The organism is Candidimonas sp. SYP-B2681, assembly GCF_003971065.1.
Taxonomy (GTDB): domain Bacteria; phylum Pseudomonadota; class Gammaproteobacteria; order Burkholderiales; family Burkholderiaceae_B; genus Pollutimonas.
This window is the reverse complement of the sequence record NZ_RYDV01000004.1, coordinates 55,674-113,344: the sequence shown is the minus strand read 5'-3', so window position 1 is coordinate 113,344 and position 57,671 is coordinate 55,674. Positions and strand designations below refer to the sequence as shown.

At 55.3% G+C, this 57,671-nt stretch carries 40 protein-coding genes and 1 pseudogene (2 of these 41 cut by a window edge); 17 read left to right on the top strand and 24 right to left on the bottom strand.

Going from position 1 to position 57,671, the window contains the following annotated elements:
• The 3 genes from EKL30_RS09980 to EKL30_RS09970 form a co-directional block, all read right to left on the bottom strand.
• On the bottom strand, positions 1–626 hold the 5' portion of the coding sequence (locus tag EKL30_RS09980; protein ID WP_126707084.1) for a LysR family transcriptional regulator. The gene continues 268 nt to the left of window position 1, outside the view; only the first 626 of its 894 coding nucleotides appear in the window; the start codon lies at positions 624–626; its stop codon lies beyond the left edge, outside the window.
• 61 nt (positions 627–687) lie between these two features.
• Complete coding sequence (locus EKL30_RS09975; protein ID WP_126707083.1) at positions 688–2,256, bottom strand: long-chain fatty acid--CoA ligase; 1,569 nt, start codon at positions 2,254–2,256, stop codon at positions 688–690.
• Between the two features lie 37 nt (positions 2,257–2,293).
• Positions 2,294–3,175, bottom strand: a complete 882-nt coding sequence (locus tag EKL30_RS09970; RefSeq protein ID WP_126707312.1) for an SDR family oxidoreductase — start codon at positions 3,173–3,175, stop codon at positions 2,294–2,296.
• 208 nt (positions 3,176–3,383) lie between these two features.
• Between EKL30_RS09970 and EKL30_RS09965 the strand changes: the two genes are divergently transcribed.
• The 6 genes from EKL30_RS09965 (at position 3,384) to EKL30_RS09940 (ending at position 7,868) form a co-directional block, all read left to right on the top strand.
• Entirely contained in the window at positions 3,384–4,526 is a 1,143-nt protein-coding gene (locus tag EKL30_RS09965) for an acyl-CoA dehydrogenase family protein (RefSeq protein ID WP_126707082.1), read from the top strand.
• Between the two features lie 63 nt (positions 4,527–4,589).
• The gene (locus EKL30_RS09960; RefSeq protein WP_126707081.1) at positions 4,590–5,546 is read left to right on the top strand and encodes a tripartite tricarboxylate transporter substrate binding protein; all 957 of its coding nucleotides are present in this window, start codon (positions 4,590–4,592) and stop codon (positions 5,544–5,546) included.
• A 29-nt stretch (positions 5,547–5,575) separates the two neighbouring features.
• The gene (locus EKL30_RS09955) at positions 5,576–6,538 is read left to right on the top strand and encodes a nitronate monooxygenase family protein (protein ID WP_126707080.1); all 963 of its coding nucleotides are present in this window, start codon (positions 5,576–5,578) and stop codon (positions 6,536–6,538) included.
• 95 nt (positions 6,539–6,633) lie between these two features.
• A complete protein-coding gene (locus EKL30_RS09950; RefSeq protein ID WP_126707079.1) occupies positions 6,634–7,161 on the top strand; it encodes a M48 family metallopeptidase in 528 nt (175 codons plus the stop codon).
• Positions 7,162–7,268: 107 nt separating this feature from the next.
• Positions 7,269–7,559: a type II toxin-antitoxin system RelE/ParE family toxin gene (locus EKL30_RS09945; RefSeq protein ID WP_126707078.1), complete on the top strand. Its 291-nt coding sequence runs from the start codon at positions 7,269–7,271 to the stop codon at positions 7,557–7,559.
• A gap of 9 nt (positions 7,560–7,568) precedes the next feature.
• Complete coding sequence (locus EKL30_RS09940) at positions 7,569–7,868, top strand: addiction module antidote protein (protein ID WP_126707077.1); 300 nt, start codon at positions 7,569–7,571, stop codon at positions 7,866–7,868.
• Positions 7,869–7,941: 73 nt separating this feature from the next.
• Here the strand turns inward: EKL30_RS09940 and EKL30_RS09935 are convergent, their stop codons facing one another.
• From EKL30_RS09935 to EKL30_RS09920, 4 genes are all read right to left on the bottom strand, one after another.
• A complete protein-coding gene (locus EKL30_RS09935; protein WP_126707076.1) occupies positions 7,942–8,691 on the bottom strand; it encodes a YdcF family protein in 750 nt (249 codons plus the stop codon).
• A gap of 25 nt (positions 8,692–8,716) precedes the next feature.
• A complete protein-coding gene (locus tag EKL30_RS09930) occupies positions 8,717–10,921 on the bottom strand; it encodes a hypothetical protein (RefSeq protein ID WP_126707075.1) in 2,205 nt (734 codons plus the stop codon).
• Between the two features lie 74 nt (positions 10,922–10,995).
• Entirely contained in the window at positions 10,996–12,939 is a 1,944-nt protein-coding gene (locus tag EKL30_RS09925) for a hypothetical protein (RefSeq protein WP_126707074.1), read from the bottom strand.
• A gap of 46 nt (positions 12,940–12,985) precedes the next feature.
• Positions 12,986–14,257 (bottom strand): O-antigen ligase, encoded by a 1,272-nt coding sequence (locus EKL30_RS09920; RefSeq protein ID WP_158618412.1) that lies wholly within the window; start codon positions 14,255–14,257, stop codon positions 12,986–12,988.
• A 133-nt stretch (positions 14,258–14,390) separates the two neighbouring features.
• On the opposite strand from EKL30_RS09920, the gene EKL30_RS09915 reads away from it, so the two are divergent.
• Entirely contained in the window at positions 14,391–15,704 is a 1,314-nt protein-coding gene (locus tag EKL30_RS09915; protein ID WP_126707072.1) for a flippase, read from the top strand.
• A 19-nt stretch (positions 15,705–15,723) separates the two neighbouring features.
• Here the strand turns inward: EKL30_RS09915 and EKL30_RS09910 are convergent, their stop codons facing one another.
• From EKL30_RS09910 to EKL30_RS09875, 9 genes are all read right to left on the bottom strand, one after another.
• A complete protein-coding gene (locus EKL30_RS09910; RefSeq protein WP_126707071.1) occupies positions 15,724–16,653 on the bottom strand; it encodes a lysylphosphatidylglycerol synthase transmembrane domain-containing protein in 930 nt (309 codons plus the stop codon).
• Positions 16,654–16,662: 9 nt separating this feature from the next.
• Entirely contained in the window at positions 16,663–17,049 is a 387-nt protein-coding gene (locus tag EKL30_RS09905; protein WP_199748540.1) for a GtrA family protein, read from the bottom strand.
• Between the two features lie 11 nt (positions 17,050–17,060).
• Positions 17,061–18,350, bottom strand: a complete 1,290-nt coding sequence (locus EKL30_RS09900; RefSeq protein ID WP_126707069.1) for an NAD(P)/FAD-dependent oxidoreductase — start codon at positions 18,348–18,350, stop codon at positions 17,061–17,063.
• A complete protein-coding gene (locus tag EKL30_RS09895) occupies positions 18,350–19,288 on the bottom strand; it encodes an NAD(P)-dependent oxidoreductase (RefSeq protein WP_126707311.1) in 939 nt (312 codons plus the stop codon). Before EKL30_RS09895 ends, EKL30_RS09900 begins: the two co-directional genes overlap by 1 nt.
• A 15-nt stretch (positions 19,289–19,303) precedes the next feature.
• On the bottom strand, positions 19,304–21,397 hold the full coding sequence (locus EKL30_RS09890; RefSeq protein WP_126707068.1) for a hypothetical protein: 2,094 nt from the start codon (positions 21,395–21,397) through the stop codon (positions 19,304–19,306).
• A gap of 5 nt (positions 21,398–21,402) precedes the next feature.
• Positions 21,403–22,158: an SDR family NAD(P)-dependent oxidoreductase gene (locus EKL30_RS09885; RefSeq protein WP_126707067.1), complete on the bottom strand. Its 756-nt coding sequence runs from the start codon at positions 22,156–22,158 to the stop codon at positions 21,403–21,405.
• A 2-nt stretch (positions 22,159–22,160) separates the two neighbouring features.
• A complete protein-coding gene (locus EKL30_RS19185) occupies positions 22,161–22,622 on the bottom strand; it encodes a hypothetical protein (RefSeq protein WP_233583005.1) in 462 nt (153 codons plus the stop codon).
• Between the two features lie 71 nt (positions 22,623–22,693).
• Positions 22,694–23,458, bottom strand: a complete 765-nt coding sequence (locus tag EKL30_RS19180) for an FAD-binding oxidoreductase (protein WP_233583003.1) — start codon at positions 23,456–23,458, stop codon at positions 22,694–22,696.
• Positions 23,452–24,885 carry a UbiA family prenyltransferase gene (locus EKL30_RS09875; protein WP_126707066.1) on the bottom strand — a complete coding sequence of 478 codons (1,434 nt, stop codon included), beginning with the start codon at positions 24,883–24,885 and terminating at the stop codon, positions 23,452–23,454. The genes EKL30_RS19180 and EKL30_RS09875 overlap by 7 nt, the downstream gene beginning before the upstream one ends.
• Positions 24,886–25,162: 277 nt before the next feature.
• Here EKL30_RS09875 and EKL30_RS09870 point away from each other — a divergent pair, with 277 nt between their 5' ends.
• Positions 25,163–26,605, top strand: a complete 1,443-nt coding sequence (locus EKL30_RS09870) for a TolC family outer membrane protein (RefSeq protein ID WP_158618411.1) — start codon at positions 25,163–25,165, stop codon at positions 26,603–26,605.
• 190 nt (positions 26,606–26,795) lie between these two features.
• Positions 26,796–29,666: a hypothetical protein gene (locus EKL30_RS09865; protein ID WP_126707064.1), complete on the top strand. Its 2,871-nt coding sequence runs from the start codon at positions 26,796–26,798 to the stop codon at positions 29,664–29,666.
• An 819-nt stretch (positions 29,667–30,485) separates the two neighbouring features.
• On the opposite strand, the gene EKL30_RS09860 is transcribed toward EKL30_RS09865, so the two are convergent.
• From EKL30_RS09860 to EKL30_RS19465, 4 genes and pseudogenes are all read right to left on the bottom strand, one after another.
• Complete coding sequence (locus tag EKL30_RS09860; protein ID WP_126707063.1) at positions 30,486–33,029, bottom strand: hypothetical protein; 2,544 nt, start codon at positions 33,027–33,029, stop codon at positions 30,486–30,488.
• A 285-nt stretch (positions 33,030–33,314) separates the two neighbouring features.
• Positions 33,315–34,388 carry a hypothetical protein gene (locus EKL30_RS09855; RefSeq protein ID WP_126707062.1) on the bottom strand — a complete coding sequence of 358 codons (1,074 nt, stop codon included), beginning with the start codon at positions 34,386–34,388 and terminating at the stop codon, positions 33,315–33,317.
• An 807-nt stretch (positions 34,389–35,195) separates the two neighbouring features.
• The gene (locus EKL30_RS09850) at positions 35,196–36,398 is read right to left on the bottom strand and encodes a trypsin-like serine protease (RefSeq protein WP_126707061.1); all 1,203 of its coding nucleotides are present in this window, start codon (positions 36,396–36,398) and stop codon (positions 35,196–35,198) included.
• 1,082 nt (positions 36,399–37,480) lie between these two features.
• Positions 37,481–37,942, bottom strand: a pseudogene (locus EKL30_RS19465) (glycosyltransferase family 39 protein); the annotation flags it as partial.
• 665 nt (positions 37,943–38,607) lie between these two features.
• Between EKL30_RS19465 and EKL30_RS09840 the strand changes: the two are divergent.
• Entirely contained in the window at positions 38,608–41,100 is a 2,493-nt protein-coding gene (locus EKL30_RS09840) for a calcium-binding protein (protein WP_126707059.1), read from the top strand.
• Positions 41,101–41,235: 135 nt separating this feature from the next.
• Here EKL30_RS09840 and EKL30_RS09835 read toward each other — a convergent pair whose 3' ends face one another.
• Positions 41,236–42,426: a hypothetical protein gene (locus EKL30_RS09835; RefSeq protein WP_126707058.1), complete on the bottom strand. Its 1,191-nt coding sequence runs from the start codon at positions 42,424–42,426 to the stop codon at positions 41,236–41,238.
• 268 nt (positions 42,427–42,694) lie between these two features.
• Between EKL30_RS09835 and EKL30_RS09830 the strand changes: the two genes are divergently transcribed.
• From EKL30_RS09830 to EKL30_RS09800, 7 genes are all read left to right on the top strand, one after another.
• Positions 42,695–44,416, top strand: coding sequence for an FG-GAP-like repeat-containing protein (locus tag EKL30_RS09830; RefSeq protein ID WP_126707057.1), 1,722 nt, complete (start codon positions 42,695–42,697; stop codon positions 44,414–44,416).
• Between the two features lie 58 nt (positions 44,417–44,474).
• On the top strand, positions 44,475–45,122 hold the full coding sequence (locus tag EKL30_RS09825) for a hypothetical protein (RefSeq protein WP_126707056.1): 648 nt from the start codon (positions 44,475–44,477) through the stop codon (positions 45,120–45,122).
• A 165-nt stretch (positions 45,123–45,287) separates the two neighbouring features.
• Positions 45,288–46,076 (top strand): SapC family protein, encoded by a 789-nt coding sequence (locus EKL30_RS09820; protein WP_126707055.1) that lies wholly within the window; start codon positions 45,288–45,290, stop codon positions 46,074–46,076.
• A 232-nt stretch (positions 46,077–46,308) separates the two neighbouring features.
• Complete coding sequence (locus tag EKL30_RS09815) at positions 46,309–48,045, top strand: type I secretion system permease/ATPase (protein WP_126707054.1); 1,737 nt, start codon at positions 46,309–46,311, stop codon at positions 48,043–48,045.
• Between the two features lies 1 nt (position 48,046).
• A complete protein-coding gene (locus EKL30_RS09810) occupies positions 48,047–49,387 on the top strand; it encodes an HlyD family type I secretion periplasmic adaptor subunit (protein WP_126707053.1) in 1,341 nt (446 codons plus the stop codon).
• Positions 49,388–49,389: 2 nt separating this feature from the next.
• Complete coding sequence (locus EKL30_RS09805; protein ID WP_126707052.1) at positions 49,390–50,790, top strand: TolC family outer membrane protein; 1,401 nt, start codon at positions 49,390–49,392, stop codon at positions 50,788–50,790.
• Between the two features lie 76 nt (positions 50,791–50,866).
• A complete protein-coding gene (locus tag EKL30_RS09800) occupies positions 50,867–52,579 on the top strand; it encodes a hypothetical protein (RefSeq protein ID WP_126707051.1) in 1,713 nt (570 codons plus the stop codon).
• 43 nt (positions 52,580–52,622) lie between these two features.
• Here the strand turns inward: EKL30_RS09800 and EKL30_RS19360 are convergent, their stop codons facing one another.
• From EKL30_RS19360 to EKL30_RS09785, 3 genes are all read right to left on the bottom strand, one after another.
• On the bottom strand, positions 52,623–55,106 hold the full coding sequence (locus tag EKL30_RS19360) for a calcium-binding protein (protein WP_126707050.1): 2,484 nt from the start codon (positions 55,104–55,106) through the stop codon (positions 52,623–52,625).
• A 117-nt stretch (positions 55,107–55,223) separates the two neighbouring features.
• A complete protein-coding gene (locus tag EKL30_RS09790) occupies positions 55,224–57,095 on the bottom strand; it encodes a glycosyltransferase family 2 protein (RefSeq protein ID WP_199748537.1) in 1,872 nt (623 codons plus the stop codon).
• 89 nt (positions 57,096–57,184) lie between these two features.
• On the bottom strand, positions 57,185–57,671 hold the 3' portion of the coding sequence (locus EKL30_RS09785) for an NAD-dependent epimerase/dehydratase family protein (protein WP_126707048.1). Its footprint extends 455 nt past the window's final position; 487 of the gene's 942 nt are visible here — the last part of the coding sequence; its start codon lies off the right edge, out of view; the stop codon is at positions 57,185–57,187.

Here is a 57,671-nt window from a genome sequence, read left to right as displayed (position 1 = left end):
CGCAGGATCATTGTCGGTAAAGCCGAGCCCAGTGTACGTGCGAAGACAATGAACTGATCTTCGGCAAGGTCTTCTAACTTGATGCGAGACCGTGCCGTTAATCGGTGACCGCTTGGCAGCGCTACAACCAAGCGTTCTCGCGCTACGGTAAGTAGATCAAGGTCGGACCCCATAATGGGCGGCCGTAGGAAACCTAGGTCGAGCTGCTTGTCCATCAGCGCACTGATTTGCATCGGCGTCAGAAGGCTATCTCGCAAGGTCAACTCTACATTGGGGAATTGGTTGCGGTACGCGACCAGTATCTTCGGCAATGCCGTATAGATGACCGAATTGGTAAAGCCGATGGTCAGGCGGCCCACAATTCCGGCTTCCGCATTGACCACTGAACGGCGGGCTTGCTCTGTGGCGGCCAGTATGGCTTTCGCTTCGGGAATCAGGGCGCGGCCGGCACTTGATAACTCGACGCGGTGCTTGGTGCGATCAAATAACACTACCCCGAGATCATCTTCAAGCTGCTTGATCTGGCGTGATAAAGGCGACTGTGCAATATGAGCACGCTCGGCCGCCCGGCCGAAGTGCAGTTCCTGCGCCACGGCAAGAAAGTAACGTAACTGACGTAGTTCCATTAAATGATGCTAGCACAGTCAACCGTCCATTCCCGCTGCGTTTCAGACAGCCGGCGAGCGGCTAGCTGAGCGGTTTTACGCCACCGACGCCGTGTTCACGCTTCAGGCGAAGCTTGTCGATTTTGCCAGCACCGTTCTTTGGCAGGCTATCAATAAATATGACATGAGCTGGCTGCTTATAGCGTGCGAGCCGACCCTGTAGATGGGCGAGAACGCCTGCACGGTCTAAGGCATAGCCGGGCTTACGGCTAACGATAGCGCATACCGCTTCGCCCCACTTTGCATCGGGTATACCAATGACAGCGGTTTCGAGTATGGCTGGATTTTCAATTAGCCTTGCTTCCACTTCGGTGGCATAAATGTTTTCTCCGCCACTGATTATCATGTCTTTGCGGCGTCCAGCGACGGTCAAATATCCGTCAGCATCAATTTTTCCTAAATCGCCGCTGCGCAGCCATCCATCGTGTATGACTTCACTTGTTTCGGCGCTCCGTTTCCAGTAGCCCTGCATGATGTTGGGTCCGTTGGACTCGATCTCGCCAATTTCATCCGGCATGGCTTCTCCGCCATTGGAGTTCGTGATGCGTATTTGGCTAAACAGTGGGGGCAGGCCAGCTGTCATTCGTTTTTCTGCCGGCGCACTGGGCGACAACGCGGTCACCAAAGGCGAGGCCTCAGTCAGGCCGTAGCGTTGTATTACGGCAATTCCCCTGCGTTGATACTGTTCAATCAGTGCTTCTGGCACCGGTGCCCCACCCACAATAATGGCGCGCAGTTCTGGCAGTGCGGTGCTATCGAAGGCGTCATGCGCTGCCATCAACTTGTACATGGCAGGAACGCCGGCAACGAGGGCAATTTTCTCTTTGGCAAGCCGGTGCAACATGCGCTCGGCATCGAAGGATCGTTCAAGATGAATCCTGGCACCTCGAAGAAAGCATTCCATGAATGTAGCGATAGGTGCGGCATGGAAGAGCGGTGCAGAGATCAACACGCGATCATGGTCGAAGCCACCCTGGATCAAGATAATATTTAACGCATTCCAGAAGACATTGCCATGGCTTAGCATGACGCCTTTAGGCTGACCGGTGCTGCCGGACGTATACAGTAGCCAGGCCGTATCGTTCCATTCGCACTCCTTCATAGAAGGAATTTCGACCGCATCGTTCGCAATGATGGCATGAAACTCGTCGCGGCCATCCCGGCTGGAACGAACGAATTGCGTGCAGTCGCAGTGGGAAGCTGCGTCGATTTTCATGGATTCGAATTCGGCGCCATAGATCAACACGCGCGCCCCACAATCCTGCATTGTGTTGGCTATCTCGGTAGCGCTAAGCCGAAAGTTCAATGGCACGAAGATAGCGCCGATACGTGCTGCCGCAAACATGACGATAACGAAGCGCGAGTCGTTATAGTCCAGAAAGGCCACTCTGTCGCCCGGCGCTATGCCGGCCTGCAGCATCCAGGCCGACATGCGTAATGTCGCCTCGTGCAATTGCCGGTAAGTCCATCGTTCGCAGGTATCGCCAGCGTGCCAATACACAATGGCTTCCTGGTCGGCTTGGATTGATGCGCGGCGTTCCAGCCATAGGGCAATGTTTGGATTGATGGGCAATTGAGGATTAACGTGCATGAGCCAACGGATAGTGAAATGTTGATGAGTCGAAGGTTTAGGGCTTAGTGGTGCGCAACAGTTTGTCTTGTTCGGTCTGCGCTTTGATACGATCACGTGCCTCTTGCCACTGCTCGTCGGTCCAATCCATATAGTGGGTGAAGTACGCGCCTTGGGCCAGGTGGTAGGCTCCGTCAATGGCGATCGTCTCACCAGTTAGCCATTCGCATCCGTCTGCCATCAGGAAGGCCGCAAGATTTGTAAGTTCTGGCATTCTTCCCAGCCGCCGCATCGGGTTGCTATTGGTTTCCAGTGAATGCGGATCGCTACCCGGTCGAAGACGTGCCGTGGCGCCCTCAGTGGGGAAGATGCCTGGCGCGATCGCGTTCAGCCTAATGCCGTATCGCCCCCATTCGGTGGCAAGCGACTTGGTCATCGCATCGATGCCAGCCTTCGACATGGCCGAGGGCACGACGAAAGGCGCGCCGGTTCGCACCCACGTTGTCACGATCGAAAGAATGGAGCCTTTCAAGCGTTCAGCAATCCAACGCTTCCCCACCGCATGTGTGATGTAGAAAGTGCCATGGAAAACAGTATCCGCGATGGCGTCGAAGCCTCGTGATGACAGGTCCTCGGTCCGGCTTATGAAGTTTCCCGCGGCATTATTGACAAGGCCGGTCAGCGGTCCGTCTTGCCAAACCCGGTCGATGGCGGCTTCAACGGCCGCTGGATCACGCAAATCCAGGACCACGGTTTTTACGCTGCCGCCATGCGCGTTAATAAGTTCGTCTGCCGATTCCACCAATACCGTTTCGCGCCTTCCGCAAATATAAATATCTGCGCCAAGTGAAAGTAAATGGCTGGCTATTTCTTTACCGAGGCCTGTGCCTCCACCCGTTACGAGGATTCGGTGCCCGCTTAATAGTCCCGAAACAAACATATCGCCCTTTACTAATACGTATAAGCCCAAGGTATAAGCCACGGCACACGTGCCTCGTCGTCTTGGAGCCGAGTATGCATAGCATTGCGTCCGTCGGTCCAATGTTTAATCGGCATGCCTTAAGACCTATAAGGTCTTGAAGGGTTATAGCGCTGGACCTACTATGACAGGCATAAATCAACAACTAAACGCCTAGGAGAAACTGCTGATGTATTTCGAGCTGAGCGAAGAGCAGCTTCAGGTTCGCGAGAGTCTTCGTCGGGCCATGGCTTCCATCCTTACGCCGGACTACCTCAGAAAGATCGATCAGGAAGGCACCTACCCCTACGAGGCTTACGATGCCTGGGTGCAATTGGGGCTTACCGGCTGCGGTATTCCTACGCAGTACGGTGGAACGGGCGGCAGCATTGAAGACCTTGCACTGATATCCGAGGCACTCGCCTATTTCAGTTACGACGTGTCTACCGCTTTCATGGTGTCGCTTTTCACCGGAATGACCTTGCTCAAATGCGGTCGCTCCGAACAAAAAGCGGCCCTGCTTCCCCAGCTGGTTAACGGCGAGATACGCATGTCGGTGTGCATCAGCGAGCCGGAGGCGGGCTCGGATGTCGGTGCCATCAAGACCAGGGCGGTTAAAGCCGGCAATAAGTGGGTCTTGAATGGACAGAAATTGTGGGTTACGGCTGCAGGGGCCCGCAAGAGCATGCTGCAAATCTATGCAAGAACCGACGCCAATACATCGGCGAAGAAGGGCATGTCGGTATTCTTGGTTCCGAACGACACGCCGGGAATAGAGTGCCGCAAACTTGAAATGCTGGGCCGGCGCGCCGCAGGCTCATACGAAATTTTCATCACCGATGTTCGGGTTCCGGAAACCGCCATACTGGGTGAAGTCAATCGCGGTTGGGAATACCTACTGGCTGGGCTCCAGGCAGAGCGGGCACTGACTAGCTCCGGGTACGCCGGGGCCGCCCAAAAAGTGGTCGATATCGCTTTCACATACGCCAGCGAACGCAAACAGTTCGGCAAAAAATTAGGCGAATTTCAGGCCATCGCCCATATGTTGGCCGATATGCAGACCGAAGTAGATGCCGCTCGCCTTTTGGCTTATCGGGCGGCGGGGCGTTTAAGCCGCGGCTTAGATGCATCGCGCGAAGTATCGATGGCAAAGCTGTTTGGTTCGGAAACCTACATTAAGGTCGCAAACCAAGGCATGCAAATCCTTGGCGCCTATGGCTACAGCCTGGAAACCGAGATGCAACGTCATTTTCGTGACGCCCGCAGCACCACAATAGGGGCCGGAAGCTCGCAAATGCAGCGCAATACCATCGCGACCATGATGGGGCTTTAGCCGCGCGGGTCTATGCCAGTCAACAAACGCAGGACAGAATTATTTTTTAACGGAGACAAAAAAATGCAGCGAACATTTATCAAGCTATTGACTGGACTTGGGCTGGCGGCATGTGCCGCACTGGCGCACGCGCAGTACCCCACCAAGCCGATTTCCATGGTTGTTTCATTTCCTCCCGGCGGCACCTCGGATTCGATGGCTCGCATCATCGCCAAGAATCTCTCAGACGGCATCGGTCAACCTGTCATCGTCGAAAACAAGCCTGGCGCAGAAGGCCAGATCGCGGCGATGGACGTCATGAAGGCCGCTCCCGACGGCTACCGCATCGGTTTTGTTACGTCGGGCAACCTCTCAGCGCTTCCGGCAATGCGCAATACGCCGCCTTACGATCCCGCCACCGATTTCACCGCGATTGCGGATATCGGCCGCTACGCATTTTTCCTATTCACCCATCCTAAAGTGCCAGCCAAGACGTTCAAGGAATTTATTGAATATGCCAAGGCGAACCCGGACACCCTTAGTTATGGAACGGGTAATGCAACGGGAGTATTGGCGTTTGCGCAATTGAAATCCATGTTCGGCATCGACTTGTTGCACGTGCCGTACAAAGGCGAACCGCCTGCCACGACCGACCTGGTTAGCGGCCGCGTAGACGCTATGATAGGTACCGGGGCAGGGCTGCCTTACGCCAAGGATGGCAGATTGCGTACGCTTGTCACGCTTTTGCCCACCCGCAGTCCACTCGCGCCTGATGTGCCCGTGCTAAAGGAAATCGGCATGGGCGAATTACCCGTCATTATCTGGGCCGGAATTGTCGGTCCTAAGGGGATGCCTAAAGACGTCGTGGACCGCCTTAATCAAGTCATCAACGCGTCGCTGGCCAAGCCTGACGTTCGATCGCAAATAGAGCAACTCGGCTTTGCCGTTACGCCGTCCAAACCTGATGTTTTTGCTGCGATGATCAAAGAGCAGGTCGGCGCGTACGAGTCGTTGGTGAACAGCATCGGCATGAAAAAGTAGAACACCGCCGCCTTTACTCTGGAGCAAAAATGTCCCTTCCCGCTATCTTGCAGAACCGCTTGTCGATACCGGTCGTCGGTTCGCCCATGTTTATTGTTTCGAATCCCGATCTGGTCATTGCACAGTGCAAGGCCGGCATAGTGGGGTCGTTTCCGGCATTGAACGCCAGACCGCAGCACGTTCTAGACGAATGGCTCGATAGAATCACGACGGAATTGGCCGAATACGATGTCAAAAATCCTGATAAGCCCTCCGCCCCGTTCGCGCTGAATCAAATCGTTCATAAATCGAATGTGCGCCTTGATGACGACATGGCGCTGTGCGTCAAGCACAAAGTAAAAATCGTCATTACCTCGCTGGGGGCGCGCGAAGAAGTCAACCAGGCGGTGCATTCCTACGGTGGCATCGTGCTGCACGACGTCATTAACAATAAGTTTGCCCGCAAGGCGATAGAGAAGGGTGCTGACGGTCTTATCGCGGTGGCCGCAGGTGCAGGCGGCCACGCCGGCAGGATTTCACCCTTTGCCTTGATCCACGAAATACGCGAATGGTTCGATGGGCCGCTGCTGTTGTCGGGCGCTATCAGCAATGGCAACGCCATATTGGCTGCCCTGGCTGCCGGTGCAGACCTGGCCTATATCGGTACGACGTTTATTGCAACTGAAGAAGCCAACGCCACGCCTGCTTATAAACAAATGATCGTCGAGGGCGATGCCTCGGAAATTGTTTATACAAACTTCTTCACTGGGGTCCATGGCAACTATCTTAAAGGCAGCATACTGACGGCCGGCCTCGATCCCGAAAACATGCCAGAGGCCGATCCCTCGAAAATGAACTTCAGCGCTGGGTCGTCTAAAGCCAAGGCATGGAAAGACATTTGGGGTTCTGGCCAGGGCATAGGCGCGGTCAAAGGGGTGGTTCCGGTGGCCGAGCTGGTTGCCCGCCTACAGCGAGAGTACATGGCGGCACGAGATCGCTTGGCACTGGCGTAAGGCGCGGGGTAAAGAGTGGCGGACTGGGTGCTGCTTAGATTGCGGCTGGCCAATCGCTCAACTGGCGTGCCCATGCCGCGCTTTATAATCGCAGCATGAAATACCTGAAGGCTTATTCACAAGGCCTGCAAGACAAGGCCCGGCTACTGGTCGAACGCGGACAGTTGGCCGATGTCTTGCACAGTCGCTACCCCAAGGGCCATCTTGTCCGCACCGACAAGGCCCTGTACGACTACGTCGTGGACCTGAAAAATGTTTACATTCGAAACGGCGCGCCGATCAGCAAAGTGGCCTTCGACAGCAAGCTGCAAGTCATCGCCCATGCGTTGGGTACCCACACCACGATCTCGCGCGTTCAAGGCAAAAACCTGAAAACCAAGCACGAGATCCGCATTGCTACGATATTTCGCGCGGCGCCTGAAGAATTCCTGAAGATGATCACCGTGCACGAACTTGCGCACCTGAAAGAAAAAGAACACAACAAGTCGTTCTACAGCTTATGCGAGCGCATGGAGCCGAACTATCACCAGTACGAGTTCGATCTGCGGCTGTATCTTACCCATTTGGACCAGCCGGGGGCTGAAGGGTTGTGGGATGCGGGCAAGCAAGAGCCGGGCGCTTAGAGTCGCATCACTGTTCCGCCTTTGCAGAAGGACTGGAAGCTGTGCTTCGCACAAGGTGCCATTCAGAATGCCTTGATAAGGCGTATCCCAAACTATACAATTGCCTCATGAAAACCATCCTCACCACTGAGGTGTTCGACATTTGGTTCACCGGTCTAAAGGATAGGCAGGCCAAGCGGCGCATCCAGGCTCGTATCGACCGTGCTGAAGATGGCAACTTTGGCGATTGCGAACCGGTGGGTGAGGGCGTTTCAGAGATGAGAATTCACTGTGGGCCCGGCTATAGGGTGTATTTCACCCAACGCGGCATGGAAATCGTGATTCTGCTTGCGGGAGGCGATAAATCTACTCAGTTCAAAGACATCAAAACTGCGCTCGAAATTGCGCGGCAACTTTAGGAGGCCACTATGGGAACCATCAAGCTGCGGAAATGGGATAGCGCCGAACACCTCAAGACTGACGAGGACATGGCGCTTTATCTAGAAGCTTGCCTGGAAGAGGGCGGAGATGATGCCGCGTTCATCGCTAGGGCACTGGGCAATATTGCCCGCGCCAAGGGCATGACTCAATTAGCGCGTGAAACCGGATTGGGGCGCGAGAGCCTTTACAAGGCACTATCCGGCGAAGGAAATCCAAGTTTCGCTACCATTTTAAAGGTGGTGTCCGCCCTTGGCATCAAGTTGCACGCTGAGGTGGCGCCCAACTAGGCTTGACGGAACTAAGACCAAGGCCTTGGAGTTGGGGGGGGGGGAAATAGCCCGATGCGGTCAAGCCCTTCGGCTAGTCGTGAATCCCATACCAAACCATGCCCACCCATTCATGCAGCGCTATATTGGCTAAATGCAGATACGACGCCTGCGGAATGAAGTTCATAATGCCTTTCACCGGCTTCATGTGGAAGATAGTGGGGGCGGCCACCACCGTGAACCCTGAGTTTTCGAACGCTTTTTTGGCCCTGGGCATATGCCAGGCGTGGGTGACCAGCGCAATCGTATCGACACCTTCTTTCTGAAGAACCTCCCTGGAAAGCCGGGCATTCTCAGCGGTGTTGTTCGATTCCGTTTCCGTCCATCGCACGGGCACCCGGAATACGGTTTCCAGGTCGCGTTGCATCACATAGCCTTCGGGTTCTCCGCTGCTGGGGGTGCCCCCCGTAACCAGGATGGGCAGGTCGTACGTGTTCTGCAAGAACGCCGCATACCGCAGGCGTTCCAGCGTGGTGCTGCTCGAGACATCGCTGGCATATTCGGGCTGCTCGTGGCGGATCGCACCGCCCAGCACCACAATGGCCTTTACCTTGCCAAGCTCGTGAGGATCGACGGGGTCTTGGTGTTCCAGCGTGCGTATCATCTTGTGTGCAGTGATCGGCATGCTCAGCACGCTCAAGGCCACGATGCCAAGCAGCACTAACGTTAAGCCCGCGCGCCGAAACCGGCTGGCCATCAGCAGGCAGCCGATGATCATCAGCAATATAAGGCTGGTGGGCAACAAAATAAGCTGCGAAATAATGCTATTCAGGGTGCTGGTCATGGTCGCAATTTTAAGCTACGTGCGATCAAGCCGGGTTGGCGAGCAAAGGCGGGGCGGGCTGCGCCTCTGGACTGGAACGCCGCTCGTCAACGGCATCGAATTCCTGCAAGGCAAAACACGCTTTGGCAAAGAAAATAAAGGCGGCAATCGACATCGCCAGATAGGTCAAACCGAATTCTGCGGGCTCAAGCCAGAATTTGTCGAAAACATAGAAGTGAAAGAAAATAGCCGCATTCAGTGCCAGAATAATTTTGAAGGCCAGCCTTGACGCCAACCACAACAGCGCGGCGGAGCTTACAAAGAAGGCAATCCAGGTATAAAAACTGCCTTGGTGGATAGACGCGGTTCCCGGCATGAAAAGCAGTAGCGCGCACACCAGTGCAGATAATATCGCGGTGTCGGCAAACCATATCAAGTCTGCCGGTACCGTGCGGCGGTGCCCCCTAAGCAAAAACCAAAGGCCCAGCACCAGCACTGGAGAAAACCACCAGAAGGAATAAAAGGTTTCGAAGAAGCTTCGGCCAACCAGCATGGGATCATCCCGGATTTGCAAAGCGCGCAAAGGGTCAACGAAGGCGCTAAAGAAATCGCGTAAGAACCCCATGGTCCCGTTGGCGATGACGTTCAGGTTTTCCAGGCGTCCGGCAATCCAGGTTTCAAAATTGATGCCTTGGTATGCGCTGACCAAGGCGTTAGAAAATGACAGCGTATTGGGTTCGATCATGCCGGCCAAATGCCACTTAAGCAGTCTGTCGCCCGGCGGGTCGATAAATCGCTGGTAAAGCATCCAGGGGCTATACAGTATCAGCGACGCGATGCCTGCTTTGATGACCGGAATGATCGCCGCCGATCTGTCTTTGACAAGGTAGGCGATGACAATGGCAAGCAGGCCGAATATGGCGCCTCCGTGGCTTAGCATTGCCAGCGCCATGGCGGAGCCCATCATGACGATCAGGCTCGCCCTGGAAAGGTTTCGCCCCAAGGCCGTCAGCGCAAGCAAAAACAGAATCAACTGGTAGCTGGCCGAAATTAATTTGGGCCACACATACAGCACGTGAACCGATATCAAGCTAGTCAGGCCCAGGGCCAGCAATGCAATCGGGGCCAAGCGGGCATCGAACCTTTTAAGCAGCACACAAATCGGCAGGAATACTAAGGCTTGCAGCATCGATGAAACCACCTGGTACAGCAAGCCGCTTTGTGCCAAGGGATAAAACAGCAAGTAGATGCCCGACTGCAGCGGCGGCCGATCGCTTGAAAACCAATCCCCAACCATTGGCGCCTGAACAGTGCCGGCCCAGACCTGTTCGGCAAATATCCGCGGTATCCAATTATCGATCGCCAGATGCATCCAGCGATTGGCGGCGATGGTGAAGTTACTGCCCAAATCATGAAAAGGAAAGTAGCCCACCAGCAAGATAAAAAGCGCATACGCCGTAGCAGGCATCAAGGCCTTGTTCGATATTTTTATGGCTTCCCATTCGTTACGGCGCACTGCCAAGAAAATGACTTGCATACTGGCCAGCAAGGCGAGCGCGGATACGCCCACACCCGCCCAGCGATGCAGGTAGTAGGCCCAAAATGCCAGGTAGCCCAACAGTCCCAGGCCGATGATAAAAACGAGTGAGGCCACGTCCGGGGAACGCATTCGCTGTGCCATGCTAAGCCACGTCAGGAAGGCGATATGTACACCGATTACGGTGGCAATCAGCAAGAATAGACCGCTTATGTTGACGAAACTGCTAGCGGAATGCCCAATGCCTACCCAGGAAAAGGCTTCCGGCGACGTATCCTGCACCACAAGGCGAACGGGCACATTTCGGAAACCTTCAGGAACTTCGGCGCTGAACCGGCGCCAATTTTCCCCCGCCTTGGTCAGCTCCAGATCGAAGCGCGAGCCGTCCTGTGCTTCCAAAAAAACAAACATCCCCGGCATGTTGGGGTAGCCCGCATACGAGAATACAAGCCTGTCTTCTACGGAAAAATAGTCAGTGCTTATTTCCAGCTGGTCGCCATCGCCCTGTGCGCAAAAGCTGATGCGGTAATCGCCGGCCTCCTGCTGCAGGAATGGTGACATCTTCGGGTCGCAGCCCCCTTGCAGCGCGGGTCCATCCGGCTTACCTTGCAGCCACAACGCCCCGACGATGAAGACGAGTAGAGCGATGATGACTGCACCCGATATCGACCAGCGCGCACTAATAGGCAATCGCGTTCTTAGACCAGCAACCATGGGAAGCTCCGAAGCGAACACAAATTCGCTGACTTTAGCTCAGAACAGTGGCGAACGGTGCATTTGATGACGCCTTACTTGCCAGCGCTGACGTCTTTCGCAAATTGGCAGGTTTCAACCTTTCCGCCCGTCAGCCGTGCCAGCCCGACCACATATTGGCCGCTCGGCGAGGGCAGGGTGATCAGTCGGCTAAACCCGGTGTGTTTCATATCGGGTTGGCCAAAGTGGGCATTGACATCGGGCCGATAGGTCGACGTCGCTTCGAAGTAATGCGTTTCCTTGTTGCGCAGATCAGTCAGGCTAACGTAGCTTAGCTCCGGCACAATTCCCTTTTCGCCGTCAACCGTGGTCCAGCCCTTCACGGCAATGACGCCCGGCATTCGGCTATCCACCGGGCCGGCAACATCAATGGAGCCTTGGCATTGCGCCGGCGCAGCGTGTAGCGATACGCCCGGGCCTTGTTCCGGCAGCGCAATATAACAACCATGCACTTCGCTCACCTTCCAGTCTTTCTTGCCTCGAGCCCATTGCGTTACTTCGGGAAGCAGGAACCCTTTATTGTCGCGGCAAACCACCACCGCGCCTAAAGGATAAGCGCCTGCGTATTTTTCCGGAGCCGCGATGGCTTGATCGTATTGATCGTAAATGTCGGGCACGGTAAACGACTTATGTCCCGAAAAATACGACAGCGAAGAGCTCCACATATCGCCAAAGGTCACGAAGACGGCGTCTTCGGCCAGGTTGGCTCGTAAGGTCTCTGCAATGGCGAGGTCGCGCGAGTTTGCCGGCGTGTACACGGTTTCAACGGTTTTCAGGAAATCACGGGCAAATACGTACTGGTTGGACGCCACCATCAGGCTCGCCACTATCACCGCAGTGCTGATGCCGCGCCGTCTATTGCCAAACGATTCACCGATCACCAAGGCGGCCGCGAATAGCAGGAACACCACATTGGCGGTTTGGTAGTACTCATGAACGATATGAAGGTTGGGAAAAATAAACACGGGCACCATGCCCAACACCAGGCATATCCAGATCGCGGCCTTGATCGCCGGGCGAACCTTTAGGAAAAGGCCTGCCACAAGAAGCGCTAGCCCTAAAAAGCCGGCCAGGTTCTGGCCCAGCATGCGCCGCCAGATCACATCGCTATACAAATTGCCGGCAAGGCGGTGGGCCCACGTTCCCCAGTTCCACTCGCTAAGCGCGCCAGACGTCAGCTGCATGCCAAAGCTATTGGCCGACTTCACCTGATCGGTATATAGCGTCCATATCGTTCCCACCAGCAAGGGCAGGACAAAATACAGCAATGACTGTTTAATGAAGCGGGAAGACAATACCGCTTTCACCGAACCGGTATCTTTCAAGGTTTGGAACAAATACACACAGGCCAGCACGGCAAGCACCGGCAGCGGTGTTGTCGCTTTCTGGACAAGGGCCAGAACAATGAAAATCAGAAAGAGCACGCCGGAACGGGTGGTATTGCGCCCAGCCAAAATATCCAGAAAATAAGAAATGGCCATCAGCGTAAAGAACAGGGCCGCCGTCTCGATCATGAAGGTCCGGCCCCAATACATATACAGGGGACTGGAAAAGAGCAGCGCCAGGAATATAAACAGCGATGCCCGGGAAACGTCCAGCTGCTTTGCGATTTTGCTCGCGGGAATCACACAAAGCGCCAGGAACACAAAGCTCACAATGCGACCCGCGGCGTTCAAGTCCATGTTCAGACCCTGGGACAGCAGTACGACGATGTACTGATAGAGCGGAAACTCGAACGGTATGGACCAAGGCGGCCCAACCACGGGCGTTTCGTAGTTAAGGCTAAATCCGTTTATGCCCAGCCAATACGTGGTGATGGCGGTTTGCGTTTGCCTGAATGAATAAAGATCCAACGGCAGTTGATCGGCGTAGCGCAAGGCAATGAACGCCGCATAGAGAAAGCAGGCAACGGCCAGCAAGAGGAAATAGACATCGCTTCTTGCCCACTTGACGGACTTGTGATCAATATTGCTCAGCATAAGCCCGCATAAAAGTGGTGATAAGGTTCACAAAGAGGCGCGGCGCCTAAGTAGGGCCATGGAGGCCCCTCTTTTCTTCCTGCCGCATGCACGCCCAAACGATAGCCAGGGTCAGCACATAGAAAATAACACCGTTATTGCGGCCGAGTATGACTTGGCTGATCGCAAACATCATGTAGGACGCCACCAGCGACGAGCCGCACAAGGCCAGCGCTTTTACCGTGATGTCGCTGGAACGCAGGCGCTTGCAGAAAAACCATAGGGGAAGCACGAAGACAGCAAGCAACGCGATCAAGCCGACAACACCCTGTAGCAACAACACCTCCAGATAGTTGTTATGGGCGTTGGCCATGTTCAACATATAGGGGTCGATTTCCTTGGCCTGCACCAGGCGTTGCAGTTCGGCATGGTAGTCATCTTCTGCCCAGCCCAGCCAAGGCTTTTGGGGAATATTCATCAAGGCCGTGCGCCATACTTCCAGGCGCGCGCCCACGGAAGATACGGCTTCGCCTTGCCCGACATATTTATGTTGCTGATACTTTTCGACCTCTGTTACCGCAAGGTCGTAGCGCTGCTCGATTCCCGTTTCTGGAATGGAAAACAAGGCGGCGGTTGCCGTCACGACAAAAACGGCCCCGCCGGCGGCGTATTTAATATTCTTTTTATGCAAGAAGGCCGCGACAAATAGCAGCAACACCGGGGGCACGGCCAACCAGCTGCCACGGCTGCCCGATGCCACAATCGCGTATACGCTGGAGCACATGCCTATCAAGAAGGCGATTCGCCACGCGCGCGCGTGCTGGCCCTGCGTACGGGCCCATAGCATGCCGGCCATGCAAAATACCCCAAATACCAGGCCAATGTTGCCGAAATGGATAATATTCAGAAAGCCCGCCGCGCGCGGCTGGTTCAGCCAATGAAGCTGCCACACGGCGATACCCGTTGATAGCACAATGCCCACCACGACTGCCGCCCAAACCAGACGTAGCCGGGGCGGACGATGCAGCAGCAGTATCAATACGGGAATGGCCAGCAGAAAGCGGCTGGTCTGATCCAGAGTCTTGGGATTGTTCTGGTGTAGCAGGACAATGAACGCCGACCAGGCGAAAAGGCCGATGAAGGCATAGATAATGGTTTTATCTTCGCCAGACAGCGTAAGGCCATGGCCCTTTGCCAAAAAATAAAAGCTGCCCAGCAGCAGCAGGATGGCACCATAAGAATAGCCCGACGGCAGGGCGAACATCAGCGAAAAGTAAAGGAAAACTCCTGCAGAGACTATCGCGTTCAAACGGGAATTGCTGCTACGGCCTTCTATCATTGACTGCCTGCTCGTTTCGTCTGGATTAAATTGAGCGCACATTATAAGCAGGCAGAGTGTTTCAAGATCATGCTACGCTTACAAATTTCCCCGCCGTCCGCCTTCGAGTCGCCCCCGCAAACCCTCCAAACTGATGTCCCTTAAACGAAATACTACCTGGAACCTGGTCGGTACCGGCCTGCCATTGCTGTTGGGCGTGTTGCTGATACCCTTCCTGATCAACAGGGCCGGGGTGGAAGCGTTTGGGATCCTTACCTTGATCTGGGCCTTGATCGGCTATTTCAGTTTGTTCGATTTTGGCCTGGGGCGGGCCTTGACCCAGCAAGTGGCGGCTAGTCTCGCGGCGAACCAGGCACAAAACGTGGGGCAGTTGGTGAAGTCGGGCCTGGCGTTCACGGCCATCACGGGTGTGGCCGGCGGTCTGCTGCTGGCAGCGCTGTCCCAGCCGCTGGGGCATAGTTGGCTAAAGGTCAGTCTTGCCCTGCAATCCGACACCAGCCGCAGCCTGCTGATCGCGGCCCTTGGCATCCCGCTTACCACCCTTACGACGGGGCTGCGCGGTGTGCTGGAAGCGTTCGAAGACTTCAAAACGGTCAACCTGCTGCGCATGGTATTGGGCGCCGCCAATTTTGGTCTGCCCGCGCTCACCGTCGTATTTTGGGGGCCATCGCTGGTTTATATGGTCACCGCTTTGGTGGCGCTGCGCTTGGTGATTTTGTTGGCTTATGGCGTGTGCGTTCACATGAGACTGCGTTGCACGTGGTCGAACACCGGGGTGCGCGCCAGTGATATCAAGCGCCTGCTATCCTTTGGCGCCTGGATCACGGTGTCCAACATCATTAGCCCGCTGATGGTGACGGCCGATCGTTTTATTATCGCAGCGGTGTTGGGCGCGGGCGCCGTGGCGTATTACACGGTGCCCTTTGAAATACTGCTGCGGGTACTGATCATTCCAGGGGCCTTAACCACGGCGCTATTTCCGCGCCTTGCCTCAACACTGAAGTCCGAGCCCGCGATTGCCACGATGCTTTATCGCCGCTCGATTCGTGCTGTGGCCATTAGCCTGGCCCTCATTTGCGTGCTTATCGCGGCGGGGTCTTATGCCGGTCTTGCGCTATGGCTGGACGAGGATTTCGCATCAAAATCCTGGTTGATTGCTTGCGTCCTAAGCCTGGGCGTATTGCTTAACGGCATCGCCTTTGTGCCCTTCGCCATGATACAGGCGGCAGGCGACGCAAAAACCACGGCCATCTTGCATCTGTTTGAGCTGCTGGTTTATGTGCCGCTGCTTTTCGTGGCCCTGCATTTTTTCGGCTTGTTGGGCGCAGCCGTGGCATGGGTGTGCCGCGTCGGACTCGACCTTATTCTGCTGCTGATTGTCGTCAAAAAGACCATAAACGACGACGAACCGGCCGAACTACCGGCCATCGCGCGGCCCATTTTGTAGTGAATGGCGACCTTGCCGCTTAGCGCTGACGCCAGAACTCCAGTATGGCCACGGAAATAAATCCGCACACCACTGAAAACCAAATCGTGGCAAAGCGTATTCCGACCGCAACCAGCGTTGCCAGATTGAAGGGTACAGCGTAAACCGCCAGTAGGGCGATGATGGTAATTTCGGTGGAACCCACCCCGCCCGGCAACATTGATGCAGCGCCCGCCAGCATGGCCAAGGGGTAAATGGCCAGTGCGGCCAAGCCCGGTATGGAAATGCCCACTTCTTGCAGCAGCCAGCCAAAAGCAATTGAAACTACCGTCCACGCCAATATCCCGAAGCCCAGGGAAACCAGCATATCTATTGGATTCAGCCACCTTCTCGCACCGGAAAAACCCTGGCCTAGGGTGCGGGTAATGCGCGATAGCCGCGAAAAACGGCGCAACCGCAAATGGGCGGACACCTTGCCCAGCCACTTCGGGTTGCAAGCCACCGCCACGACGATTCCCAGAAAAATCACCACGAAAGCCAGTACGTAGGCAAAAACATCCGTTTGCTGGACCGCCAGCGTGGCGAGCAACAGAACCGCGATCAAATCAAACGCGCGTTCGTAAACAAAGGCGGCAATCACCGTGGCTGGCGCTACGCCAGCGCGAAGAAAATACCGTATGCGGACCAGCTCGCCGACTTTGCCCGGCGTGGCGGTAAAAGCAAAGCCCGTCAGGTAAGCCAGAAAACCTTTTGCCCACGGTAGCGCATGGCCGGCCCTACGTAGCAACCAGTGCCAGCGCAGGTAGCGCAGCACATACGACAGCATGGACAAGGCGGCGAGCGCGGGCAGAGCCTGCAATACGTCGGGCAGCTGGGAAAACACCTGGTTGCGGGAATCGACCCACACCAGCGTGCCCACGTATAGCACCGTGATCAACAGCAGACCAAGCAGAGCGCGCTTAACCCTCATGTGCCGGTTTTAGCGAAACGACCAGCGTTTATGGCCAAGATAGCTGGTAAAGACGGGCACTACGACGCCCACAGCGTGGGCAATTTCACTGACAAAACGGGTCACGCCTAAGGCAGGCAGCAGGTACAAGGCCAGCACCATGCTGATGGCCCAGGTCTGCAGGACAGCGACAAGATTCACTAGGGTAAAGAAAAGCGCCGAGCGGTGCACCGATTGCTGGCTGTCCTTGAACACAAACAGCTTGGCCAATACGAAGGCCGTGATCATGCCGGTGATATAGGCCAGTATGATGGCCGTCGAGAAATCGACCCACTGGTTGTAGACGATGCGCGAACCGAAGTTCACGGCCGCGGCCGTGCCCCCGGTGATCAGAAACACCAGGAACTGGCGCGACATGAACTGCTGTATCACGCCGCAGCCTTCTTTGCCATCATCCGGCCAAAGCCTATGCTCTCTGAAATACCGCGGTCTTCCGGGTAATAGTACGAGGTGTCAGCGACCCACAGTCCTTTTATGGGCAGCTCAAACGGCGGGATCGTGTCCAGGAAGTTAGGCGGGCATATGGGTTGCGCAAAGCGATAGCGGCTGGCGCGTATGTCGATAAAGTCGTCGTCTTGCAGGCCCGGGTTAATGGTTTTGACGTAGTTTCGGACCTTGTCCAGGAACACCTGGTCGGGGTCGGAATACTTGGGATGTTCACCCGGCATATAAAACGGCACATACACAATATGTTGATCCAGGGGGCGCAAATTACTGTATTCCACCAGACCAGGGATATCCATATCGTTGTCGTTGATGTTCAGCCAGAAGTTTCGGGTTACGGGCTTGGCTAGCTTCGCAATCACGCAGACCACGGCAATATTCTTGACCGACTCGTATTGCTTGATCAGGGCCGGCGGTAAGTCGGGCATGACCCGAGGCACATAGGGCAAAGGTATGGTGCTGATAACTTTATCAAAACTCTCCAGCTGGCCGCCGGCTTCGACGCCGGTAACCCGGGCGCCATCCATATGCACCTTGGATACCGGTGTGCTCAAACGGAATTCGCCGCCGTTATTTTCAATATAGGCTTGCAGGCCATTTAACAGGGTTCCGGACCCGCCCTCCAGGTAGCCCAGCTTTTCGCGGAACAGGCTGTAGCGCGAGCGCCCGATGCGCCGTATGCGGCTCCAGATCCAGGCAGCAGACAAATTGTCGGAAAAGTCATAGAACTTGTAGTCGAACAGGCGGCGCCACAAGACTTCGTAGGCTTCCGGCCCAACCCAGCGCTTGATCCAATCGGTGGCGTTGACCCCGTCCAGCGGTTTCCAATCATTGCGCTTGACCGACAGGAAGGCGTGCAGACCATAGCGGAACTTGGCAACCAGCCCCAAGCCTTTAAAGCGCAACAAGGCAATCGGGTTACCCCAGGGCTGCAAACGCTTCTGGTACCAGTAACCCATTTTGGTTTCGACCCAGTGCATTTTGTCGTCCAGCGCGAGCTCTTGCAGCAGCTGCAGGAAATCGGTGTCGGACGTGCAATGAAAATGGTAGTAGCGTTCGATGCTCAGGCCGTTGAAGTCGAACATGGCGGTCATGCCGCCGACACGGTTGTCGGCCTCGAAGATAACCGGATGGTGGCCGTCGCGCACTAACTGATACGCCACAGCCAAACCCATGGGGCCTGCCCCTAATACTGCTATACGTTGTCCGCTCATTAGAATTCCAGAACGACCTTGCTATAGGTCGGATCGTTAAATGTTTCGTCTATGGCTTGTGAAAAAGGCGTGGCTTGCACCTTGAAAATAGCCGGCCAGTCGATGACTTCAAACTCGTCGTGGGCGACCAGCGCTTGCAGCTGGTCTGCCGTGAAGGGCGGATTCTTGTCGAACACGGCCCAGGTTTTCAAGAGAGTGTAGAACAGGGAATAAGGAATTTTTACAATACGCGCCGGGGCATGCGTGGCCCGTTTGATCTGGCGAATAATATCGATGTAGTCGATTTTTTCCAGCCCCGTAATATTGAATACCTGACCGCTTATCTGTGTTTCCAGGCAACTGATGATAATGCTGCAGAAGTCGCCCACATACAGGGGTTGGCGCATATAGCGCCCGCTGCCCGGTATGGGGAAAACCGGGACTTTTTGCATGAAGCGCGACAACCACCCCAGGTGTTTGCGGTCGAACCAGCCAAACATCAGCGTAGGGCGCAACACGACGCAGTTAATGCCGCTGGCCAGTACGTGGTCTTCCTGTTCTTTCTTGGTGTTCGTGTAGTGGTCGCTGGCTACCGATTCCACCACCGACGAACTGATGTGTACCGTATAGGGAATGTTGTAGCGCTTGATCAAAGGCAGGATGTTGTCGGTCGACGTAATGTTGTTGCGAATGAACGGTTCCAGCTTTGGGTCGCCAATTTGGGCCTGTAACATCACCACGGCGTCGGCGCCTTCGAAGTGCTTTTCCCAGTCGCCATGTTCGGCCAGGTCAGCGTACTCAATCACGATATCGGGATGAAATTTGCGCAGCACTTCCAGGTTGGCGCGGTGTTTATCCAGCACCACCAAATTGGTATAGCCGTTGCGTTTCAGCTGGGCGACCAGGTTCTGGCCGACCAAGCCCGCACCACCCGGCAGAATGATTTTTTGATTTTGCATAGTATCCATAGGTATTTATTCTTTCACGGCAATGGCTGACCACTCGCCCCAACCGTCGCCGGCATCGATAAAGGTCACGGTAAACGTGTCGGGCAGGTGAGCAACGGAAAAGTCCAGCAAGGTCCATTCGTCGGCCACGGGCAAGGCGATCGACGACTCTTTGTGATGACTGAGCTCCAGGCGCTGCCTGTCTGCACCCGGTCCGGAACGATATAGCAACTTATCGCCACGCTTAAGCGCTAACGATAGCGAGCCCCTATCTGCGTCGGACTGTATAAAGCTGCCTAGAACCACCAGGCCAGCGGCGCTTGTTTGCTGATAGTCCTTGCCTTGCCACCCCTTATTGTCGATCACGCTTTCTTGCCCTACGGTCACCGAGTCGATCGCAAGGCCTGAAGGACCCACGTAATACAGTGCCTGCGGCGTTGTCAGCGACACGGCGCAAGCCGACGCGACACTCGCCAGCGTTATCTGCTCGCCTTCGTACTCGGCCAATAGGTATCCTTTGAACTGATTCAACGGCAGGTTCTCGGCATTGGCCCCAGCGCCAGACTGGTGTGGTTCGGTCAGGGCGTAGCCCACAATGGTATTGGCGGCATTCATAATGTGAACCGGCCCTTCAACGCCTCGGCCGTCTTCGTCCAGCACGCTGCCTTCTATACGAACGTAGCGGCTGTCCGGGCTTATGTCGCTGACTCTATCGATATTGCCCTTGCATACCGATGTGGTCTTCATCGGCTGCTTGGTCCCTATGAGCTTACTCACGTTTTTTATCGGCTCCAGGCCGAAAATAGACAGGTCTTGTTCGACGGCTACCGCGCTCGTGTCCATGATGACGTGAGGCCTGGGATAAAGTCTTTTTAGCTGCGTGTCATCCTTGACGCGAAGTTCCAGCGCGAGCGCGGCGACCTGGCGATCAAAGAGCTCATCAAAAGGCTGGAGAGCAGTCAGCTGCAAGGGAAACATTAGGGCGGCGGCCAGCAACCCAAGTACCAGCGACTTCTTCCCCCAGCGTTCCAGGCGAACGGCCAGAAACGGCGCATACAGTATCAATAGTGCTGCCCAAGCCATCAGCGCCGGCGTCGTATACCGGCTGGCTACCGCTTGATGCAGGCCCAGCACCAGCCGCCCGCCACCGGTGCCAAAGGCGGTGCCGCCCACATACAAAATAAAAGTCAGCAGGGCCAGCGACAAGCTGGGCATGGACCGTGCCCTGATGGCTCTGATGCAAAAGACGACAGAGCTTGCGACCAAAATGAAACCGGCGAATTCAGCCATATTCTTGCCGAGTTTCCCGCCGGCGAAGAAATAGTAGAAGGGGCTGCCGATGTAGATCAGCACATACCGGAAAAGCCTGATCGGCTCGTTAAGGATGGCATCGCGCAAAGAGCCATGATGGCTGGCGGCGATAAAATCATAGAAATAGATCGTGATTCCGGCAATGGAAAGCAATGCCAGAAACGCCGCCTTCCTTTTCCCCAAGCCAAGTATTAGCGCCAGCAGGCACGCCAGGGGTAACGCCAGCACGCCGTTCGCCATGGTACCGACGGCCGCCACCCCTAAGAAACACGCCGCGACATACCAGCCAAAAGACCGCGCCGAATCGCTTGCCGACTTATGGATGCAGTAAAAGACCGCTAAAGGCAGAAGCTGGGAAAGAAAAAACTGGCTCTGGAACCCCCACGTCAGGTTTTCAGACTGACACCATGCATACAAGCTGGCGAGAATGAATAAACCCAGCAGGCGACGAAACTGCTGGTGCGCGGCGCCGGGCAACTGCTCTGACAGATACACATAGAAAAGCGTTGCGGATAGCCCGGCAAACACGTAGTTCATCATCAGCAGGAAGATGCCCCGTCCATGGAACCACGCCAGGTCCATCCAGAACAGCAGCCGTGCCAGCACGATGCGGTGTTCGTTATGCTGGTCCCACCATGCCAGCCACCTGCCGTTTCCTAACGAGACATAAAAATTCAGGTAGCTATCCCACATATCCATGTAAGGAACCGGGGAATAGTGAATGACCCCTCCCGCAATCGCCAGTGCAATAAATAGCGCCACGACAGTTGCCGTGAATGCCAAGGCATAGCGTTGCCGGGGTAGAGCCATAAGCGTTAGATGTCCATTTTGTTGAAAACGAAACGCGGCAGGTGCCGGATGACCATCATGATCAGTTCCCATTTACGCGGGGTGTACACCACGGGGCGCCCCTGTTCTATCCCGCGCACAATGTCCGAGGCCACGGATTCCACGCTGGCAAGTTTCGCGCCACTGCCTTTCATGCTGGCCGTCATGGGGGTATCGGTGGGGCCCGGCTTGATCAAAACCACCTTCACATTCGTGCCGGCCAGCCGGTGTTGCAAGCCCTGCGCGTACCGCGTTACCAGACCTTTGGCCGCGCCATAGACATAATTCGATTTGCGCCCGCGGTCGCCTGCGACGGACCCGATAATCGCTACGGTGCCCTGGTTGATTTTCTGCATGTGGCTGGCAAATGCCTCGGCAAATAAAACGGGCGACACGCCGTTCACGCTCAATGCCGTGCTGCATGCATCAAGGTTCGTCTGGCATTCCGCCTGGTCGGGGAGCGACCCGTGGGCGATCAATACGCAGTCCACCGGCCCGGTCGCGACGATGCTGTCGGCGAATTCCTGGATGGCAGCCGGGTTCACGAAGTCGGCAACCACGGCCAATACGGTTGACTGTAGGCCGCGCACGCGCAGGTCGGTTGCCACGCGCTCGGTGCGCTCGGCATTGCGGCCCACTAATATCAATTCAATGCTGGCGTTGGCAATCCATAGTCGGGCACAGTGCTCGGCGATGGCCGAGGTGGCGCCGATGATCACAATCTTTCTTTTTCTGTTCTGCACGTTCAGCTTCCCATTAATCGGCGCGACATGGCCGAGCTGATGCCCGGGTCGCGGTACTGCAAGAATTCGGCAAGACGGGGGTAGCCCGCCTCGAATAGGTCGCGCGGCATGCGGGCGTCTTTGGCGGGGTACAAGCGGCCGCCGGCCTGCCGCACGATGGCGTCCAGTTTGTAAAATAGCCGGGCCGTGCTTGACCCTTTGTTCGGAAAGTCGAGAGCCAGCGTGACCCCCGGCTGGGGAAAGCTCAGCATGCCTAGCGATTGCCGTTCACCAAAGGTTTTCAGCACCGCCAGAAATGACCCGTCGCCAGAACGCGCTATTTCTTTTAGCATCGCCTGCACGGCATCGCGGCCACCGCTACGCGGCACCACGCACTGATATTGAAAGAAGCCCTTCGGCCCGTAGATGCGATTCCATTCATGAATGCTGTCCAGCGGGTAGAAGAAGGGCTCGTAATGGCTCATTCCTGGGCCGGCCTTGCGCGCCTGCAAATAATAGTAGGCTTGATTAAAAGGCTTCAGCGACAGACTGTTAATCAGGGAAAAGGGGGGGTAAAGGGAATGGCGAGCTTGCGCTCGGCCCCGGTGCGCGGCCAGTCGGTGCGAGGCGCATGGTTGGCCCGCATGAACACCCCCCGGCCTCTGGCGCCTATGCAGTCTATCCATGACACCGTATGCTCCCAGCCCGCTTCGGATTCATCGGCCAGCTGAAAGAACTCATCAAGGTTCGCATAGGGTACGGTGTCGGTATTAAGCCACGGGCCGGCCACGCGGCGCAGCTGTATGCTGGCCTGCACGATAATCCCGGTCAACCCCATTCCGCCGACGGTGGCGGCAAACCAGTCGCTATGCTCTTGCGGCGCGCAGTCGATGACGCTGCCGTCGGTGCGCAGCAAACGCAGACTATGCACGTGGTCGCCAAACGACCCCATGACGTGGTGGTTCTTTCCATGGATGTCGTTGGCAATGGCGCCGCCCACTGTCACCATTTGCGTGCCCGGCGTCACCGGCAGCATCCAGTCGCGGGGCACGAATAGGCGCTGAATATCGCGCAGCAGCGTTCCCGCTTCGCAATGCAGGATGCCGGTCGCGTCGTCGAAGCGGATGAAATGGTCAAGGGCCCGGGTGCTCCATACCGTGCCCTGGGGATTCAGGCAGACGTCGCCATAGCTGCGGCCCATGCCGTGGGCGATGCCGGGCAGCGACTGCTGCACTTGTGTCGCAAGCGTAGCCGCGTCGACCAAGGGCACAACCTTGTGCTCATCGGCCGACAGACGGCCCCACGATGACATGTTCACCATGGCACGCCCACGGCGCCGGCAATCATCACCACGCCAAAAACAACACCGGCCAGCAAGCTCGCCTTATCCTTCATGGCAAATACCAGCGGGTCGTCGTGCATTTCACCGCGGTGCGCGCGCAGCCACATCCAGCTGATCCAGAACAGCACCACGGGTACGGCGCCCCAAACGATTTCGGGTGATTGGTAAAGCTCAACCACCGTATCGCTGTCCAGATAAAGCGCCAGAACGACGACCGCGGAGTAGGCCGACGAAATGCCCAGCATTTGCACCAAAGAGGCGTCTGATGTTACGTAGCCTCGGCCATGCGCCTTTTCTTTGCCCTGCGACAGTTGAACCTGGAGTTCGGCGTAGCGTTTAACAAAGGCGAGCGACAGGAAGAGAAAGCCCGAAAAGGCCAGCAGCCAGTAGGACAGCATTAGTCCCGCGGCGGCGGCCCCCGCCACAATGCGCAAGGTATATAAGACCGCCAAGGTCAGGCAGTCGATCAACGCCAGGCGTTTAAGCCCCCAGGAATACGCGCAGGTCACGATAAAGTAGACCACCAGCCAGGTCACGAAGCCCGAACCCACCGGCACGGCCAGCAGCAAGCTTAGTAGTAGCAGTATCGGCGCCAGCACGACGCCCGTCCAGGCGGGCGCAATGCCCGAGGCGAAAGGGCGGTCGCGTTTTCGTGGGTGCTGGCGGTCGCTTTCCAAATCCATCAGGTCGTTGGCGATGTATACCGACGAGGCGCACAGACTGAACGACACAATGGCCAGCAGCAGGAACAGCCAGGTGTCGGGGTCATCCAACTGGTGAGAGGCCAGCAAAGGCACCAACAATAAGGCGTTTTTCGCCCATTGGTGTACGCGCAGCATGCGCGCCAGTACGCCCAAGCCCAAAGGCACGCGCGGGAATACGCGTTCCACCTCGCAGGCAACGCCGGCTTTTCGGATGACTTCAGCGGGGGCGCTAACCACGATAGCGCGCCGTGCTCGCTGCCAGACCGGGACGTCGGCGTGCGAATTGCCCACATAATCAAAGCCGCCCTTGCCGTAACGTTCCTCCAGCGCCTGGGCTTTATGCTTGCCCGCGAGGTTCACGCTGCCGTTACTGGCGATGACTTCATCAAACAAATCCAGGTGCTGGGCGATGGCCGTGGCAATAGACAGGTCGGACGCGGTACATAAAATTACCTTGCGGCCTGAAGCGCGTTGTTCGCGCAGCCACTCGACCAGTTCCAGGTGATACGGCAGCGACGCCGCGTCGAACTCGCACTGGGCGGCAAGCTTTTGTTTCATGACTGCCTTACCTTTAAGCAGCCAAGCCGGAATTCGCAACACGTCCAACGGACGGTCGCGGCATGCCTGCAGTGCCGACTCGTGCAGCATATCGGTTCGGATCAGAGTGCCGTCCAGGTCGACGACGAGCGGGAAGTAACCCAAAATAAGTCCTTGGCTTGCGAGAACGACAGGGCCTAATTCTACCTTCGCCCCACTATAACGTTGTGCCAACTACACCACACTTGCCCGGTAGACGGCAATCGGGAGTATTGCAGGATGTTATTATGACGGGCCTTTCGATCCGCGACCGATATGGTCGCCGCAAGGCAAGGCATTACCGCAAGCCAATATGTGAAGATTGGCACAGTGGGTCGAACAAAGCTCAATACCAACCTTTTCGGCCCCTGTCATGTGTATGCCCACAATAAGGACAATTATTTTGACGATCAACGTGCCCGGGTTGGCGCGGCTGGGGCTTTGGGCAGGCTTAGCGGTGCTGGGACTAAACGATAGCGCCGCCCGTGCACAAAGCATCTACACGCCGGCCGCGGCCGCCCGGCACGCTCAGGCGTCGCAAGACGTGATGGACTTGTCGCGCGCCTGGCGCGCCGTCTTGCAATACGACCATACCTACCAAGCCGCCATCAGCGAACAAGCCGCCGCGCAAACCGAGCGGGCCCAGGGCCGCGCCGGACTATTGCCGCAGATTCAAGCCGGTTACGTGCGCAGCAACGTCAGCGGCAGTGCCAGCCAGCCCAATTTCGCCGGCCAACGCGTCGGCCGCGAACTGGACTACAAGTCCACCAACGGCTACATCCAATTGCAACAGCCGCTTTTGAATTACAGCCGCTACGCCGAATACCAGCGCGGCAAAGCCCGTGCCGACCAGGGCAGCGCCGTGTTTGACGTCAGACGCCAGGAAACCGGCATACGATTGGCCACGACTTACTTTAATACACTGCTTGCATACGAAACCCTGGCCCTGAACCGGTCTTTGGGCGAATCACTGGAAGGCCAAGTCGCGGGGTTTGATGCCCGCTATCAACAGAACGAAGGCACCCGCACCGACGCCCAGGAAACCCGAGCCAGGCTTGCGGTAGCAAAAGCCGACATTATCGAAGCCGAAGACCGGCTGGTCGTAGCAACGCGCGAACTGCAGGCTTTATTAGGCAGCCCACCGAAACATCTGGCGGCATTGGGCAGCAACTTCCCCTTGCCCCCGCTAAACCCAGGCAGCTTAAACGAATGGTTGGACCGCGCCCGCGCCAATAACGCTGAGATCCAGTCTGCAAGGCAGGCCGTAAATGTGGCCGAAGCGGAAGTCGACCGCGCGGCCAGCCGCTACCTGCCCACGATGGACCTGGTGGCCACCTACGGTAAGGCCGATAGCGAGAACCTGTCGACCCTAAGCCAACGCACCAACACCTTCACTATAGGTATACAGGTCAACATCCCCATTTTCACCGGCGGCTACAACACCGCCAACGTGTCGCGTACCCGGTCTGACCGTAGCCGCCTGCAGTACGAGTTAAACGCCGCCATAGAACGCAGCCAGGCCGAAGTAACCCGGCAGTACACCAACGTGCAGGGTGGCGCGCAACGCGTCATCGCCCTAGAAGCGGCAGTGGAATCTGGCCAGCTAAGCCTGGACTCAGCCCGTAAGGGCTTTGAAGTAGGCGCCTGGAGCAACCTTGATGTGCTCAAAGCCCAAGACAAGCTTTACCAGGCCAAGTACGAGCTGGTAAAGGCGCGCCTGGAGTACCTGCTAGCGCGCCTGCAGTTGTCGGCCGCGGCCGGCGATCTGCATAGTGGCCCTTTTGACGAGATTAATGATCTTTACCTAGGCCCCGTCATCGCGTTAAGCCGTAACAATAACCAGTAATAATAGGCAGTTGTAACGCATATTTCGTGTTGCAGTACAGCAACAACTATTGTCTCAATGTAAGGCAAGTTTTACCGCTTGTTCCAAAACTGTACATGTTCGTACTATGTGGGGGGCTACGGTAGTATTTACACACACTCGGGTATACCCTATAAGTACCCAATTCCTTCAATTGACAACATAAGGCAACTTGATTAAGCTGCCCCCAGTGTTACTGAAGCCTAGGTCAGATGACGCGCGTCAACGTAGCCAGGCCGAAGCAACATCCATCGATGGGTGTAACCCGAAACATATAGGACTACTACAAATGGCTAATCCGTTTTTTAACGCGAAGTACTACCTTGAAAACAACAAGGACGTCGCCGATTCTGGTCTTGATCCAGAAGCCCACTACCTGCAGTTCGGCGCTAAAGAAGGCCGTGCGCCAACAGCCTGGTTCAACGCTGCGTACTACCTTTTCTCGAATCCTGATCTGGAAAAAGGCGGCATCACTATCGACACAGCGTTTGCCCATTTCCAAGCATTCGGTGCCAACGAAGGCCGCAGCCCAAGCCCAACAGTGTCTCTGGTTAAAGCCAGCTTGAGCGGTTACGCGGCAGCTAACCCAGACTTGGTTAAAGCCTTTGGTATTACTGATCCAGCATACTTGTCAGATGCACAAGCCGCCTTATTGGCAGTTCACTTCTATCAGTTCGGTCACAACGAAGGTCGTCCTGGCAATCCTACTGTCAGTCCAGTAGGCGGCACTTTCACGCTCACTACTGGTGCGGATGATCTCACTGGTACCGCCGGTAATGACGTTTTCACCGCTAACCAAGCGCTGGTTGGCAGCACTCTGACCGATACCCTGCAAAACGTCGACTTGTTGAACGGTGGCGGCGGTGCCGACACATTGAAGGCCACTATTAGTGGCGACGTCACAGCGGCGACTACCTCGATCGAGACAATAGAGATTCGTAACATTGCCGTTGACGGTGCCGGCGCTGGCGTTGCCAAGAGCGTCGCGATCTCCAAAGACGTTACGAGTGTTGTCGAAGCGAATTCTGTTGCTGGCGTCACGTTCACCGGCGCAGCTGGTGTAACTTCGGTTACTTCGGGCGGCGTACGCTCGTTGGATGTCAAAGGCATTGAAGCGGCAGCCGTTACTGTTAAGGTCGCCAAGGCTGCTGATGCCGCGACAAACACGGTTACCTTGCAGTCTGTCAACACTAAGGCCGCTGCTCTATCAGCATTGAATGTTGACGTTAAGGGAACGGTTACAGTTGCCGCTCAAAACGACCACGCTACGACTCCCGCTGACACCGTCAAAACGTTGTCTGTTAAGGCAAACGGCGCAGGTACCTATAAAGCCGCCGGCACGAGCACAGCTGACTCGCTCACGTTCGCAGACACTGACGTTCTTGCAACAGCAACAATCACGGGCACTGGTGACCTAGTAGCGAATCTGGGCACAACTCAGGCTAAGCTGACGTCGTTCGACGCTTCAGGTTTGGCAGGCGGCGTCGTATTCACTGGCACGAACAAGCTTGATGGACATACTGATTCCGTACTGGCGACAGTTAAGGGCGGTTCGGGCAATGATATCCTTGCAGTTGCAAACCTGAAAGACGGCGCAACCGTTGACTTGGGTGCTGGTGATAACAAGCTCGTTTTGACGGCATCTAAGGGCGGCGTTACAGTAGCCGGCGGTGCTGGCAAAGACGACATCACTCTTGCCAACGTCGCTGGCAAGGCCACCGTAATTAATACCGGTGCGGGCAACGACAAACTGACCATCACTACGCCCAACTACACTACGGCATCGACCACTCTGACGGTTGACCTTGGCGAAGGTGATGACTTCGTTAATGCTGGCAACTTGGCTGGCGCTATTTCAACCATCAATTTCCAAGGCGGTGCCGGTACTGACACAATTCGTATCACGGGCGACTTCGGTCTGGCTGAAGCTAACCGCATCGAAGGCTTTGAAGTAGTAGATGTGACTGGAAACACAGGCGCTACTGGTCTTGATCTTTCCCGGGAAGCGAGCATCAACGCAGTAGTTCTTACTGCTGGTGCAGCTACTGCAAAGATACTTAATGCCGCCGCTGGAACGACGATTACGGCGAAAGATGGTGCCGTTGGCACACTGAGTTTCGCACTGGCTGACGATACTGGCACCGATGATGTTGCCAAGGTGACTTTATCTGCCGATGACAGTGCCAATAAGACCGGCATTGCTGATACTGCCAAGCAGGCAGAGCTTGGACTGACTGCCAACAAGATCGAAACAGTTCAAGTAAATTCTACAGCGCTGCCCGGCGTTGGCGATGCAACGGCTGCGACGCCAATCAAAGCGAACAAGGCTAGCGACTACACCAACACGCTGACCCTAACCGGCAACGAAGTGAAGACAGTCGTGGTTACCGGTAACGCTAAACTCGACTTGGTGACTACTACGACAGCGCCAAAACTGGCAACGATCGATGCGACCGGCAACTCTGCTGGCGTGAAAGTGTCGTTGGCAAATGCTAATGCGGTGACGTTCAATGGCGGTTCTGGCGCAGACAATATCACGTCGACGGTAGGCCATATGATTGTAAAGGCTGGTGCTGGTGCCGACACATACGCACTTAAGCAAGGTGCTGCCCCTGCTGATGATGTTAAGGACACCATCGTTATCACCTCTGCGGCGGATACACAGTTGGCCACCAAGGCACATGCGACCACTGGCGCGCTCGAACTGGATTTCACCAAGATGGACGTTATCACCAGCTTCGGTGATAAGGACAAGATCGATCTGAGTGCGTTCGGCTTCACTGGCGCTCGTACTGATGCGTTCGTAACAGCTACGATCTCCACTGCAAACGTCGATTTGCTCGGGCTGGTAAAGAATGGTCAAGCCAACTTCTTTGTCAACGGTTCAGTGAACGCAGGTGTGGCGGCTTTGACAATTGGAGCCGACACTTATCTTGCGATCGATGCCAACAAAGACGGCAACTTCAGCGCAGCTGACGATGCTGTGATTTTGATTGGTGCCGTGACGGGTATCGACGCAGCCGACGTTATCTGGGCTGCATAATTGTTTTTGGATAACTAAGTAAAGTTTTCCGCTGCACGAACTCTGAACCTTACCCCATCGGGGCGGGGTTCGGAAACTCAGCGACGGATTACCCCTAGAAAGGGCTGGTTCAGCACCAGTTTGTTCTGCAGCGCTGTCAAATGCGGCTAATGTTTAGCTGCTGAGTTTTGGCGCGAATGGAATGCCAGGATTGACCCAGCACGAAAAGCCTCGCAATCTTAGGATTGTGGGGCTTTGTCATGCCAGGGTATGCCGAAGCGTAATGGGGAACTGTCCGAGATCGTCCCAAAACGTTTACAGCGCAAGTTGTACGACCTCGCTAAGACGCATCGAGCAATGCATTGCGGAGGCGGCCGACAGTGGTTTGCGTCACTATCTCTCATTGTCCCTCTGCTATCTGGCTGCCCGATCGACGCTGCCTATCTATTAGCTATGGGGCTGGACTTCGTCCGACCGTTCTAGCCGCGACGGATATTAAGCGGGTCGCGGGCACCCACAGGAAGGGCGGCGAACCCTCACACAACACTAGTCGCCGTGGTATTGACGCCCTGACGCACTTAGTAAAGACGATCTGCGGGGGGATGGTGAGCGTAGAAAAACATACAGTCAATAGCGCATGAAAGTATGCTTCTAGCGCGCCTGATGACGCCTTTTGGTGCGCCCCACAAATACCTACGAAAGCGCGATTCGCTTTTGAAGAGGGGTAACATCTCATTAATCCCCCAGCACCGAAGAGCTGGGGGATACCGCTTTCTATAATCTCAGCGGACCCCATTCAGCGATCGCCGACTGAATGCGATCCCTTGACGACTATTCCCATCAAGTACCGCTGCCGGAGCTCAAGAAGAAATCGCTGACGGCGAATCCTTCGTTGTCGCGTGAGCCAGTGCCCTTCACACCAACTAGGTGGATGCTAAAGTCCCCAGCCTCCCCTTCACCGGCTGGACCATATTTCGATGAGTCGAAGGCGAGAGTGTAATTGCCGCCAGCACCTTTCAAGGTCCACCCGTTGCTTTCGCCCGCGTTAGCGTATACCTGGCTTTGACCGTAATTTCCACCAGCGCCGCTAACAAATGTATGGTCACCACCACCAACATTCATCACTACAGCGATCTTGTCTACCCCTACCGTGAAATTATGTATCGTGTCAGTGCCGAAAGCTTTTAGCGCTGTGGTTTCCAACCTGGGGTAGTGCTCAAAGTAATCGTTGCTATTAGCTCGGGTTTTATAAAGAAATACGTCCTTTTGATTTGATGCAACAAGAACATCGTTACCTCCTCTACCTTCTAGAATATTTGCATCTCTGGCATCAATAAAATAGTTAGTCCAGGGGGCATAGCCTTCTTCAAAGCTTTTTGCCCATCCCGTCACTTCTGAGTCTTGGCTTTCAGCGAAGACGCCGGTGGCCGTGTCGATTTCTGTCAAAGTGCCAGCATAAATTACGTCGGCACGGTTGTCGTCCGGAAGGCTGCCATTCCCGCCACGTAGCCAGTCTGCTCCCTTGCCGCCCACTAGGATGTCGACACCGCTGTCCGTCAAAACGGAGTACCCCGTAATGTAATCATTTCCGTCCAAACCGAAAATGGTTTGAGGACCGTTACCGCCGTACAGAGCATCTGCACCGGTGGTTCCCACTAGAACGTTTGCACCCTTTAGATTGGTAAGGGCGGTGTCATTTCCATTGTTAATTGCGGGAATGCCTCCCGTATATGTGTTCCCCGAAATATCGACATCGCCAATGATTTTTCCGGGGGTAAGGCCAATGTCTTCCGATTTGCTGGTAACGAATTCGCTGCCTGTAACGTGAAGTTTTGCCGGGCCCTCTGTGCCGATACCAACATTATTAGACGTGAATTTACTTTTTACGACTGACAGTTCACCGTTTGGGTTCACATAGATACCGGTTACCCAACCATTAAAGTCAGCATCAATAATATTGACCTTTGCTGCAACACCGGCTTGTACCTCAATTGCTCTTGCTTGAGCGTTTCTGTCATTACCAGTGACAGACTGGAAACTTGTGCCGGTCACGGACACCTTGTCAGCATTACGGACGTAGATGGCGTGCTGGCCGCCGACTGCGCCTTTCACCGCGCCTTCAGAGATTCCTCCACCGAAAAAGTGGACGCCAGCTGTTCCGCTGTCAACATTTACGTCGAAGCCGCCGGTGAGCGTGACACCACTACTAAGAACGATGTTTAATCCGTCTTTCGTAATCGACCACGCTTCGTTTGCAGGAGCACGAGCTGAAAGAGCAGTATCAACTGCGCCGACAAACACAGTGTTGTACACCGAGGCAGAATCTTGAAGAGATTTAAGCGTACCACTGAAACTCGTTGTGACTACCTCCGAATTAGCAATGATGCCGTTTGGTGCAACATTCAGAAGTATGGCTTTATCATCTCCTGTGAACTGGTACTTAGCCTTCACGCCTTCACGCTCGAACACGCCACCGTCTGCGGAAGCGATGAATTTCACATCACCCGCGGCAGTGCCGTGGAAGACTAGATTTCCTTTCGAGTCAGCATCGATCGAAAAGGTCCGCCCTTCAGCGATTGGCGGCGTGACGGGCGGAACAACGGGTGTTGTAGGTGCAAAGGCTTCTGGCAGTGCAGCCCCTTCCGGTACAACGACACCTTCCGGTATCACAAGCTTTTTCCCGTCAAGCGGTACAAAATCGAACGGAATTGGCGTGTTAGCCGGAACGGTCCATCCCGCCGGCTTCACAAATGTAGGAAGGAATGGGGCCACTTCTCCGACGCGTTCAAGCGCAGCTTGAAAGTCACCTGCCGCAATTGCCTTGGTAAACGTTGGGTCGTTTGCAAAGTCTTTCAAATTGACGCCATTGCCTAAGTCCCGGGCCTCTTTAGTTCCAGACTGCATCAAATGCCCTAGAGCAGATGTAAAGCCGTTCTGGACGGCCTTAGCAACGTCGGGATTGGCCTTAAGGTAGGCCCCCAGGTCGATGGAAACGCTAAATGGGCGCGGTTCGCTCTGGCCATGCAGCAAGAAATGCTGGACGGCGGACATGGTGCCGGCTTTGACCGCCGCTGCGACGTCAGGATTCTGTAGCAGATAGAACGCTTGATCAAACAGATTCAAGGGCGACCTGCCTTCGGCGGCACCGAAATTTACGAAGTGATCGTATGCCGTGGTTTCACCACGGGTGATCGCCGCGGCTATGTCTGGGTTTTTTAGCAAATACTCCTGGGCGTTGAATAGTGGTGTCGGAGTGCGGCCTTCCGAATTACCAAACGTATTGAAATGCTCGAATGCGTCGACGAGACCTGTGCTGACAGCGTTAGCGACGTCAGGATTGTTTGTCAAATACCACTGAAGACTAAAAGGTAAAAGGGTAGCCATGGGATATCTCCGGAATAATTGTTATGTGGGCACTTAGATCCCGCATACTGGTAGCTAGCGGGACATTGTTATAAAAATAATAGCGTTCCTACCGTGCATTGCTTTTAATTACAAAAAGTATCAACTATTTACCAAGCTTGAAGCGATGAGAAATGCGTTTCGACTCTCCTTATGCAGGCGTTCGTGTAGCTGCAAATATCCGTTCGATGGATTTGCGGTAGGGGGACAGAAGCCGTCTACCAGTTGGTATCAAGGTCCACGACATGCCGCCAATAGCGTTTTTCGCTACGCTAACAGTCGACCTTCCGGCTGCCCGTTCGTCATCCAATGCTCTAACGGATTTACGCCCGCCAGGGCGACGTCCGGGTTAGCTGCCAGGTAGGAATTGGTCTGGAATGTTGCAGAAGGGTCTCTACCTTCCTTCCAGCCTGAGTCCCAATAGTGCTGGGCAGGATTGACCCCGGCGGCTTGCACGTCTACGTACTGATGCAAGTACCACGAGGTATCGAACATGGCGTTGGGGTCACGGCCTTCGCGCCATCCGTTCTGTTCGAAGTGTGAAAAGGGATTGATCTTCGCCGCTGCAACGTCAGCGTTTTGCTGCATATACCATGAGGTATCAAACCACCCGTTGGGATTCCGCCCTTCATGCCATCCACTTGTACTGAAGTGAAGATCGGGATTGACGCCTGCGCGCGCAACGTCGGGGTTGTGGCTTAGATAGAAAGCGTCGTCCACGTCCACGAGGTAAATGTGGGGCGTTGATGGAGGCTTGGGTTCGGCTGCAGCCGACATGGTCCGCACCAGTTCAGCTTCGCGTACCGTCACGTAATTGACGAAGCCCTCCACGACAGCTGCTGTGGTACCGGCAGGTAAAGCGCCCCACTGCGCTAGCTGCTCAGATGTAATGTTGTCTACTTGACTGCCGTCTTTGTTCAATGCAGTTACGATTTCCAAGAAAGAATACGTGCCCGAAGAAAGTTCAATACGTTCAATCTGCGCCGACGGCGAGGTCCAGTTTGCAACGGTCACTTGCTGATTCGACACTGTGTCGCGCGCCAATAAATGCTTGCCGTCGACGATGGCGACGTAGCTGCTCGCTCTGCCGAAGCCAATTCCCATGGCGACCAAGGTGTCATAGCCGGACGAGTCTGAAATTATGACAGCCGAATTATTGGACACGACGTAGGTGTCGTCGCCGGCACCCCCGACCATGATGTTGGCTTCCGTATTCACGTTTGCAATAAGCATGTCATTACCGTTAAGTCCAAACGTAAGCTCGTTGAAGCCAGTTCGAAGCGTGTCGTCCCCGTTGGTGGCCCAGCGGTCAACGATTTGGGGGAAATAGGGATTGGCCATGTTGAGTACGTACCTCGTGTGGTTCTTGGGCGAAGTGATTAGAGCCGCGTGGTAATGCGCTGAAATGACGAAACGTTCATGCTCTGCGCTTGATGTCCAACGTGTAGGAGTAGCTGCCGGATCTTACTTTACGTTTCGTAATACTTTCAACACAAAATTACAAACTAGGTCGTATGGCCTATGAAGTGGGTCGGGCTTCGTACCTATCGGCTATTCATCCGATGCGCTAACAAAGTTGTAGGCTCGGGCACGACGTCGCGGTGGGAAATTAGGCAGAGTTTTTTCCAATGCCGCCGAAGGATCATGCACATCGTCGATCACGGTCGCGGTCTTCTTCTCGCCGATTCATACTCAAGTACAGATCGCGGCTAACGCTTGCTCGCGCCATGAGTTAAGAACGGTCTAAACCCATGGTGACTGCGTTACATGCGTGGTAGAGGCAACACATGGCGACCTTGTTCCAGCAATCCGTAGTCGGCGAGATCACTATGCTGAATTAATCTTGGCTCAGCAAACCGTAAAGACCCTGCACACACGTTGCCCTCCGGCGTGCCTACAACCCATTCCCCGAGTTGGGCGGGGCGTGTGTTAAACAGCGAAGTCGAATAGGCGGCACGGCAGAATGGAAACAAACTGCCGTAATTTGATGCTGTATCCGTCAACGGAAACATCATGCGCATCTGCGCTTCGTAAAATGCTTCCCATGCTTGCTGCGATCGCCGGAAAGCCCTCAAAAAATCTGCTTCCCCCTGTGTACAAACGCTCGATTTCACGCTGCGCAGTTTTAGTTACAGCGTGCCCGTAGTGCTACGCCAGCCAGCCATCGTCATCAACGATCGTCCGCACCGCCGTCAGTTTGACAATGCCTTCGCCGAAGCTGCCGCCTAACGGGTTGAATACGTCCAGATAAAAGGTCTCCGCGGGCTCGGGTATCGTGTCGCCCATAACTTCCACCGGGATCACCGCCGAGTTCTCATCTGGGTACAGATTCAGCGTGCCGCTGACGGCAATGTAGTCGCTGCCTGAAGTTGCCGTGCCGTTTCGGGTTGCGTAGTCGACGCTCAGAATCTGGTTGGGATCGCTGCGCATGCCGGTGAACTGCAGCAGGAAATAGGCGTAGCTGGTACCGCTATTGTGCTCGGCGACTTCTAGCTTGACGTCTTCGGGTTGGGTTGGCGCGTCTGGGTAGTTTGTCCGCAGGCTTTGGTCGATCCACTGTTGATAATGGCTTACCCTCTGCCAGGACGCAATTTCACCAAAGCTGCTGTTCGAATCGGAATCGATATCAGGGCTGACGGACCCTAGGCTGAGCCTTGTCGTGTAGCTGGCTACGCCAGCCACCTGGTCGTTCAGGAACGCAGGGCCACCGCTGTCGCCTGGGGCAATCAAGCCTTCTGCCCATCCCAGAGCGAGGTCGTTGCGGTCGATCAGTCGACCCAAGGCATCGTGGGTGGCGCTCCCGTCGTCAAAATCGGCTACTAGTTGGCTGCCAGCCAAGGGCGTCCAGGCCATTGCCGATCCTAGGTGGTTTTTGAGTGTTGAGGCTTCCGCATCAAAGAAATTGCTCGCAGTCAGCCGGATAGGATTTGCGGTTTCGCTGCTGGTGGCCCCGGTGGCGCCGGTGCCCGTTCGGCCGTAGCCCACCATGGTGAACGTTTGGCTTATTTCATTGGCATTGCGGTAGAGCTCGTATCGCTCGGCGGCCACTGGGGCCGCGCTGGATAACCAAACCAGGGCTAGATCGTTGTTGCTCTGCGTGTCGTGTGCCGGATGCTTGAGGATCTTCGAGCTGGTCAGAGTCTGAGTGCCGGAGCGCGTCTCAAAGGTCACCTGAGCGTTGCCATTATTTCCGTTGAATAGGTGGGCTGCCGTCAATATGGCACGGCCATCGAATAGCAGCGTACCCGTTGCGTAGTAGCCGCCGAAAGCGACCCGGACCACGCCATCGTGGCCATCGCCTGGCTGGCTGCGATACCGCGAATCGGTGTGGTGATGCGATGAAGTGATCATTTAATTAGCAGAGGCAGAATAAGCGGGATTTTTTTAACTTATAAATGGGCGCTTTTTGCATCGCTTCCGATGGTCAAGTTACGGCACCCCGCGGTTTAGCTTATCGGACTCGCCGAAGAGGATGCCGTGCGGTCGTTTTTGCACGCGACGTCTTCAAAATTCTTAAACAGAAAAATCTTGGTATGAGTGAAATACGTATGCAATGTGCTGGGGGGCACGTTAGAAAAAATCGAGTTGTAGCGCCCGACTTCAGAGTAGCCATTTTCGGTCTTCAATTGGCGCAGTGCGTCCGCGGAATATTTATCTCCGGCCGAAGGGAACTCTAAAAGAGTAGGACCGCACTCCACGGTTATTTGCTTTCTTAGGCCGGGGTAATCCGCAGTCCAGCTAATTTGCGTTGCCTGTACGCCGAACCGTGCCTCGACGCTCGCTCTGATACCCGCCAAGCGGCTTGCTTGGTTTCCAGGAAGCTCAATAAGCATCAAATTCAGCGTGGTTTTAACCGAGGGAAGGGCAATGACGACAAGGGCCGCTAGCAGCACAACTCGTTTCGCCCCTAAGCTTGCTCGTAAAACGTGTACGGTCCTTAGTAGGCCGTATGCCGAAAAAATCAAGACGAAAGGCAAGATATGGCTAAAGTTGCGCTCAAAGAAAGTGGCATATGAACCGAAACGTATCGCGAAAATCAGTACGAACAGTATTACAAAGAACAGTCGAAATTTTCGTTCATGCAGAACCCACAGGGCACCGACGGCACAAAATAGAAGAATGAGCGTCCCGCTTGTAGAAGTGAAGTATTGAGCCGAATAGATGATTCGATCAACAAAGCTGCCATCGCCCAAGCCGTGCGGCCAATGCCCTATGCTGTACTGGCTGCTCAAGGCCAAAACGCCGGCCGCGAAGTGATCTGCATTCAGCACGGCATATGGGGCAGCAATCAAGAAGCCGCTTGCCGCTCCAAGCAGAATGATGGGAAGCCTGCGTGGGAGGGCGTGGAAGCACACTTTCACATAGTGGACAAGTTCGTCGAAAAGCCCTGCGCCTGATTGCGCCGGTTTCTGTGTGGGTAATAACAGAAACGGTAGCAAAGCAAGCATAGATACTTTGGTGGCGACTAAAACTCCGAAGACGAAGGCGGCGGCGAATAAGTAGCGCGCCGGACTGGCCGCTCGAATCCCCGTTATATAGACGCAGAATAACGTTAGGGCGGTAACAAAGGTTTCCGGTCGCGCGTAAAGGCTATCTTGATACAACAACGGAGCTATCGCGCCCAACAATGCGGCACATAACCCCACTGCCACACCAAAGAACTGACGGCCCAACATAAAGATAAAGAAGACCGTCAAAATTCCTAGAATACCGCTCCACGCACGTAACGCTTCCAACGCCGAATACTCGTTTGATATCGGCACTAGTCTTGCAAGGTGTAGTACGCCGGACGAACTTAATAAGTAGCCGGAGAAATTATATTGCGGATACTTAAAATGGTTTGGTAAGTCGGCATTGAGCCAGTTGGTATCGAATGTTTTTTGTTCCGATATCATCTGCGTGACGCTGACGCTTATTTCTTCATCGGGGTGCCAATACGAATACGAAAGGGACGTCAGCCGTATCGCCGCCGCAAGAGTGATGATGATGGCCAATAATAAGTAGTCGGATAACGCTATATTTTTTCTTAAGCCGATCATTGACTGGTATGTTGTCCATATTGGCGCAAAGGAAGTAGGTTCCTATGCTTTGTATCGGTTTACTTAGCTAATCGGCGGACCGCCAAGTGATGGCTTTTTATTAGGTAGGCGGATTATATCTGATACATATGATTATGTTTAGATACTTTTATGGGCGCAGCATAGCGTAACGGCGGCTTTAGGCAGCCTTCAGGGTTATAGGCTCGGCAAAGTTGCGCAAACACTTACCGTTGAGGCACTAACGTATGCCCATGCTACTTTCCGCCTATCGAGGCATTCGTACTACGTAAATTTGGGTTCATTGATGGTTGTGTCGGTAGCGCTTCATAGCTAAAATGCAACAGTTGCTTTTTGTTGCTTTAAAGATTTATTACGTCTTGCTACTACAGCCTACATGGTCCTAACTTTTGCTTAAATCTGGTTACTGCATCTAACGTGTTACACCTTGCAATTCCCTAAGATACCTTAGACCGTACAGCCGATGTCTGTTCCGGTCTTCTTTTTATCTTTTGGAGCTTCGTGTGGCCTCTTCCATTTCTCTTTTCAACCTTCAGTGGTACCTCGACCACAATCCGGACATCGCTGCTGCCGTCCGCGAAGGCGCGATCGATGCACTTCAGCATTTCGAACAGTTCGGTAAAGCTGAAGGGCGTTCTGCAACCCCTTTTTTTGACACGCAGGAATACCTGCTAAAGAACCCCGACGTCGCTGCCGTAGTGGATGCGGGCGAGATCACGGCTTTTGATCACTTTGTCCAGTTTGGCGCGGCCGAAGGTCGGTCGCCCGTTGCATTATTCGACACGGATTTCTACCTGTCGCAAAACCCGGATGTGGCCGCAGTCGTAGAAGCCAAGGCTATGACCGCCGTAGAGCACTTTGTTCTTTTTGGCCGCGGTGAGCCCCGCCAAATAACGCCGACCGTAAACCTGGCGGCTTATCTTGCAGCTAATCCGGACGTGCAAGAAGGTGTAGATGCAGGCCAGATTTCTGCCTTTGAACATTTGATTCAGTTCGGCCTTGGCGAAAATCGGGATCTGGGCAACGGCCTGTCGTTGGAAGAGTTCAAAAACGATCCCGTATTCAAGGCCGCCTTGGCAACGGGCAACCCAAAAGCGGCGCTAGAACGCGTTGCTGAAGTGGCTCCTTTCATCCCTGCATTCGAAGCGCCGGCCGGCTGGACACCACCCGCTGACACGCCGATCCCCACGGGCTTCGTACCTGTAGAGGGCACGACTTTGGTGGTTCCACCTTCGGTCGAAGTGCCACCCGGTACGGAACTGCCTGACGCCTTCATTCCACCCGGCCAGACGTTAACGCTTACCGCCGCGACGAACGAGCTTACAGGTGATGCTGGTCACGACACCTTCTCTGCACCGCTTGGTACGTTGCAGTCTACGGACGTTCTAGATGGAAAAGCGGGTAACGATACGCTCAACGCGACGTTGACCGGTGGCGTCATTAAGCCAACGATAAACAATATCGAGAACATTAACCTTACCGTTTCCGCCGTCGGCGGTAGTGCAATTGATCTGTCGGATTCCGTCGGTTCCGGGTCGGCGATTAGCATTACTGGTTCGGGCCGTTCAGAAGTCGCTGGCCTGACCGTGGCAGGCAATAACAATATCTCGTTCGACAAATATGAAGGCGCTTCGGTCCTTTCTTATAAGTCGGAAGAATTTGGCGGAGAGAAGGACGAAATTACCGTCAACCTATCCAATGCTGATGTGCGCCTGGGTCTTATCCAAGTCGGATCGGGAAGTGGCGCTATCGAAAACTTGACGCTAAACAGCGACGGCACCGCGGCAAATAAGTTTTCTTCCGTATGGTCCGGTAGCCTGTCATCAGGTCGCACTGGCGTCAGCTCGATGACGTCTCCCGGCGAAGGCGGACACAACATCAATCAATACACGGTTAAAGGTACACAGTCGATTGCGATGACGTTCGATGAAGGCTCCTTTATGAACGGCATGAAGATCGACGCGACTGGTTTGGCGGAAGGTGCTGTAGCAACCGTACGTGCCGATGCGAACGGCAACGACGACTTTTCTCCAGCCTTAACGTCAGAGAGGGCTTATGAGCTGGCTAATGTGAAAGGCGTCGAAAAATTCGAGCTGTTTAGTAGCGGTGCCGACATCAATGCTGCACGCACATTGAAGAACGTTGAGTTGACCACCCAGGTGGTTGCCGCAGCCGGTGTAAGCGCACTGACCGTCAATACAGCTGGTGCTACGGGCACGGCCGACACCTTCACGCTGGCGCTTGATCACTCCAAAGCCGATACCGGCGTAACGCTTAAATTGGCCACGATCAACGGTGTGGAAACGCTCAATCTGATCAGTGAAGGAGCAGCAGTAGACGGCAGCAACCTTATTAACAGCCTGGCTGGTAACTCGCTTTCAGCGGTGAACATCAGCGGTTCGTCTGCTTTGGGCCTTAACGTTACTGCGGCGGCAGGTAAAACACTTACCGTCGATGGCAGCACAGCGACTGGCAAACTGGCTATCTCCGCGATTGTTGATGCAGCGGGCAGCTTTGTCATTAAGGGCGGCTCAGCTGACGATACCCTGACGGGTGGAGCAGGTACCGACACCTTCACGGGCGGTGCTGGTGCCGACACGTTCGTGTTTGGCGCTAATGGATCGGTTATCGGGAAGGCCCTAGATGTCGTAACGGACTTCAAAGCTGGTTCTGACGTCCTGAAGTTTGGCGCTGATACTGCTTTGACCGCTGCCGACACGAGCCTACTTATTAAGGGCGTGAACGTTAATACCAGCGCGAAAGGTTTGATTACCTTCCACGCGGACGACAACGACCTCGACTCGAAGATTGCCGCGATCCAGGCAGACACTGAGCTTGACGTTGCGAACGCTGTTGGCTTCTTTGAGGATGCAGGTAATACTTATGTGTATTACGCAGGTGCAGCCGCCGGGAATGAAGACGATCAACTGATCCAGTTGACTGGTGTGAAAGGTTTGACCGGAATGACGGCTGGTGCCGAAACGACTCTTGCCTAAGTAAGGTCAAGCTGCTTGTGGTGGTCTTATGGTTTCTTGGTAATTCGCCACGAGCGCAAGCTTTAGCATCAACCCCAAATCAGGACGTTCCTGATTTGGGGTTTTTGTTCTTCCTAAACCGAATGGCGCTAAGAATCAGGCAATAGAGCGCCCTTCAGCTTGACCGAAATCGATCCAGTGCTCTAAGGGATTAATGCCGACAAGCGCGACATCGGGATTTGCATTGAGATAAGCGCCTGTGTCGAAAGCCGAAGACGGACTGCGGCCTTCCGCCCAACCGAGATTGTAGTAATGCGCAGACGGGTTGATGCCCGCTGCTGCCACGTCGGGATTCTGTTGCAAATACCAGTCGGTATCCATCCACGCATTGGAATCACGGCCTTCTTTCCAGCCGAAGGTTGCATAGTGGGCCGACGGATTGATTCCGGATGCTGCAACGTCGGTGTTTTGCTGCAAATACCAATCGACATCCATCCAGGAAATGGAATCACGTCCCTCCTTCCAGCCGTGGTCCTGGAAGTGAAGTAGCGGATTTAGATCGGCGGCGGCGACATCGGGATTTTTCTGCAAATACCACGCAATATCGAACCAATCATTAGGGTTTCTACCTTCTCGCCAACCGTGGTTGCTAAAGTGCTCGTCCGCACTGACGCCGCTGGCCGCAACATCGGGATTGCTCGCCAGGTAAAAGGCGTCGTCAAGACCCTCTACGTTGGCGACAGGCGGCACAACGGGCTGCGGCGGGGGTACTGGGGTACTGGCAAGCTGCGTTAGCTCGGCCTCACGTAGGCTAAAGTGAGTAATAAGATTATGGAGATCCGCTGAAGTCGTTCCGGCGGGCAACATGCCTTCGTTCACGAGCTGCGACGTCGACAAATTGCCCAAATAATTAGGGCTGCCGCTCATAAAGGAAAGAATTTGCGAAAGCGAAAATATACCGTCGCTCAGCTGAACCTCTTCGATTCGTGAAGAGCTCGACATCCAGTTGGCTATCATGACTTGCTGACCGGAAATCAGATCGAAAGCAAGAAGATGGCTGCCATCTACGGTCCCAAAATAGGTATACGGGTTATTAACCCCCATGCCGGTAGCGATCACTCGATCGTGACCACCGCTGTCCAGTATGGTGATAGCCGAATTGTAGGCAGCGACATAGGTGTCATTGCCTTTTCCACCGACCATAACATTGTAGTCGCCGCCCGTAACGGCAGTAATGGTGTCGTTACCGTCTAGTGCATAGGTAATTTGGTATGCGCCAGCACGAAGAGCGTCGCTATTAAGACTGCCGATTTGCTCTGGAAGGCTTTCAATGAACGTACTAGCCATGCTTGAAGATATCCTTTATTTGGGGTGGAAAGGGAAGTGGGAAACGTGCGGAGGGGACATTCCACGTTCATGGTTCTGTCCCTGTGCTGAAAGCAGCTTGAGCTCGGGCTGTTCTGCAGAACAGCCCCATGTCCCTGGCGGGACACGCTGATCTCATGATATCAGCAGCGGTACGGGTGGGGACTCTATGTCGAAGGCGCAGGAATGTTAAATATCGTAACATCCGTGTTTCGAGAAATAGCAGGCATTATTCCTGTAGGAACTCAGTATGTCTTTCTTTCAAAAACACCTTAATTTGTCATCGAAGCCGTACCTGGGCGCCAGTGCGGATCAATTGAAAGCGGGTGACTTCAATAACGATGGCCATACCGATTTCGTCGTTGCTCAGATTCACTCTGAAAGTTTAGGATCTACGCCTGCGCAGCTTCAGGTCTTTATGGGTGATGGCAAAGGCGGTTTCAGCGACCAGACCGATACGATGTTTGCCTCCGGGCTGCCGTGGATCAATTACGTCGCGCGTATGATTGTGGCGGACTTTAATGGCGACAACGTGGACGACATTTTTGCCATCGACAATGGAATAGATAAACCTCCTTTTACGGGCGGCCAGAATAAGCTATTTCTATCCTCCGGAGGAAAGCTCCTAGACGCGACGCATAACCTGCCGCAGGGAATGAAAAACAACCATGGAGCCTCGGCGGGCGACATAGACAATGACGGTGATTTGGATATTCTTGTCAACGCCTTGATGAATGATGGAAACGATTTGCAAATTAACGATGGCAATGGCGTATTCCGTTCGGCCGGCTATTTATTGCCCGATCTGACCATGGTTAATCCGTGGTCCGGGGTCGGGCGTGTCGTTAAGACCAATACATGGTCTGGTTTGATTGATGTGAATAACGACGGCTGGCTCGACATGATCCTGGGTGGTTGGGATAACGGCAACGCCGGCAAAACCGAGCTATATCTGAATGATGGTAAGGGAAGCTTTGCCCACTCAACTGCCATACCGCTGCCTCCCACAGGTATTCCAGGCGAGAGCATTATGGATATCAAAAGCATCGACCTGAACGGGGATGCGCTACCGGATTTAGCGCTGTCTATAACCAGTGGCGGCAGTGCTGACGTGTTCTATCACACTCCCTACATGCAGTTGCTGGTCAACAAGGGCGATGGAGTTTTCGTTGATGAGACGGCGCTACGCTATGCGCAAAGCACGGCGCCGCAGCCCCTTACCATGTGGTACAAGTCCCTGGAGATCATCGATCTGAACCGTGACGGTTACCCCGATATTTTGATGGATGACCAGAATATGGGCTCGACCATTTTACTGAATGACGGTAAAGGCCGCTTTGCAAAAGTGTTGGAATTGCCTGAAGGGCGAGACCCTAACATGTATGTCTACTCGGTCGTTGCTGCAGGAGATTTCAACGGTGACACCATGCCGGATCTGGTGCTTTCGATATATGGCGGATATGGTGGCTTCGATGTCTATTTGAATCAACTCAGCGGCCCTTCGGGGCTGGGCAAACTCAATGGCAAATACGACGATTCGGCCATGTATCGCTTTTATAACAAGGTCACGGGTACGCACTTTTATTCTGGGTCCAAACAGGAAGTCGAATCGGTGTTGTTGAGCATGCCCGATTTTTCTTTCGATGGCCCGGCGTTTAAAAAGAGTACCGTTGCTGACGACCTGGTGGATGTGTTCCGCTTCTACAACACACAGACCGGCACGCACTTGTATACCGCTAATCGCGCCGAAGCAGATAACATCAGGGCCACCCTTCCGGTGTACGACGACGAAGGCGTTGCGTACCGGGCGCACGCTGAGCAGTCCGAAGGCACCGCGGCACTTTATCGCTTCTTTAATACCGAAAGCGGAACGCATTTCTATACCGCCAACGCCGCCGAGATGGAATCTGTAAAGATTCAGCTGGCCGGCACCATGTCGTTCGAAGGCATTGCTTATTACGTGGATATTTGATCGCGATACACTAAAGTCTGACTTCCAGACATTACGCGCTCGAAAGGATCACGAACTTATGGTTAGCCCATCCGACAACACCGAAACCTCTTATTGGCTTAGTAAACAGCTCAATATCACCTTTAGCCCCTACGAGGACCGCCTGATCATCAGGGCAGAGCGCGGGAAGCACGGTGTGGCCAACTTGCTGTTGACCCGTCGGATGGTGATGATTGTGTTGAACCAGCTTTTAGGCAGTTTGCCCGAGTTATCCGGGCTTAACAAAACCCCAGCCCAATATTGGCAAGATGTGCTGCAGATGTCGCATCAGCAGGCCATGGAAGCCAAGACGGAAGCCGACGACGCCACGGCGACGGCGGCAGCGGCACAGGTCGCGACAGAAGCTCCCGCGAAACCCGACGCTGAAGCCGTGCCCAAGCAGACGGCTTCGCCCGCTATTTATTTGGCAACCGAGCTCACCGTGCAGCGCGACGATAAGCAGCTGGTCCTGGCGTTCAGGGGCTTGCCCATGCCCAGGGCGATGACAGACCCATGCAAGCACGAATCGGTGTTCGCATCGCCTTTGCAGCTGGACCACGTTCACCAGTTGATACAGCTGCTGATTACTAAAGCACAAGAAGCTCAGTGGCATTTACCGCTGGACCTGCCTTGGCTTGAAAGCCTCAAGACGCAGGCCAGCGAGGTTGGAGTGCCGACGGTTCATTAATCGGGCACGCCGCGCCGCCGGGGCAAAAACCTTATGGCGGCGCAGCTTATAATGTCGCTCCCAAGGGCGGTCTAGGTTCAGGCCGCCCTTGGCTATGTGGATCTGGATGTGCCGCTTCATTACTTTAGCGATGTGCATTCAGGCGAACCAGACAAGGATGCTCGAATGCCCGATATTAAAGTCGTTTCACGCGAAAGCCATGCCGATAAGCGCTGGCAGCGTTACACCTCGTATTCATTCGCCGACGGTGACGCCGTGGCGCAGCTGGTCGTGCAAGAGCTGCCAAAGGCCGCCATGGTCCTGCCTGTGGGCTTTGTTGCCGTAGGCGATGGCTTTCTGCCGGTTGCGGTACAAGGCCTTCAGCCCGGGAAAAACTTGCTGGTGGCGGCCGATGGACGGTGGCTCGGTGGCTACATACCGGCCGCGTACCGCAGTTATCCCTTCATGCTGGCCAATACTGAAGACGGCCAGCAGGTGTTGTGCTTTATCGAAGACAGCGGCCTGTTGTCCGACACCGAGGGCGAAAGTTTCTTTGCAGAGGACGGCGAACCGGCCCAATCGGTCAAAGACGTATTGAACTTCCTGACGCAGGTGTTCGCCAATCGGCAAGCCACCCAGCGTATTTGCGAGGCGCTGCAAAAACATAATTTGATACAGCCCTGGCCCATAACACTACAAACGGACGCGGGCGAACAGGTGGTGGAAGGGCTGCATCGCATCGACGAAGCGGCGTTGAACAGCCTTTCAGCGGAGGCCTTTGACGAAGTCCGCCAGGCAGGCGCCTTACCGGTGGCCTATTGCCAATTGCTGTCCATGCAACATCTGCCGAAATTGGGCCAACTGGCGCAGGCGCATGCGGCACAACAGCTTACATCGCTGGAAACGCCCGATGGCGAACTTGACCTGGAATTTTTGAATGACGGGGGTACGATCAGCTTCGGCGGTTTGCGTTAAAACAACAGTCTGACTTACCGGAAACGCTGGCTGTGCAACGATCACAACCCCTATGCAGACTGAATGCCACACCTGCATAAGGCGACGTAGGCCATTAGGCCTACGTCACAATTTATTCCGCTGATGGGCTGATACAGCGTGATATAGTTAACAGCCTTTTCATAAAAATACTAGACGTTTCTCGTTATTTCATGCATGTAACCGCCGTTATGTGCCGCCTACAGGTCATTCCATGAAGCCATCCCGTCGCACCGAATTGGGCGAAGTGCTATACCGTTTTCGCAAGACGTTCTACAGCTTGGCTGCATTCAGCTGTGTGATCAACGTGCTGGCGCTTACACCATCGCTTTACATGCTGCAGGTTTACGATCGGGTATTGGCAAGCAGCAACCAAACCACGTTGCTGATGTTGACCATCCTGGTCCTGGGTTTGTACTTGTTGTCTGGCTTGCTGGAATTTGCCCGGTCCTCGGTACTGATTCGTGTCGGCAATCGCTTCGACATGATGCTGAACGACCGTGTTTTCACGGCCTCGTTCGAACGCAATCTGCGCAAGGCTGGCGGTAACCCATCGCAAGCGGTGCACGACCTGACCAATGTGCGGCAGTTTCTTACTGGCAATGCGCTTTTCGCCTTTTTCGACGCGCCATGGACGCCCATCTATATTGGCGTAACCTTTATGGTGCACCCGCTGCTAGGTCTAATCACCTTGGGCGGCTCGATCATTCTTTTCGTCCTGGCCTACGTCAATAATGTGGCCACGCAAAAGCCCTTGGCCGAAGCGAACCAGGCCTCGATCGCTGCCGGTTCCTTCGCCAACAATCACTTGCGTAACGCCGAAGTCATCGAAGCCATGGGCATGCTGCCCGGGCTGCGCTCGCGCTGGTTTGGCCAGCATCGGCGCGTACTGCTGCTGCAAACGTTGGCGTCCGATCGCGCGGCGCGCATCAGTACGGTGACCCGGTTCGTTCGTATCTCCCTGCAGTCGCTTATATTGGGCGCGGGCGCCTTGCTGGTGATCGAAGGCTCGATCACGGCCGGCATGATGATTGTTTGTTCGATTCTTATGGGCAAGGCCCTGGGCCCCGTTGAACTGGCCATCGGCACCTGGAAACAGTTGTTGTCCACCCGCGTGGCGTATGCCCGGCTGGACGAAATGCTGAAGGAAGCGCCTCCGCGTGGCACCAGCATGAGCCTTCCCGCGCCAAAAGGGCAGTTGTTGCTTGAAAACGTGTTCGCCACGGCGCCAGGCAGCCAGCTGCCGATACTTAAGGGCTTAAGCTTTGCCATCGGTTCGGGCGAAGTTGTGGGCATTATCGGGCCTTCTGCCTCGGGCAAGTCGACTCTGGCGCGCTTATTGGTCGGCGTTTGGCAGGCCAAGGGCGGCCACGTGCGCCTGGACGGCGCCGATGTGTTCTTGTGGAATAAAGACGAACTGGGCCCGCATCTGGGTTATTTGCCGCAAGACATCGAACTGTTCGAAGGCACCATCGCAGAAAACATTGCACGCTTTGGCGAAGTCGACCACGAAAAAGTCATTCTGGCTGCCCAGCGCTCGGGTGTGCACGACATGATTTTGCGTCTGCCCAAGGGTTACGACACCCGGCTTGGCGTTGATGGCGCGTCGCTGTCGGGCGGGCAAAAGCAACGCATTGGCCTGGCGCGCGCCATTTACGGCGATCCGGCCTTAGTGGTTCTCGACGAACCGAACTCGAATCTGGACGACGTGGGTGAAGCGGCACTGGTTGACACCGTCAATGAACTGAAATCCCGCGGAACAACCGTCGTCGTTATTACACACCGGATGAACATCCTTAATGCGGTCGACAAGCTACTGGTGATGCGTGAAGGCACGATGACCCTGTACGGGCCTCGCGAAGACGTACTCAAAGCGCTACGCCAGCAGCAGTTGCAGGCGGCTGCCAGCGCGCCGACACCGCTACATGTAGTTGCCAAAGGCCAGGTTTGATATGAATTGGTTCAAGAATAAAAACGCTGATTACTTCGACGAATCAGCCGAAGTGGATATGAATTCCCAGTCGCCCATGCGCTGGGGCCTTGCGGTACTGATCCTGGGTTTCGGCGGCTTCGCCTTGTGGGCAGCGTTTGCGCCCCTGGACGCCGGTGTCCCGGCTAACGCCACGGTTGAAGTCGCCGGTAACCGTAAAAGCATTCAGCATCTGGAAGGCGGCACGATAGACGAAATACTGGTGCGCGAAGGCGACGAGGTCAAGGCAGGCCAGATTTTGCTGCGCCTTAATCGTACCCGCTCCGAAGCCGAGCAGGGCGTGATCAGCTCGCAATACATCACCGCCAAGACCATCGAAGCACGCCTGCTGGCAGAGCGCGACGGCGCGCCTGGCATCGTTAACGACCCCCAAATGGTGTCTCGCTTTAAAGGCGATTCGCGCTTTGTTGAGGCCGCGCGTGCCCAGGAACGTCTGTTCCAGACACGCCAAGATGCCTTGAAGGGTGAAATCGCCATTCTGCAGGAAAATCAGCGCGGCGCTGAAGCTCAGTTAAAAGGACTTGGCCAGGTACAGACCAGCCGCAAGTCTCAAATTGGCTTCATCAATCGCGAATTGTCAGGCGTGCGCCAACTGGCCAAGGAAGGCTATTTGCCGCGGAACCGCATGTTCGAACTGGAACGCGACGCCGCTCAGCTTAATGCCGCGCTGTCTAACGACATGGTGGAAGCAGGGCGGGTTCGCAATCAGATCTCCGAGCTGAAACTGCGCATTTTGCAGCGCAGCCAAGACTACCAAAAAGAAGTGCAGTCGCAGTTATCCGACGTACAAAAAGAGGCGTCGGCATTGGGCGACCGCCTGGCCGCATTGGATTACACCGTGCGCGAAACCGACATACGCTCGCCCATAGACGGCGTGGTTCAAAACTTGAAGGTTCACACGGTGGGCGGCGTTATTGGGCAGGGCACCCTATTGATGGAAGTTGTGCCGCAAGACAATGCTTATTTGGTGCAAGCCCAGGTGCCGGTTCAAACAATCGACAAGGTGCACGCTGGACTTGACGTGGAAATTACTTTCCCGGCGTTCAATCATTCGAGCACACCCAATATTCCGGGCAAGGTATTGACCGTTTCGGGCGACCGCTTCACCGACGAGGCGACCAACATGCCTTACTACCGTGCGCAAATCAAGCTGACACCCGAAGGCGTGCAAATGTTGGGCGACAACGTGATGCGCGCGGGTATGCCGGCGTCGGTGCTGATTCGCACGGGCGAACGCACCATGCTCAGCTATTTGCTAAAACCCATGCTGGAACGCTTGAACAAGTCGTTCAAGGAGCAGTAATCATGCGTGTGCTGCCGACTGTTGCGCGCTTTGTCTGCGCGCTGGCATTGGCGTCTGCCTCGTTGGGGGTGCAGGCTGCAAAAGCTGCACCCCCAGCCAATACTGAATCGTCGGGCTTAACCCTGTCGCAAGCCTGGCGGGCCACTCTGCAAAATGACCCAACCTACCAAGCTGCCATCAGCGAACGCGAAGCGGGTCAAACCAATCGGGCGATAGGCCGCGCGGGCTTGCTGCCGCAAGTTAGCGCATCCCTGGGGCGCAATAAAATTCGCGGCACGCTGGACGAACCGGGGCCCGGCGGCAATACCGTCGGTTCTGACCTTAACTACCCGTCGCGCACCAACGAAATCCGGGCAACCCAAACGGTTTTCAACTGGAGCCGCATTGCGGAGTATCGCCAAGGCCAGGCGCGCGCCGACTATAGCCTGGCCGTGTTCGACACCAGGGCGAAAGACACGTCGCTACGCCTGATCAATCGCTATTTTCAGGTCTTGCTGTCTTACGAAAACGTTTCCCTGGCCCAAAGCAAGCTGGACGCCAACGAGAAACAAATTACCGTGGCGCAGCGCCGCTATGATGGCGGCGAGGGAACCGTGACTGACGTGCATGAAGCAAAGTCGCGCCGCGATCTGGCCCGGGCCGATTTGATCAAGGCGGAAGACGCGTTGGTCGTAGCCCGCCGGGAACTGCAGGAAATGGTAGGCAGCGCGCCATTGCGTATCAGCATGCTCAAACGCGACTTCAAACCCGGTGTACTGATACCGGCTACGCAAGAAGATTGGCTGGTCGCAGCCATGGCGGGCAACTCCGAAATCCGTAGCGGCCAAGAGGGCGTGCGCATATCGGACCAGGAAGTCGACCGTACATTTGGCGGCCACCTGCCTACCTTGGACATCGTGGCGGCAAGGCGTGTGGTGTCGGGCGAGACGATATCGACCCGCGACCAGGACAGTTCTACAAATTCCTTCGGTATCCAGGTGGCTTTGCCTATTTTTTCGGGCGGATTGACCAGCGCCCAGGTAGGACAGGCGCGTCATAATCGTGACCGCGCCTCGCAAGAGCTGGCAGCCACCCGGGAACGAGTTGCCGTGGAAGTCACCCGTCAGTATCAGGCGGTGGTCAGTGGTGCGCAACGCATCAGCGCTTTGGTCACTGCAGTGGAGTCCAGCGCCGAGGCCCTTAGAGCGATCGAGATGGGTTACCAGGCCGGTACTCGCAGCATTGTCGACATACTTGATGCCCAAGACTTGTTGTACCAGTCGCGGCTGGATCTTACTCAGGCGCGCTTGCAGTATGTGCTGGCGCGGCTGTCGTTGGCCGGCGCGGCAAGCACACTGGACGCCAGGGCCATCGATTCCGCCAGCGATGCCTATTTCGGTCCGGAACAAGTGATCCTGCGCTAGGTTGTGGCGCCAGGATCGTGCGGGCATGAGCCTGGGCCTTGGTATGATCTGATCCGAATTACAGATTTGGGGAAGGATGGTGCTGCATAAATCAGACTGGAAGTCAGGCGCGCCAAAAGGGCGTAGTCAGGGTATCTTGGACCGACTGGCCGGCGCATGGCTATTAGTGCTTGGGCTGCTTGTGTTCTTCAGTACCATTTATGGTGTGGTGCATTATTTTTCCCCGCTGCCCTATTCAGATCAATGGATAGGATCCATCGGGTTCTTGCAGCAACTTGCCGACGGCAATACCGCGGCATGGTGGGTGCCCCACATGGAACACCGCATCGTGTTGGCGCGCGTGTTTTTCTGGCTTGATGCCAATTGGTTTGGCGGCCGCAATGTATTCCTGTTCGTGGCCGCCGTCCTACTGCAAAGCCTGACGGCCATGGTTTTTATTACGCAGGCCGCGCAGGGCCGCCGCCGTGGATCTATCTTCCTTATTGCCGGCCTTTGCCTGGTCTTGTTGTTTTCGTGGATACAGTACGAGAACTTCACGTGGGGCTTCCAAAGCCAATTCATCGCTGTCTACCTTTTTGCGCTAATGGCGTCTGCGGTATTCAGCCGCGGCATCAACGACGGCCGCCCACGTATGCCCGCACTGTACTGGTCTATTGTGCCGGCCGTACTCGCGACCGTGTCCATGGGCAACGGACTGCTGGTGTTTCCATTGCTGGTATTCCAGTCGCTGCTGTTAAGGCGGCCGCTTAAGGAATTGGCCGTGCCCCTGATAGCGGGCGCGGTCGTAGGCTTGGTGTACTTCACCGGGTTTACCAAGCCCGATATTGGATTGCCATCGGTTCCCCTGGCCGACGCCCTGTGGCTGGTGCCGCACTTTTTCTTGTCATTCATGGGAAGCGCCACGTACTTCCTGATTCAGGACTTTACCGTCAGCGCTTTGTTTGGCCTGTTTTCGCTGGTCGCGATGCTGGCGATGACCTTCAGCCTTTACCGCCACCGCAAGGTCACTCCCTACCGTTCCTTCTTGATCGCTGGTTACGCCTTTATAGCGATCGCCGCGCTGGCCGCGGCCACTGGGCGCTATCCCCTGGGCCTGGGCCAGGCCGTGGTAAGCCGCTACGGGACGCCCATGCTGATCAGTTGGGCATGCCTGTTCCTGCTGGCCTATGACGTTGCCGTAAAGGCGGCGCTGCGGCGCGCCGTAGTGCTTGTTGCTGTGGGTCTGGCCACATGGGTTGCGACGTATCAGCACAACGTTAACAACGACGCGCCTGAACTGTTCAGGCGCGACCTGGCCGTGCTGTCGATAAAGGCCGGTATCGACCGGCCTGATCTGACGTCTGCCGTTTTCTTTGCGGATCAGCGCAATTACTTAATGGAACAGGCGCGCTTCGCGGCTGAAATCAATTTTGGTCCCTATGGGTCAGGGTGGTTGCACGACGCTGGCGTCGTCAAGTTTGATCCTGCGCGTGTAGATCCCGCCATGTGTACCGGAAGTTACGACATGCTCAGGCGTTTGCCCGAAGGCATGGATGCCGCCGGCTGGGTTGTGTTGAAGCGCCCTACAGCCGATCGGGTTCTGATCCTGTTGGTCGATGGGGCCAACGCCACCGTGGGCTACGGTGTATCGGGAGCCATACGGGACGATGTCAATGCGTACTCGGGCGTCGGGCGTTACCGGGGCTGGATGGGCCTTATCAAAGCTGGGGCATCTCCGGCCAAAGCATACGCCTATGATCAAGGGAAGTTCTGTGAACTTCCTCGCGGACCAGGCGTATCGCTGGACTGAAGGGACGGTATGACGTGGCCGATGGAGCAGCGCGAGGCGCCATCTATCCCCAGTTCATTTCCTCATGTTCTGTGATTACAACGTTGCCTTCCGAGAGCGTCAATTGTTTGAACAAGTTGGGGGTTCCGACGATTTCGATGATGAGATCAGCGTCCGTGATGTGATTATCGTCATTGGCGTCAATGACCAGAAAGCGTCCTTTGGCTTTGTTGCCTATGCTGATATACATAGCGTCAATCCCGCCTAAAGGGCCGCCGGATTGGTAGTAGTTGTCCAATTGGGTTAGAAGGGCATCTCCATTCGTGTCGGGCACGTCGCCTGTGTAGTCCTCGATTGTTCGTACTGAAGTAATGTCCAGCCATAAATCAAAAATATCGCCAGAGGTAATAGTGACCGTATCAAAGCCGGTAGCGGCTGCGGCGGTGTTCACCACCGTAGAGTCGCTGACTCCTTCGTACTTATAAACATCGTTGCCTGCGCCGCCATCAAGAGAGTCGCTGCCCGAACCGCCTTTAAGGGTGTCGTTCCCTGATCCCCCCGTCAGTGTATCCGCACCCCTTCCGCCACCTATCGACACGTCAAAACCCGCTCCACTTGCGGTGCTTACGCTGATATTGCCTGGCAAGCTATTTGCATCGACATCGCCCTTGAGGTTAATTATGCGAAACCAATCCTTGGTCGTCGCCTCATGCGGGAAGGGTGTGAGTGTCAGGATTGCGTTATCAGCCATGGCGCCGACGTCGACCGTGATCTTACCGATTGCGTCAGTGTCGTAACGCAGCGTGGTATTGCCGTTACCAGTGACGATGGTGTGGATGCCTGCGGGGAAAAATTGCTCTCCGAGGTTCACTTTGTTAACGCCGAACAACTGGACGGTTTCAACGCTTTGGACATTGCTAAAATCATCGTGGAAATTATTTCCGTTGAATGAACCGTCCGTTAAGGTGTCGACCTCCGTGGTGAACTCGATGGTGTCGATGCCGTCACCGCCGACTACGGAGTTAACTTGGCGCAATACAAGATTGTCTTTGAACACAAATCGATCTGCGCCTTTGCCACCATTAAAGGTCCCGCCAGCTGCGGTATCTAAGTTAAAAACATCGTTCCCCTGGCCGCCGACCAGCGCTCTAGAGTAGTCGGCGCCGCTAACATTAAACGTAAGGACGCCGCCCGCAGCGTTAAGGTTAGACAATTCCGTCGACGGAAATTCGTCTTGCAAAGCCACTGTTGCGGTCAAGTTGTTAAGCGCCATGCGCTGCAGTAACGAAATTTCGGTTAAGCCAAGGGTTCCGGAAATCGTTACGGCTTGGGCTGCGACCAGCAGGGACTCTACCCCTGGAGCGAATCCATCAATCGAAAATAGGTTGTCTTTCGTGTCGTGAATCGTATAGGTATAGTTCGCCGCATTGACGGCATGGCTCAGCAGGGATGCGTGCGCGATCTCGATATCGCTTAACAACATAGCGGTATCGGTCAGCGTAAAAGAGCCCGTCCCGCCGATGTTCAGGGTCTTCAAAGTATTAAAGGCGCCGGATAGGTTGATGGTGGCAAAGACCAGTCCCTTAACATTCAACGTGGGGACTTTGACCGGTGCGCCAGTGCTGGGCGTGAATACGTAGTCAGCACCGCTTATTGCGATGCTTACGTTGCCATTTCCGCCGGAAAGCGTCCAGAAGCCTGCCTGTGCGCCTGTACCCTCGATCACTGTAAAATTCGGTATTGTTGCCCCGCTACCATTATCCGGGGCTACAGGCTGAACGAACGTATCGGGCAGTTTAGTGCCTACAGGCACGATTACCCCTGCCGGGACTTGCAGCTTTACCCCTGAAGGGGGAACAAAGTCCACCGGAATTGTTGTGTTCGCCGGAGGCGTCCAGCCGGCCGGCGCGACAAACGAGGGGAAGAACGGTGCAACGTCGGCGACCCATTGCCAGGCGCCATGGCTATCGCCACTGGCCATCGCTTGCATGAATGTCGGGTCATCGGCGAAGTTACGAAGGCTGACGCCGTTGCCTAGGTCGCGCCCTTCGTTAAGACCGAATACCATTAAGTGAACCATGGCCGTAACAGTACCCCCTTGCACCGCAACCGCTACATCCGGGTTGGCCTGCAAATAGGCGGCTACATTGAATTCAGGAGTAAATTGGCGACCTTCATTTTGACCAAAAAGCCAGAAGTGTTCGGCAGCCGTCATGCCGCGAGCCGACACCACATTTGCCACATCGGGGTTTTGCGTCAGGTAGAAACTACGGTCGAATAATGCGGAGGGTGAACGACCTTCGCTCATGCCATGCATCAGGAAGTGACCGTACGCGGTAATTTCACCTCGCGCTACCGCTGCCGCCACATCGGGGTAATGTCTTAAGTATTCTTTTGGACTAAAGATCGGGGTAGCCGAGCGGCCTTCCCCCACGCCAAATCGTTCGAAGTGCTCGAACGCGTCGATCAGACCTTGCCTAACCGCCTCGGCCACATCTGGATTACTGTCTAAATACCATTTCAAACTGAAAAGCAGCGGCGACGACATGAGGATGTTTCCAGTGGTCTAAGAGGTTTACAAAGTATGACATATCGCGCCTAGAGCGCGATACTTTTTAAACGTAGACCACGGCTGGCAACATTCGCCGCCGGTTGTATTTTCTTGCTACTGTAGAACTCGCGGTGGCCAGGCGAGACTGAAGTCTTCGTAGTCAAGCGTCAAGTTAGGGCTATATGCCGGGTCATCCAGCAGCGAATCGCCCCAGCGCTCTTTCATGTACATCACTTCTTTGCTAAAGCGCGCTTTCTTTTCCGGGGTGTCTTCGGTGCCACGGGTTGCCGATTCGTGGTGATAAAGCTCGGCATACGGCGTCCATACGTTTCGGTATCCCGCTTCCCTTACCCGCAAGCAGAAGTCCACATCGTTAAAGGCGATTTGCAGATCTTCTTCGTTCAGCCCTTTGACTTCCTGAAAGGTGGCTTTCTTGATCAGTAGACAGGCCGCGGTAACCGCAGAGAATGACTGGATCAATTGGGCGCGATGGAAGTAGCCGGGTTGGTGGCGTTGCAAATACTTGTGCGAATGTCCAGCCACGCCACCCAGGCCGATCACTACGCCGCCGTGCTGCAGACGGTTGTCCGGGTACCAAAGACGGGCGCCCACGGCACCCACGCCGGGCTGCATGGCAATACTGACCATTTCGTGCAGCCAATGAGGCGAGATCACCTCGATATCGTTGTTGACCAAGGCAACGTATTCGCCACGAGCCTGTTCGACCGCCGAATTGTTCAAGGCCGAATAGTTGAAAGGTTGCTCGTCTCGTATGACGCGCACATTCGGGTTGTTCGCCAGGCTGCGGAAATACGCCAGGGTGTTCGGGTCGTCCGATCCGTTATCGATGATTAGAATTTCGTAATTCGTGTAATGCGTCTTTTCCAGGATGCTGGTAATGCATAGCCGGATTAAATCCAGTCCATTGCGTGTGGGGATGATCAGACTTACCATCGGTGCCGGCTCGGCAATGTCGTAGCGCACTCGGTACATGCCCATATGCAGTAGATCGGACTTGGCCGCTACGCCTATGCGGGCGAAGTGGTCATCCAGCGCGCGCTGGCCGGCCGTCGATGCGTAGTTTTTCTCTGAACCGGCAAACGCGGTGCTGCCGGCATGGCTGCGCCAGTGATACAGCACGCGTGGAATATGGACGATGTCTTTCGACGCTAAGCGTTCCACGCAGCGCAGCGCCAGGTCGTAGTCCTGTGCGCCTTCATAGCCTTCGCGAAACCAGCCAAGCTCGGCTCCCAGCGTGCGTCGGTAAACGCCCAGATGGCAGATCATGTTGTGCGACAGGAAGAGGTCCGGATTCCAGCGTGGCTTGAAGTATGGGCTGCGCCTATTGCCTGCCGAATCGATCTTGTCTTCATCGGAATAGATCAGACCGGCGGTGGGGTTCTTCAATATCGCGTCGGCAATATAGAACAGCGCTTGCGGCGGCAACAGGTCGTCGTTGTCCAGCAGCGCGACGAATTCGCCAGTGGCTTGTTCGGCGGCTGAGTTCGACGCTAGCGATATATGGCCGTTTTCGCTTCGGTAAATCACCTTGATGCGAGGGTCTTCGGCCGCATGCCGGGCCAGCAGGTCGCGTACGGCTTGGTTTTTGGACGCGTCGTCGGCGATGCAGAATTCCCAATGCGGGTACAGCTGCTGACGCACCGACCATATCGCCTGGTCCAGGAAATCCAGCGGCGGGTCATAAACCGGCATCACGATCGAAATTTTCGGATGGCGGACCATGGTGTCGATTTTGGCCAGAATTTCGTCACGCCGGCTGTCGTCCAGGGTATCGTAACGTCGCACCCATTCGGTGTAGTCATTACGATTGATCGGCCGCCCGTGCTCATCGAATATGGGCGCGGCATTTTGCGTTGCCATGCTGAGCCGGCGCCGGACGCCTTGCCACCCTTCCTCGCGGAATATCATCACGGCCTTGCGAGCAGTCAATTGCAAGCCGCCGTTGTGCTGCAACATGGTCGGCATGGCGGCCAGTACGCGCTTTACGCGGGCCAGTTGGAATCTAAACATATCAATAGGGCTGGGCGAGGCGTCATTTTTTGGCAAGGGCTTGGTCATTGTGGCTTATTCGATTGTGAGCTTTTGGTCCAGGCGACGGTTCGCGTGATACCTTCCGGCAAAGACACCTTGGGCGTCCAGCCCAGTTCGGTCGCGGCCAGGCTAGTATCAAGAACGTTCACCATGACGTCGAAGGAGCGACCCGGCAGATATTCGCGCGCTATCGGGCCGCCCAGTACGCCTTCCATGGTCGTAAGCAGCTCGTTCAGGCTAGTTCCCGATCCTGAGCCAATATTAAAGACATTCTTCCTACCTTGGTATTCGGCCGCTTTGATGAAGGCCTCGGCCACATCGCTGATGTAGACGTAGTCCCGGGTTACATTGCCATCGCCCCAGATTTCGATGGTTTCCCCATGCATGGCGCGGTGCAGGAATACGCCCACGGCGCCTTGCGCGGTGGCGATGCGCTGGCGTTCGCCAAAAGGATTCGCTACTCGCAGTATGGTGGCCTTGATGCCATGCAGCGCTTCGTACATGACCAGA

Coding starts and splice junctions, on each gene's coding strand:
- EKL30_RS09975 (WP_126707083.1), bottom strand. CDS start 2,256: ATGCACGTTAATCCTCAATTGCCCATCAATCCAAACATTGCCCTATGG.
- EKL30_RS09970 (WP_126707312.1), bottom strand. CDS start 3,175: ATGTTTGTTTCGGGACTATTAAGCGGGCACCGAATCCTCGTAACGGGT.
- EKL30_RS09965 (WP_126707082.1), top strand. CDS start 3,384: ATGTATTTCGAGCTGAGCGAAGAGCAGCTTCAGGTTCGCGAGAGTCTT.
- EKL30_RS09960 (WP_126707081.1), top strand. CDS start 4,590: ATGCAGCGAACATTTATCAAGCTATTGACTGGACTTGGGCTGGCGGCA.
- EKL30_RS09955 (WP_126707080.1), top strand. CDS start 5,576: ATGTCCCTTCCCGCTATCTTGCAGAACCGCTTGTCGATACCGGTCGTC.
- EKL30_RS09950 (WP_126707079.1), top strand. CDS start 6,634: ATGAAATACCTGAAGGCTTATTCACAAGGCCTGCAAGACAAGGCCCGG.
- EKL30_RS09945 (WP_126707078.1), top strand. CDS start 7,269: ATGAAAACCATCCTCACCACTGAGGTGTTCGACATTTGGTTCACCGGT.
- EKL30_RS09940 (WP_126707077.1), top strand. CDS start 7,569: ATGGGAACCATCAAGCTGCGGAAATGGGATAGCGCCGAACACCTCAAG.
- EKL30_RS09935 (WP_126707076.1), bottom strand. CDS start 8,691: ATGACCAGCACCCTGAATAGCATTATTTCGCAGCTTATTTTGTTGCCC.
- EKL30_RS09930 (WP_126707075.1), bottom strand. CDS start 10,921: ATGGTTGCTGGTCTAAGAACGCGATTGCCTATTAGTGCGCGCTGGTCG.
- EKL30_RS09925 (WP_126707074.1), bottom strand. CDS start 12,939: ATGCTGAGCAATATTGATCACAAGTCCGTCAAGTGGGCAAGAAGCGAT.
- EKL30_RS09920 (WP_158618412.1), bottom strand. CDS start 14,257: ATGATAGAAGGCCGTAGCAGCAATTCCCGTTTGAACGCGATAGTCTCT.
- EKL30_RS09915 (WP_126707072.1), top strand. CDS start 14,391: ATGTCCCTTAAACGAAATACTACCTGGAACCTGGTCGGTACCGGCCTG.
- EKL30_RS09910 (WP_126707071.1), bottom strand. CDS start 16,653: ATGAGGGTTAAGCGCGCTCTGCTTGGTCTGCTGTTGATCACGGTGCTA.
- EKL30_RS09905 (WP_199748540.1), bottom strand. CDS start 17,049: ATGTCGCGCCAGTTCCTGGTGTTTCTGATCACCGGGGGCACGGCCGCG.
- EKL30_RS09900 (WP_126707069.1), bottom strand. CDS start 18,350: ATGAGCGGACAACGTATAGCAGTATTAGGGGCAGGCCCCATGGGTTTG.
- EKL30_RS09895 (WP_126707311.1), bottom strand. CDS start 19,288: ATGCAAAATCAAAAAATCATTCTGCCGGGTGGTGCGGGCTTGGTCGGC.
- EKL30_RS09890 (WP_126707068.1), bottom strand. CDS start 21,397: ATGGCTCTACCCCGGCAACGCTATGCCTTGGCATTCACGGCAACTGTC.
- EKL30_RS19185 (WP_233583005.1), bottom strand. CDS start 22,622: ATGAGCCATTACGAGCCCTTCTTCTACCCGCTGGACAGCATTCATGAA.
- EKL30_RS19180 (WP_233583003.1), bottom strand. CDS start 23,458: ATGGTGAACATGTCATCGTGGGGCCGTCTGTCGGCCGATGAGCACAAG.
- EKL30_RS09860 (WP_126707063.1), bottom strand. CDS start 33,029: ATGGCTACCCTTTTACCTTTTAGTCTTCAGTGGTATTTGACAAACAAT.
- EKL30_RS09855 (WP_126707062.1), bottom strand. CDS start 34,388: ATGGCCAATCCCTATTTCCCCCAAATCGTTGACCGCTGGGCCACCAAC.
- EKL30_RS09850 (WP_126707061.1), bottom strand. CDS start 36,398: ATGATCACTTCATCGCATCACCACACCGATTCGCGGTATCGCAGCCAG.
- EKL30_RS09835 (WP_126707058.1), bottom strand. CDS start 42,426: ATGGCTAGTACGTTCATTGAAAGCCTTCCAGAGCAAATCGGCAGTCTT.
- EKL30_RS09830 (WP_126707057.1), top strand. CDS start 42,695: ATGTCTTTCTTTCAAAAACACCTTAATTTGTCATCGAAGCCGTACCTG.
- EKL30_RS09825 (WP_126707056.1), top strand. CDS start 44,475: ATGGTTAGCCCATCCGACAACACCGAAACCTCTTATTGGCTTAGTAAA.
- EKL30_RS09820 (WP_126707055.1), top strand. CDS start 45,288: ATGCCCGATATTAAAGTCGTTTCACGCGAAAGCCATGCCGATAAGCGC.
- EKL30_RS09815 (WP_126707054.1), top strand. CDS start 46,309: ATGAAGCCATCCCGTCGCACCGAATTGGGCGAAGTGCTATACCGTTTT.
- EKL30_RS09810 (WP_126707053.1), top strand. CDS start 48,047: ATGAATTGGTTCAAGAATAAAAACGCTGATTACTTCGACGAATCAGCC.
- EKL30_RS09805 (WP_126707052.1), top strand. CDS start 49,390: ATGCGTGTGCTGCCGACTGTTGCGCGCTTTGTCTGCGCGCTGGCATTG.
- EKL30_RS09800 (WP_126707051.1), top strand. CDS start 50,867: ATGGTGCTGCATAAATCAGACTGGAAGTCAGGCGCGCCAAAAGGGCGT.
- EKL30_RS19360 (WP_126707050.1), bottom strand. CDS start 55,106: ATGTCGTCGCCGCTGCTTTTCAGTTTGAAATGGTATTTAGACAGTAAT.
- EKL30_RS09790 (WP_199748537.1), bottom strand. CDS start 57,095: ATGCCGACCATGTTGCAGCACAACGGCGGCTTGCAATTGACTGCTCGC.